The organism is Bifidobacterium asteroides, from assembly GCF_009683175.1.
Lineage (GTDB): Bacteria > Actinomycetota > Actinomycetes > Actinomycetales > Bifidobacteriaceae > Bombiscardovia > Bombiscardovia asteroides_H.
On record NZ_WKKW01000004.1, the window covers coordinates 115,344 to 172,330 of the forward strand.

53 protein-coding genes and 1 tRNA gene (2 of these 54 cut by a window edge) are annotated in these 56,987 nt (G+C 61.1%); 14 read left to right on the forward strand and 40 right to left on the reverse strand.

Annotated features, from left to right (window positions below):
* Positions 1–991 carry the 5' portion of a branched-chain amino acid aminotransferase gene (locus GKC41_RS06710; RefSeq protein ID WP_154313525.1) on the reverse strand. 137 nt of this gene lie to the left of the window's left edge, so only the first 991 of its 1,128 coding nucleotides appear in the window; its start codon is at positions 989–991; its stop codon lies off the left edge, out of view.
* 187 nt (positions 992–1,178) lie between these two features.
* Positions 1,179–1,802, reverse strand: coding sequence for a 50S ribosomal protein L25/general stress protein Ctc (locus GKC41_RS06715; protein WP_029678769.1), 624 nt, complete (start codon positions 1,800–1,802; stop codon positions 1,179–1,181).
* 235 nt (positions 1,803–2,037) lie between these two features.
* On the opposite strand from GKC41_RS06715, the gene GKC41_RS06720 reads away from it, so the two are divergent.
* Positions 2,038–4,059, forward strand: coding sequence for an AMP-dependent synthetase/ligase (locus GKC41_RS06720; protein WP_418904395.1), 2,022 nt, complete (start codon positions 2,038–2,040; stop codon positions 4,057–4,059).
* A 6-nt stretch (positions 4,060–4,065) separates the two neighbouring features.
* On the opposite strand, the gene era is transcribed toward GKC41_RS06720, so the two are convergent.
* The 6 genes from era to GKC41_RS06750 form a co-directional block, all read right to left on the reverse strand.
* Complete coding sequence (gene era, locus GKC41_RS06725; RefSeq protein ID WP_154313526.1) at positions 4,066–5,019, reverse strand: GTPase Era; 954 nt, start codon at positions 5,017–5,019, stop codon at positions 4,066–4,068.
* Complete coding sequence (locus GKC41_RS06730) at positions 5,016–6,425, reverse strand: hemolysin family protein (protein WP_154313527.1); 1,410 nt, start codon at positions 6,423–6,425, stop codon at positions 5,016–5,018. The genes era and GKC41_RS06730 overlap by 4 nt, the downstream gene beginning before the upstream one ends.
* The gene (gene ybeY, locus GKC41_RS06735) at positions 6,418–6,972 is read right to left on the reverse strand and encodes an rRNA maturation RNase YbeY (protein WP_154313528.1); all 555 of its coding nucleotides are present in this window, start codon (positions 6,970–6,972) and stop codon (positions 6,418–6,420) included. The genes GKC41_RS06730 and ybeY overlap by 8 nt, the downstream gene beginning before the upstream one ends.
* Positions 6,969–8,144 carry a PhoH family protein gene (locus GKC41_RS06740; protein ID WP_324612083.1) on the reverse strand — a complete coding sequence of 392 codons (1,176 nt, stop codon included), beginning with the start codon at positions 8,142–8,144 and terminating at the stop codon, positions 6,969–6,971. The genes ybeY and GKC41_RS06740 overlap by 4 nt, the downstream gene beginning before the upstream one ends.
* A gap of 40 nt (positions 8,145–8,184) precedes the next feature.
* Positions 8,185–8,532, reverse strand: a complete 348-nt coding sequence (locus GKC41_RS06745; RefSeq protein ID WP_154313529.1) for a histidine triad nucleotide-binding protein — start codon at positions 8,530–8,532, stop codon at positions 8,185–8,187.
* Positions 8,533–8,620: 88 nt separating this feature from the next.
* Positions 8,621–9,421, reverse strand: a complete 801-nt coding sequence (locus GKC41_RS06750) for a 16S rRNA (uracil(1498)-N(3))-methyltransferase (RefSeq protein ID WP_154313530.1) — start codon at positions 9,419–9,421, stop codon at positions 8,621–8,623.
* A 119-nt stretch (positions 9,422–9,540) separates the two neighbouring features.
* Between GKC41_RS06750 and GKC41_RS06755 the strand changes: the two genes are divergently transcribed.
* Positions 9,541–9,629 (forward strand) — tRNA-Leu (locus GKC41_RS06755).
* Between the two features lie 211 nt (positions 9,630–9,840).
* Positions 9,841–10,743: a TrmH family RNA methyltransferase gene (locus GKC41_RS06760; RefSeq protein ID WP_154313531.1), complete on the forward strand. Its 903-nt coding sequence runs from the start codon at positions 9,841–9,843 to the stop codon at positions 10,741–10,743.
* Between the two features lie 153 nt (positions 10,744–10,896).
* Here GKC41_RS06760 and GKC41_RS06765 read toward each other — a convergent pair whose 3' ends face one another.
* The 12 genes from GKC41_RS06765 to aroC form a co-directional block, all read right to left on the reverse strand.
* On the reverse strand, positions 10,897–12,213 hold the full coding sequence (locus GKC41_RS06765) for a uracil-xanthine permease family protein (protein ID WP_154313532.1): 1,317 nt from the start codon (positions 12,211–12,213) through the stop codon (positions 10,897–10,899).
* Positions 12,214–12,314: 101 nt separating this feature from the next.
* Entirely contained in the window at positions 12,315–13,037 is a 723-nt protein-coding gene (locus tag GKC41_RS06770; RefSeq protein ID WP_154313533.1) for a metal-sulfur cluster assembly factor, read from the reverse strand.
* The gene (gene sufU / locus GKC41_RS06775; RefSeq protein WP_154313534.1) at positions 13,034–13,621 is read right to left on the reverse strand and encodes a Fe-S cluster assembly sulfur transfer protein SufU; all 588 of its coding nucleotides are present in this window, start codon (positions 13,619–13,621) and stop codon (positions 13,034–13,036) included. The genes GKC41_RS06770 and sufU overlap by 4 nt, the downstream gene beginning before the upstream one ends.
* Before the next feature lie 60 nt (positions 13,622–13,681).
* Positions 13,682–14,956 (reverse strand): cysteine desulfurase, encoded by a 1,275-nt coding sequence (locus GKC41_RS06780; protein ID WP_154313535.1) that lies wholly within the window; start codon positions 14,954–14,956, stop codon positions 13,682–13,684.
* 21 nt (positions 14,957–14,977) lie between these two features.
* Positions 14,978–15,757, reverse strand: coding sequence for a Fe-S cluster assembly ATPase SufC (gene sufC / locus GKC41_RS06785; protein ID WP_154313536.1), 780 nt, complete (start codon positions 15,755–15,757; stop codon positions 14,978–14,980).
* Position 15,758: 1 nt separating this feature from the next.
* A complete protein-coding gene (gene sufD, locus GKC41_RS06790; protein ID WP_045924506.1) occupies positions 15,759–16,985 on the reverse strand; it encodes a Fe-S cluster assembly protein SufD in 1,227 nt (408 codons plus the stop codon).
* Entirely contained in the window at positions 16,985–18,439 is a 1,455-nt protein-coding gene (gene sufB, locus GKC41_RS06795) for a Fe-S cluster assembly protein SufB (RefSeq protein WP_154313578.1), read from the reverse strand. Before sufB ends, sufD begins: the two co-directional genes overlap by 1 nt.
* A 260-nt stretch (positions 18,440–18,699) precedes the next feature.
* Entirely contained in the window at positions 18,700–20,364 is a 1,665-nt protein-coding gene (locus tag GKC41_RS06800; protein ID WP_045935429.1) for a CTP synthase, read from the reverse strand.
* Between the two features lie 65 nt (positions 20,365–20,429).
* Positions 20,430–22,973, reverse strand: a complete 2,544-nt coding sequence (locus GKC41_RS06805) for an excinuclease ABC subunit UvrA (RefSeq protein WP_154313537.1) — start codon at positions 22,971–22,973, stop codon at positions 20,430–20,432.
* Positions 22,970–23,440: a type II 3-dehydroquinate dehydratase gene (gene aroQ, locus GKC41_RS06810; RefSeq protein ID WP_154313538.1), complete on the reverse strand. Its 471-nt coding sequence runs from the start codon at positions 23,438–23,440 to the stop codon at positions 22,970–22,972. Before aroQ ends, GKC41_RS06805 begins: the two co-directional genes overlap by 4 nt.
* 3 nt (positions 23,441–23,443) lie before the next feature.
* Positions 23,444–25,075, reverse strand: a complete 1,632-nt coding sequence (locus tag GKC41_RS06815) for a bifunctional shikimate kinase/3-dehydroquinate synthase (RefSeq protein WP_154313539.1) — start codon at positions 25,073–25,075, stop codon at positions 23,444–23,446.
* A gap of 13 nt (positions 25,076–25,088) precedes the next feature.
* Entirely contained in the window at positions 25,089–26,282 is a 1,194-nt protein-coding gene (aroC, locus tag GKC41_RS06820; RefSeq protein ID WP_154313540.1) for a chorismate synthase, read from the reverse strand.
* A gap of 62 nt (positions 26,283–26,344) precedes the next feature.
* Here aroC and GKC41_RS06825 point away from each other — a divergent pair, with 62 nt between their 5' ends.
* Positions 26,345–26,818 carry a prepilin peptidase gene (locus tag GKC41_RS06825; protein ID WP_154313541.1) on the forward strand — a complete coding sequence of 158 codons (474 nt, stop codon included), beginning with the start codon at positions 26,345–26,347 and terminating at the stop codon, positions 26,816–26,818.
* A gap of 30 nt (positions 26,819–26,848) precedes the next feature.
* Here GKC41_RS06825 and mltG read toward each other — a convergent pair whose 3' ends face one another.
* From mltG to rpsD, 7 genes are all read right to left on the reverse strand, one after another.
* Complete coding sequence (mltG, locus tag GKC41_RS06830; protein ID WP_154313542.1) at positions 26,849–28,045, reverse strand: endolytic transglycosylase MltG; 1,197 nt, start codon at positions 28,043–28,045, stop codon at positions 26,849–26,851.
* Positions 28,046–28,528: a Holliday junction resolvase RuvX gene (ruvX, locus tag GKC41_RS06835; protein ID WP_198177727.1), complete on the reverse strand. Its 483-nt coding sequence runs from the start codon at positions 28,526–28,528 to the stop codon at positions 28,046–28,048.
* An 8-nt stretch (positions 28,529–28,536) separates the two neighbouring features.
* The gene (alaS, locus tag GKC41_RS06840; RefSeq protein WP_154313544.1) at positions 28,537–31,218 is read right to left on the reverse strand and encodes an alanine--tRNA ligase; all 2,682 of its coding nucleotides are present in this window, start codon (positions 31,216–31,218) and stop codon (positions 28,537–28,539) included.
* A gap of 166 nt (positions 31,219–31,384) precedes the next feature.
* Positions 31,385–31,624, reverse strand: a complete 240-nt coding sequence (locus GKC41_RS06845) for a hypothetical protein (RefSeq protein WP_024627396.1) — start codon at positions 31,622–31,624, stop codon at positions 31,385–31,387.
* The gene (locus GKC41_RS06850; protein WP_154313545.1) at positions 31,624–32,055 is read right to left on the reverse strand and encodes a DUF948 domain-containing protein; all 432 of its coding nucleotides are present in this window, start codon (positions 32,053–32,055) and stop codon (positions 31,624–31,626) included. The genes GKC41_RS06845 and GKC41_RS06850 overlap by 1 nt, the downstream gene beginning before the upstream one ends.
* Before the next feature lie 92 nt (positions 32,056–32,147).
* Positions 32,148–32,816, reverse strand: a complete 669-nt coding sequence (locus tag GKC41_RS06855; RefSeq protein ID WP_154313546.1) for a histidine phosphatase family protein — start codon at positions 32,814–32,816, stop codon at positions 32,148–32,150.
* Between the two features lie 105 nt (positions 32,817–32,921).
* Positions 32,922–33,548: a 30S ribosomal protein S4 gene (rpsD, locus tag GKC41_RS06860; protein ID WP_015021916.1), complete on the reverse strand. Its 627-nt coding sequence runs from the start codon at positions 33,546–33,548 to the stop codon at positions 32,922–32,924.
* 318 nt (positions 33,549–33,866) lie between these two features.
* Between rpsD and GKC41_RS06865 the strand changes: the two genes are divergently transcribed.
* Together GKC41_RS06865 and GKC41_RS06870 are read left to right on the forward strand one after the other, a co-directional pair.
* Entirely contained in the window at positions 33,867–34,553 is a 687-nt protein-coding gene (locus tag GKC41_RS06865) for a TetR/AcrR family transcriptional regulator (protein WP_154313547.1), read from the forward strand.
* On the forward strand, positions 34,550–35,827 hold the full coding sequence (locus GKC41_RS06870; protein ID WP_154313548.1) for an MFS transporter: 1,278 nt from the start codon (positions 34,550–34,552) through the stop codon (positions 35,825–35,827). Before GKC41_RS06865 ends, GKC41_RS06870 begins: the two co-directional genes overlap by 4 nt.
* Positions 35,828–35,869: 42 nt before the next feature.
* On the opposite strand, the gene GKC41_RS06875 is transcribed toward GKC41_RS06870, so the two are convergent.
* The 3 genes from GKC41_RS06875 to GKC41_RS06885 are packed head-to-tail and all read right to left on the reverse strand — an operon-like array spanning position 35,870 to position 39,382.
* Positions 35,870–37,204, reverse strand: a complete 1,335-nt coding sequence (locus GKC41_RS06875) for an ABC transporter permease (protein ID WP_154313549.1) — start codon at positions 37,202–37,204, stop codon at positions 35,870–35,872.
* Complete coding sequence (locus GKC41_RS06880; RefSeq protein ID WP_154313550.1) at positions 37,191–38,384, reverse strand: ABC transporter permease; 1,194 nt, start codon at positions 38,382–38,384, stop codon at positions 37,191–37,193. The genes GKC41_RS06875 and GKC41_RS06880 overlap by 14 nt, the downstream gene beginning before the upstream one ends.
* A gap of 41 nt (positions 38,385–38,425) precedes the next feature.
* Complete coding sequence (locus tag GKC41_RS06885; protein WP_154313551.1) at positions 38,426–39,382, reverse strand: ABC transporter ATP-binding protein; 957 nt, start codon at positions 39,380–39,382, stop codon at positions 38,426–38,428.
* Between the two features lie 179 nt (positions 39,383–39,561).
* Here GKC41_RS06885 and GKC41_RS06890 point away from each other — a divergent pair, with 179 nt between their 5' ends.
* Entirely contained in the window at positions 39,562–40,797 is a 1,236-nt protein-coding gene (locus GKC41_RS06890) for a sensor histidine kinase (RefSeq protein ID WP_154313552.1), read from the forward strand.
* A complete protein-coding gene (locus tag GKC41_RS06895) occupies positions 40,794–41,447 on the forward strand; it encodes a response regulator transcription factor (RefSeq protein ID WP_154313553.1) in 654 nt (217 codons plus the stop codon). The genes GKC41_RS06890 and GKC41_RS06895 overlap by 4 nt, the downstream gene beginning before the upstream one ends.
* A gap of 51 nt (positions 41,448–41,498) precedes the next feature.
* Here GKC41_RS06895 and GKC41_RS06900 read toward each other — a convergent pair whose 3' ends face one another.
* Positions 41,499–44,027, reverse strand: coding sequence for a UvrD-helicase domain-containing protein (locus GKC41_RS06900; protein ID WP_324612085.1), 2,529 nt, complete (start codon positions 44,025–44,027; stop codon positions 41,499–41,501).
* A 207-nt stretch (positions 44,028–44,234) separates the two neighbouring features.
* On the reverse strand, positions 44,235–44,528 hold the full coding sequence (locus tag GKC41_RS06905) for a hypothetical protein (RefSeq protein WP_045924523.1): 294 nt from the start codon (positions 44,526–44,528) through the stop codon (positions 44,235–44,237).
* Positions 44,529–44,775: 247 nt separating this feature from the next.
* On the opposite strand from GKC41_RS06905, the gene GKC41_RS06910 reads away from it, so the two are divergent.
* Complete coding sequence (locus GKC41_RS06910; protein ID WP_015021927.1) at positions 44,776–45,366, forward strand: xanthine phosphoribosyltransferase; 591 nt, start codon at positions 44,776–44,778, stop codon at positions 45,364–45,366.
* Between the two features lie 39 nt (positions 45,367–45,405).
* On the opposite strand, the gene GKC41_RS06915 is transcribed toward GKC41_RS06910, so the two are convergent.
* Complete coding sequence (locus GKC41_RS06915) at positions 45,406–46,398, reverse strand: D-2-hydroxyacid dehydrogenase (protein WP_154313554.1); 993 nt, start codon at positions 46,396–46,398, stop codon at positions 45,406–45,408.
* 80 nt (positions 46,399–46,478) lie between these two features.
* On the reverse strand, positions 46,479–47,651 hold the full coding sequence (locus GKC41_RS06920) for an aminotransferase class I/II-fold pyridoxal phosphate-dependent enzyme (protein ID WP_154313555.1): 1,173 nt from the start codon (positions 47,649–47,651) through the stop codon (positions 46,479–46,481).
* A 777-nt stretch (positions 47,652–48,428) separates the two neighbouring features.
* On the opposite strand from GKC41_RS06920, the gene GKC41_RS06925 reads away from it, so the two are divergent.
* The gene (locus tag GKC41_RS06925; protein ID WP_154313556.1) at positions 48,429–49,253 is read left to right on the forward strand and encodes an oxidoreductase; all 825 of its coding nucleotides are present in this window, start codon (positions 48,429–48,431) and stop codon (positions 49,251–49,253) included.
* Positions 49,254–49,498: 245 nt separating this feature from the next.
* Here the strand turns inward: GKC41_RS06925 and GKC41_RS06930 are convergent, their stop codons facing one another.
* The gene (locus tag GKC41_RS06930) at positions 49,499–50,527 is read right to left on the reverse strand and encodes an alpha-L-fucosidase (RefSeq protein WP_154313557.1); all 1,029 of its coding nucleotides are present in this window, start codon (positions 50,525–50,527) and stop codon (positions 49,499–49,501) included.
* 89 nt (positions 50,528–50,616) lie between these two features.
* On the reverse strand, positions 50,617–50,964 hold the full coding sequence (locus GKC41_RS06935; protein WP_154313558.1) for a hypothetical protein: 348 nt from the start codon (positions 50,962–50,964) through the stop codon (positions 50,617–50,619).
* A gap of 516 nt (positions 50,965–51,480) precedes the next feature.
* On the opposite strand from GKC41_RS06935, the gene GKC41_RS06940 reads away from it, so the two are divergent.
* The 3 genes from GKC41_RS06940 to GKC41_RS06950 all read left to right on the forward strand — a co-directional run bounded on the left by GKC41_RS06940 (position 51,481) and on the right by GKC41_RS06950 (position 53,730).
* Entirely contained in the window at positions 51,481–51,777 is a 297-nt protein-coding gene (locus GKC41_RS06940; RefSeq protein ID WP_154313559.1) for a hypothetical protein, read from the forward strand.
* A 1,174-nt stretch (positions 51,778–52,951) separates the two neighbouring features.
* Positions 52,952–53,377 (forward strand): TetR/AcrR family transcriptional regulator, encoded by a 426-nt coding sequence (locus tag GKC41_RS06945; RefSeq protein ID WP_154313580.1) that lies wholly within the window; start codon positions 52,952–52,954, stop codon positions 53,375–53,377.
* Positions 53,374–53,730 (forward strand): hypothetical protein, encoded by a 357-nt coding sequence (locus GKC41_RS06950; RefSeq protein ID WP_154313560.1) that lies wholly within the window; start codon positions 53,374–53,376, stop codon positions 53,728–53,730. The genes GKC41_RS06945 and GKC41_RS06950 overlap by 4 nt, the downstream gene beginning before the upstream one ends.
* A gap of 628 nt (positions 53,731–54,358) precedes the next feature.
* Here the strand turns inward: GKC41_RS06950 and GKC41_RS06955 are convergent.
* Positions 54,359–54,526, reverse strand: coding sequence for a hypothetical protein (locus GKC41_RS06955; protein WP_154313561.1), 168 nt, complete (start codon positions 54,524–54,526; stop codon positions 54,359–54,361).
* 977 nt (positions 54,527–55,503) lie between these two features.
* Here GKC41_RS06955 and GKC41_RS08850 point away from each other — a divergent pair.
* Positions 55,504–55,647 carry a hypothetical protein gene (locus tag GKC41_RS08850; RefSeq protein ID WP_229281695.1) on the forward strand — a complete coding sequence of 48 codons (144 nt, stop codon included), beginning with the start codon at positions 55,504–55,506 and terminating at the stop codon, positions 55,645–55,647.
* Positions 55,648–55,897: 250 nt separating this feature from the next.
* Here the strand turns inward: GKC41_RS08850 and GKC41_RS08855 are convergent, their stop codons facing one another.
* The 3 genes from GKC41_RS08855 to GKC41_RS06970 all read right to left on the reverse strand — a co-directional run.
* Complete coding sequence (locus tag GKC41_RS08855) at positions 55,898–56,053, reverse strand: hypothetical protein (protein ID WP_229281696.1); 156 nt, start codon at positions 56,051–56,053, stop codon at positions 55,898–55,900.
* A 182-nt stretch (positions 56,054–56,235) separates the two neighbouring features.
* Positions 56,236–56,406: a hypothetical protein gene (locus tag GKC41_RS08860; RefSeq protein WP_324612086.1), complete on the reverse strand. Its 171-nt coding sequence runs from the start codon at positions 56,404–56,406 to the stop codon at positions 56,236–56,238.
* A gap of 262 nt (positions 56,407–56,668) precedes the next feature.
* Positions 56,669–56,987, reverse strand: the 3' portion of a protein-coding gene (locus tag GKC41_RS06970) for a YraN family protein (RefSeq protein ID WP_096227021.1). It continues 53 nt past the right edge of the window; 319 of the gene's 372 nt are visible here — the last part of the coding sequence; the start codon falls outside the window, past its right edge; the stop codon is at positions 56,669–56,671.

Here is a 56,987-nt window from a genome sequence, read left to right on the forward strand (position 1 = left end):
AGCGCCCGATGGGGGTGATGATGGCGGCGGTCCCGCAAGCGAACACCTCGGTGACCTCACCGGAGCGGATGTCGTCCAGAAGGGTGTCCAGACGGATCATGGTCTCCACCACGTCACGACCGTGATCCTGGGCCAGGGCGATCAGGGAGTTGCGAGTGACGCCGGGCAGAATGGTACCGGTCAGGCTGGGGGTCTCCAGGTGTCCGTCCTTGTGGACGGTGAACATGTTCATGCCGCCCAGCTCCTCCAGGTAGGTCTTGGTGGCGGCATCGACGAAGCAGACCTGCTCGCAGCCGTGCTCGGCACCGCGGTTCTCCCCCAGCAGGGAGGCCGCATAGTTGCCGCCGCACTTGGCAAAGCCGGTGCCGCCGGGGCCGGTGCGGAACCACTTGTCCTCCACCCAGATGCTGACCGGCTTGACGCCGCCGGCAAAGTAGGGCCCCGAGGGCGAGGCGATGACGCAGTAGTCCACTGCATGCGGGGCGCGCACGCCCAGGAAGGGTTCGGAGGCGAACATATAGGGACGCATATAGAGCGTGTACTCGCGCCGCCTGGGAACCCATGCCGCGTCACGGCGGACCAGGGCCGCGACCGATCCCAGGAAGTCATCGGGCTCGAGCGGGGGCAGGGCCAGACGCTTGGCTGAGTTGTAGAAGCGCTGGGCATTGGCATCGGGCCGGAAGAGCCAGATGGAGCCGTCGTCGTGGTAGTAGGCCTTGAGTCCCTCGAAGGCCTCCTGGGCGTAGTGAAGCACCGAAGCCCCTGGATCCAGGTTAATCGGTCCGTAGGGCTCAACCCTGCGGTCCGTCCAGCCGCCTTCCGAAGTCCATCCCATATGGGTCATGTTGTCTGAGAAGAGCTGGCCGAAGGCAGGCTTGTCAATCAGCCGGGCACGCTCCTCGTCAGAGGCGGGATGATCGTTGGGAATGACCTTGAAAGCGTCCGCCAACTCATTGAGTGCCTTCGGGTCGTGATGTGATTGCTCTGCCATTATCTACCACTTCTTCTTGCTACTGTATTTGGTTGCTCGGGTGCGATGCTTATGGCGATGCCCGGTACCCGAACTATCGCATAGGCAGGCCTTGACCTGTCCGGCGCATTTCGCATTGTGACCGTCTTAGACAAAAAGGCCGCAGGATCGTGATGATCCCACGGCCTTGCAAATCGAACCTTCGGGTTCACTCGCTCTGGGCGTCGGCCTCCGGAGCAGCTTCCGTATCAGCCTGTTCGGTCTCCTCGGTGGGGGTCTCCAGGCTTTCCTCCTTGGGGATCTCAACGGAGACGATGGATTCCTCCATATCGTCGATGACCAGCTCGGAGCCCTCGGGCAGCTTGATGTCCTTGGCCAGGATCTTGTCGCCTTCAGCTAGGCCCTCAACGCTGATGTCGATGCGCTCGGGCAGGTTGGACACATCGGCGCGGACCTGCAGGTTCTGGGTGTCGATCAGGGCCACGGCAGCGCCCTTGGTCTCGCCGCTGACAAAGACGGGCACTTCCACGGTGACCTTCTCGCCGGCGCGGACCTCATAGAAGTCGATGTGCTCCACCTGGCGCTTGACCGGGTTGCGCTGCACGTCCTTGACCACGGCCGTCTTGGTCTGTCCACCGAAGCTGATGGAGAAGAGGGCGTTGGCGCGGCGCAGGGCCAGAGTGGTCTCGCGCATGGGCAGCTTGATGTAGTCGGGCTGGGCGCCGCCGGCATAGATGGTGGCTGGAATCTGCTGGGCCACGCGCATACGGCGTGCCGCCCCCTTGCCGAATTGGTCGCGGACTTCGCCCTCGAGCTTAATTGTGTTAGCCATGTTGGCTTCCTTCCTTGAGTGGTTCCTCAAGACCGACCTGGGCCGGTCCTGGCGCATCGCCGCGTCGGATTCCGGACCGCCCATAAGGAAAGGCCGCCGATGATCCAGCCGAGTCGATAACGGAGGCCGAAAAGTCTCCCTCGCCAAAGCAACGTGCCTACTTTAGCACCGGGCCCGCCCTTCTCCAAGTAGGCGGGTATTCTGGACATATCCCGCGATTATTGAAGGAGACAACGTGTCGTTACTAGCATCGGTCAAATCTTTTGTGGCACACCAGGTGGGTCATGGGGAGGGACCGACTGGCGAGGAGAATGCGGATTTGTCGCAGGCTACCCCCCGGGCCGCCGAGGATTCGCTGGCCCTGCCCAATACGCATTTCTGGTCGGCTGACTACGCCACCACCACGCGCATGGATCCGGCCTCGGGACTGCTTTCGGCCACCACCGCCGGCATGGGTCCGGTGCCTGACGACATGACCGTCTATGACATCTACGCCGACCGGGCCCGCCGCACCCCCGACCAGCCGGTGCTGCACTTTGTGGAGAACGGCAGCTGGACCTACCGGACCGGCCGGGAGATCCTGCACGACATCAGGACCACCGCCAAGGGCTTCCTGCACTACGGGCTGAAGAAGGGCGATGCCGTGGCCTTCATGTGCAGGACCAGCTACGAGTGGGACATCGTGGACGCCGCCGTCCTGTCAATCGGCGGGGTCATCGCCACCATCTACGACACCGATTCCGCCGAGCAGATCCGATTTATCGTCAACAACTCCGACGCCAGGCTGCTGGTGGTGCAGACCGCCGAGATGCGGGCCAAGGCCGAGGGGGCCGACAAGGAGTGCCCCACCCTGGAGCGGATCGCCTGCCTGGAGTCCGGGGCCCTGCAGGAGTTGCAGGCCTATGGGGAGTCGGTCAGCGACGCCGAACTCGACGAGCGGATCAACTCCATCCACAAGACCGACCTCTGCTCCATCGTCTACACCTCCGGTTCCACAGCAGCGCCCAAGGGCGTGGAGATGACCCATGAGCATTATTGCCAGCTGGCCAGGAACCTGAACGCCTTCATCCCCAATCTGACCCACGACCCGGATGGATCCATCCTGCTCTTCCTGCCCCAGGCACACACCTTCGCCCGGGCCATCAGCTATGGGGTCGTCTACGGGACCATGCACGTGTACATCTCCTCCGGACTGGCCACCCTGCTGTCCGACCTGCAGGAGTCCAAGCCCACGGTCATCATCGGCGTGCCCAGGGTCTTTGAGAAGGTCTACAACGCCGCCTCCCAGAAGGCCGGGCACGGCATCAAGGGCAGAATCTTCAACAGAGCGGCCCGAGCGGCACGCACCTATATGGAAGACATCTCCCGCAAGGGCTGGCCGACCAAGCGCAGCGCCCTGCGGCGTGCCCTCTACGACCCGCTGGTCTACTCTTCCCTACGCCAGGTCCTGGGCGGACGGGCCAAGTGGATCGTCTCCGGCGGCGCTCCCCTGGACCCGGAGCTGCTGGGGTTCTTCCGGGGCGCCAATGTTCCGGTCTATGAGGGCTACGGCCTGACCGAGACCACCGCGCCCTGCGCCTTCAACCCCCTGGGCACCCCCTACCACAGGGGCTCGGTGGGCATCCCCTTCCCGGGATTCACCATCCGCATCGCCTCGGACGGCGAGGTACAGATCAAGGGCGTCTGCGTATTCCACCGCTACCACAAGAACGAGGAGGCCACTCGAGCATCCTTCACCGATGACGGCTGGTACGCCACCGGTGACCTTGGGCGGCTCTCCCGTGACGGGTTCCTCTTCCTGACCGGGCGCAAGAAGGACCTGATCATCACGGCAGGAGGCAAGAACGTCTCCCCCAGGCCCATCGAGGAGGTCATCGAGCGTTCCGAGATCGTCTCCCAGGCCCTGGTTCTGGGCGACAAGCGGCCCTTCATCTCGGCCCTGGTCACCTTGAACGAAACAGCCCTACGGCCCTGGCTGGCCTCCAAGGGGCTGGATCGGAACATGTCCCTGCAGGAGGCTGCGCAGAACGCCGTGGTCCGGGCCGAGGTCCAGGAGTATGTGGACCGGGCCAATGAGGGCGTCTCCCGGGCCGAATCGGTACGCAAGTTCATCATCCTGCCCGAGGAGTTCACCCAGGACAACGGGCTGATGACACCATCCATGAAGGTGATCCGGCCCAAGGTCATCGAGCGCTACGCCGACCTGCTGAACACCCGGATGTACACGGCCAAGCGCACCCCGGCACCCCGCCGCTGAGCACGATCAGAACCCCAGGCGCTCCAGCTGCTTGGGGTCGGTCTGCCAGTTGCGGGCCACCTTGACGTGCAGGTCCAACCGGACCTTACGGCCCATGGTCCGGTTGACGGCGGTACGTAGCTTCTTCTTCACCCGGACCAGGTGCTCTGCTCCCCGCCCGATGACGATGGGCTTCTGCGAATCGCGCTCTACGTAGATACCTATATGGACAGTATCGCGCCCGCCCTCCGGATCCGGCTCGATGGACTCCACACGGACGGCCAGGGAGTGCGGCAGCTCGTCGTCGAGCTCCTCCAGGTAGGCTCCGCGGACCAGCTCGGCGATCATGTCCTCGGGACGCTCCTCGGTCAGCTGGTCATCCGGGTAGAGCTGAGGGCCCTCGGGCATGGCATCAATCAAAACCTGTGCCACCTCGTCCACGTTGTCAGCCTCCAGGGCGCTGACCGGAACAATCTGGGAGAAGTCGGCAAAGGTGCCGATCTCCAACAGCTTGTCCACCAGCTGACCCTTGCTCAGCTGGTCAATCTTGGTCACTACGGCGATCAGCGGCTTTCGCCAGATCCACTTGCCGTCCTTGTCCTTGCGGGCGAAGTCGGACCGCAGCCGACTGAGAATGCGACGGTCGCCAGGGCCGATGGCCTGGTCGGCAGGCAGCAGAAATGCAATGGCGTCCACGTCCGACAGGGAGGCCTCCACGACGTCGTTGAGACGCTGACCCAACAGGGTGCGCGGACGGTGGATGCCCGGGGTGTCCACCAGAACCACCTGGGCCTCTGGCCGGGTCATGATTCCCCGGATGGCCTTGCGGGTGGTCTCCGGCCTTGAGGAAGCTATGGCGATGGGTCTGCCCACCAGGGCGTTCATGAGCGTGGACTTACCCACATTGGGTCGGCCCACTACTGCCACGAATCCCGATCGGTGGACCGGTGCCTTGGCCTCGCTCTGTTCTTCCTTGGTCATGAGTTCTCCTGACTGTCCTGCTCGGGTTGGTCCCCGTCGGTCTGTTGGTCTTCCTCCGCACCGTCCTCAAGGGCGATGCTGGATCCGTTGGCTGGCTCGACCACGATGGTGGCGATCTTCTTGCGGCGACCCACGGCTTCGCCCGCAGTCAACCTGATTCCCCGGGTCACTGCCGATGAGCCTGAGACCGGCACGGAGCCCAGCAGCTTGGTCAGCAGTCCATAGACCGTGTCCACGTCGTCCTCGTCGATAGTGATCTCATAGAGTTCCTCCAAGTCGGCGATGGGCGTGCGGACCGGCAGCTGCCAGGTGTGCGGGCCGATCTGCTTGGGCTCGTCATGCTGGACCCGGTCGTGCTCGTCCTCCAGCTCGCCCACGATCTGCTCGATGGCGTCCTCAATGGTGACCAGGCCGGCGATGCCCCCATACTCGTCCACAACCACGGCCAGGTGGTGGCGGGAGCGCTGCATGTAGTGGAAGAGGTCGTCCACCGGCTTGGATTCAGGCACCAGAACAGGCCGACGGATGATGGAGGCGACCGATCTGTCGCCCTTGTGGCTGAAGGCCAGGGCCCGGACTACGTCCTTCAAGTAGACGATGCCGACCAGGTCATCCACGTCGTCCCCAATGGCAGGTATGCGGGAGAACCCTGACCGGGAGAAGAGCTTCAGGGCTGAGTCCAGGCTGGCATCCTTGGAGATGCAGATCATGTCGGTGCGAGGGACCATGATCTCGCGGGTCAGCGTGGTCGACAGGGTCAACACGTTCTTCAGCATCTCCGAGATTTCAGGATCGAAGGCGCCGGCCTCCACCAACTGGTCGACCATGGCACGGCCCTGCTCGATCTGGATCTTCTCCAGTTCCTCGTCGTCGGAAAGGTCGCCGCGATGGTTTTTGCGGGCACTGGCTTCAGCCTGCCGCCGACGCTTGAAGGGAGTCAGAAGAACGGCCAGCCCGACCAGGCGGACGTGCTTAAGCAATGCTTCCATGGGCTGACGGGAACGCCCACGAGGACCCAGGGTGACGGAGACGGCGGCCACCAGGATGGCCATGACCACTCCGCACAGCAACTGCTCCCAGAGGGACAGGCCGCCAAGAGCAGCCATGCAGGCCACCAGGACGCCGACCAGGATGTCACAGATGATGCGGAAAAAGGCACAGGCGCTGCCTGTCACCTGCCGTTGGGAAATCAGACTCTGTGCCCGATGAATGCGGTCAATCCGCTTCATTCTGGAGAACTGGCTGAGCTCCTGGTCGGTCTGCAGTCCCAAAATCAAATTATTGAGACTGGACCTGGTCACCCGATTTAGCGCCCCCTGGGCCTCTGCCAACGCCAGGGAGAGCACGACCAGGGCGATGACGGCCACAGCCATGACCACCAGGGCAGCGATGATCCGCTCACTCATGGGATTTGCCTCTCCGGTGGGCATCACGACCGTACCGCTCGTAGATTTCCAGAGCATTGGTGGCCCCGGCAGGCAACGCGGCATCCGTAATCGGCCCCTGGCGAAGGGCCAGGAAGGTCAGCAAGAGTTGGCGTTGCAGGCCGAACATCTGCGCCTCCTGTTCACTGCTGGCATGGTCGTATCCCAGCAGATGCAGGGTGCCGTGGATAGCCAGCAGCAGCATCTCCTCCATGGTGGAATGACCTGCTGCCAGAGCCTGCTGGGCCGCCACCCAGGGGCAGATGACAATGTCGCCCAGGATGCCCTCCTGCCGATGGTTCTCGTCTCCGGGGCGCAGCTCGTCCATAGGGAAGCTCATGACATCGGTTGGCCCGGCCAGGTTCATCCAGCGCTCGTGCAACACCGCCATGGGCTCGGGATCGTTGAAGATGATGGTCATGTCGGACTGGGTGCTCACCCGCATCTGGTCCAGTACCCAAACCCCCAGGTCGGAGAAGGTCTTGGCGTCGATCAGCCACTGGGTCTCGTTGGTCACCTCTACGCTCATGCCTGCTCCCGTCCATGGCTGCGGGCTTGATCTGCGCGGTCGTAGGCCCGGACAATCTGCCCGACCAGCCGATTGCGCACTACGTCGGCCGCCTGCAGGTGTACGAAGGCAATATCGTCGATGCCATGCAACACCCCTTCAATGGTTGCCAGACCGGATGCGGGCCCGCCCAGATCGACCTGGGTGACGTCGCCGGTGATGACCATCTTGGTGTTGAAGCCCAGACGGGTCAGAAACATCTTCATCTGCCTGCGGGTGGTGTTCTGCGCCTCGTCCAGAATGACAAAGGCATCGTTCAGTGTCCGTCCTCGCATGTAGGCCAGCGGAGCCACCTCAATGGTCTCGTCGGCCAGAAGCCGGTGGAGCCTTGAGGTGCCCAGCATGTCGGCCAGGGCATCGTAGAGGGGCCTCAGGTAGGGGTCGACCTTCTCATTGAGGGTGCCGGGCAGGAAGCCCAGACTCTCCCCCGCCTCCACGGCAGGCCTGGTCAGAATGATTCGCCCGATGCGCCCGGCCCGGAATTCCTGAACGGCCTTGGCCACCGCCAGATAGGTCTTGCCGGTGCCGGCCGGACCGATGCCAAAGGTGATGGTATGCGTTTCAATGGCTGCCACGTAGGCGGACTGGCCAGCGGTCTTGGGCCTGATCGGACCCTTGGAGGCCTGGGTCAGGGGGCGGCGACGAACTGTAGCAGGGGCTGCCTGGCGGGGTTGGACGCCGCCTTCCAGCGTGTTGCTCGCCTCCGACTCGGCAATGGCTGTCTCATGATAATTGGGGTCTACAGAAGTATGGTCTGTCGTATTACGGTCCTGAGTATCGCGGTCTTGCATTTTGCGGTCTGTAATTTTCTGCCCTTCTGGACGGGAGTAGTCAACCGCAGTTGCGGGGGCAGTCCCCAAGCGACGGTGATCCAGTATTCGCCCCACCTGATCGGCATCCAGGGGAACCTGATCGGCGGTCTGCATGAGTTCAGACAGCAGGTCCCGGATCTGGGCCGCCTGAACGTCGCCCTGCCGGTCCTGGGCCCGCAGCACGATCCGGTTGCCTCGAACTAGGATGGACACTGCCGGGAAGGCGCGCCCGATCCTGTCGATGACTGCATCCTCCGGCCCCAACACCTGAACCGGGTCGATCCCCTCCGGAATCTCCAGGGTTCGCGTAGTTACCGCCACGGATTCCCTTCCTGCACGACGACGATGGTGAACATGGGCCTCACTCGGGCAGCACCTGTCCGGTCAGGACGTGGGCGTGGACATGGAAGACCGACTGGCCGGCATCCTCCCCTGTGTTGAAAATCAGCCGGTAGGCTCCATGGAAGTCCTGGTCGGCAATCTGTTGTGCCACCTGGACGATGTAGGCCAGGGTGTCAGGATCGGCCTTGGCCAATTCGGCCACCGACGCATAGTGGTGACGAGGGACGATCAGGACATGGACGGCGGCCTTGGGGTTGGCATCCTTGAAAGCGTAGACGGTCTCATCCTCATAGACCTTTTCGCTTGGAACCTCCCCCGCCACGATTCTGCAGAAAATACAGTCCTCCTGTCGATCGTCATCGCTCATGACCACTCCTTACTGTTTGCCGGCATTGCTGTTTTGGCGTTTTTGCTGTTTTCCATCTTATTGTCGAGGTTGTATATTGCGCGCGACTTCATGCGCTGGGCTCAGGGGCTTCGGACTGCCAACGACCCAACATGTCCGCCAGCAGGGTCAGGGCCACAGGTCCGGCCAGGGCGGCCCGGAGGATGTTGCCGCCCAACCGAACTGCCAGGGCTCCCTCCCTCATCATGGTCTGAACCTCCTGATCGGCAATCCCGCCTTCCGGGCCCACAACCACGGCAACAGGCGAGCTCGCTGGAAGCTTGTCTACGCGCTTGCGGACAGCATCCCATCCAAGGTCGGCGTCCTGGTGCAGTACCAGCACCAGACCTCCCTGGTCGGTCGCCTTCCGACACCAGGAGGCAAGACCCCGGCTGTCCACCTTGTCCAACAGTCGAGGACGGTAGGCCCTCCTGCTCTGCTCAGTGGCTGCGTCCAATGTGGCCTGCCAGTGCCGATCGTTGCGGCCGGGCCTCCATTTGGCTATGGATCGGTCGGCCTGCCAGGGCATGACCTGATCCACTCCGATCTGGGTGGCCATGTCGATGGCCTGCTCGTCCCTGCCGCCCTTGGCCAGGGCCTGAACAAGTATCAGTTCCTTCTCGGGAGGCGCCTGGCGGCCTACATCGGTGACCTCCACCAGGCCGGTCGAAGCATCCCTGACCAGGGCGCTGATGCGCAGTCCGTCTCCGTCTGATAGATCCAGCTGGTCCCCGTTCTGCAGCCTCATGGAGCTCAGGGCATGGCGACGGATGCGCTCGGGCAGGGTCAGGCGCCAGCCGGTATGGAGCTCATCGCTGGCCAGCGGGGAGTCATCGTGGTCGGGATCCAGCAGGAAGAGGGGTGCAGTCATGGTGTTAGGCTACAGCCCGCCGCGGAAAAAGACCCTCCCGTGACGACACGCTCCCTCAATCGCCCAGTGCGCAATATCGTCTGAGATGCTATTATTGTCTCCGTTGCGATTACGCACCTGTCCGGGTGGCGGAATGGTAGACGCGCTAGCTTGAGGTGCTAGTGCCTATATATATACAGGCGTACGGGTTCAACTCCCGTTCCGGACACTCGATTCCACGTCGTTGGGGCTATTGCGATTCGTATCTTTCCTGCTTTCTACATTTATTGAAATGTGCTATCGCATGGAAGATTTGTAAATCCATGCGTGGCTTGAATCGTTGCTTTGATTAATACAGCTGATCGGTACGGCTCTTTCTGACCTATTATTCGAGCTCTCCATCGAAAATGTCTCATGCTCGGTTTTCGGTTGCGCCGCCTATGCTGTTACCAGTACCAGAGGGAGGAACGGCAGACGTGTTCAAGGTGAGAATCGACTCCATCGAGGATGACAGAATCGAAGCCTACACCAGGCTGACCGAGCCTCAGCTGCGCAACCGTCTGGAACCCGCCAAGGGCCTGTTTATCGCCGAGTCCCCCAAGGTCATCGCCCGCGCCCTGGATGCCGGGGTTGAGCCTATCTCCTTCCTGGTGGAAGAGCCCTGGCTGGAGGGGATGCATTCCATGTTCGACCAGGTGGACGCAGCCTTTGGACCCGACATTCCCGTCTACGTCGCCAGCCCAGCACAGCTCAAAGCCATCACCGGCTACCGGCTACATCGGGGCGCACTAGCCGCCATGAGGCGCTGGCCTCTGCCCACTGTGGAGCAGGTTTGCCGCTCGGCAAGGCGGGTGGCCGTCATGGAGAACATTGTTGATCACACCAACATCGGCGCACTAATGCGTTCAGCGGCAGCCCTGCAGGTGGATGCGGTACTGGTAACCCCTTCCTGCTCTGACCCTCTCTACCGCCGGGCTGCAAGGGTCTCCATGGGCACTGTCTTTCAGGTTCCCTGGACCAGGATTGGTGGCGACGATGTCCACACCTGGCCCGACCAGGGCATGCGCCAACTACACGATTTGGGCTTCACCACGGCGGCCATGGCCCTGAATCGGGATGCCATCAGCCTGGATGAACTGGCGGAGCGGCTAGGGCCTGGGCCAGACCAGATCGATCGCCTGGCCCTAATATTCGGTACCGAAGGTGATGGGCTGAGCCACAGGACCATTGCCCGAGCGGACCTGACCGTGCGCATCCCCATGAGCCACGACGTGGACAGCCTCAACGTAGCTGCCTCAAGTGCCGTGGCCTTCTACGCGACCAGACCCGAGCGTGCTAGCTGACTAAGCCAGCGCCTGAGCCCTCTGATATGTAGCAAATTCCTACTGCTCTCCGCCGCCTCGCTTCATCGCAGGGCACCTAATATTGGGGAACCATTGACATCAGGTATCCTCCACTATCAGACAACCGCGAAATGTCGAATGCCCTCGACGGAATCAGTTCTGCTGAGAGACGGCTGGCGAATCCTCATGAATGTAGTCGTCAGGGTCGATGGTTCCCCGCCAGCGGCCGATGGCCTTGAGACCGTGGTACATGACCAGCGTGGCCACCGATCCGATGGCGATGCCGTTGAAGCTGACCCCAGCCACCGCGAAAGTGAAGTCCGCGATGCCCACGATCATGACGACGGCGCCCACGGTCATGTTGACGGACTTGCCGAAGTCCACCTTGTTCTCCACCCAGATACGGATGCCCAGCATGCCGATCATGCCGTAGAGCATGGTGGTGACCCCGCCCAGAACGCCGGTGGGGATGGTGTTGATGATGGCTCCGAACTTGGGGCAGAGGGAGAGCAGGAAGGCGAAAATGGCGGCGCACCAGTAGGCGGCCGTGGAGTAGACCTTGGTGGCGGCCATGACGCCGATGTTCTCCGCGTAAGTGGTGGTTCCCGAGCCTCCGCCCAGTCCGGCCAGTGTGGTGCCTAGTCCGTCGGCCATCAGGGCGGTGCCGATCTGATCGTCATAATCGCGGCCGGTCATGAGCGCTACCGACTTTACGTGACCAATGTTCTCGGCCACAAGGACCAGCACCACGGGGATGAACATGGCCAGGACGGATGGGTCTGCTTGGGGGGTGTGGAAGTGAGGCAGGCCGAACCAGGCGGCCTTCTCCACAGCCGCGAAGTCGACCTGCCCTTGGGTGACCGCGAAAATGTAGCCGACGATGACACCCAGAAGGATGTTGAGACGGCCGATCAGGCCCTTGAAGAGGACGGCTATCAGCATGACGGCCACCAGGGTGACCAGGGCGGTCAATGGTGCGGATTTGAAGTTCTTCCAGGCAGAAGGGGCCAGATTGAAGCCGATGATGGCCACGATGGCACCGTTGACCACCGGGGGCATGATCATATCGATCCATCGCGAGCCGGCGAAGTGGACGATCAGGCCGATCAGGAAGAGCAGGGCGCCGGTGACCATGATCCCAAAGGAGGCCACAGCCAGACCCTTGTGGGCGGTGGTCACTGCCAGGACGGGAGCGATGAAGCCGAAGGAACTGCCCAGGTAGGAGGGCAGACGGTTGCGGTTGATCAGCAGGAAGAGGGCCGTGGACATGGCCGTGAAGAAGAGCGTGGTAGAAGGGTCGAATCCGGTCAGAATGGGAACCAGGAAGGTGGAGCCGAACATGGCGATGACATGCTGGGCACCGATGCCCGCCGTACGTGGCCATGTGAGTCGCTCATCGGGTTCCACCACTTCGCCCGGAGCCAATGTTTTCCCGTCGCCGTGCAGTTTCCAGCCCATGGACAATGCCATTTCACTGTGCTTTCTCTCGTGCGCCGTGCCGGTCACGGCGGACCGGAATCATCAGTATATTCACATGGGAGGACCCGAGACCATCTACCGGGCGGATGGTCTCACTGATAGGTGGGCATGTTCTCGAAGTTGAAGCCGATGGCGGCCAATTGTTCACGACCCTCAGGAGTGATCATGTCCAGGGTCCAACGCGGCGACCAGGTCCAGTCGATGCGGAACTCCTCGACCAGGCCCGCCAGGACGCTGGCGCATTGGTCCTCAATCAGGTCGGTCAGCGGGCAGGCCGGCGTGGTCAGGGTCATGGTGATGATGGCCCGTCCCAGTTCGTCGATTTCGATGCCATAGACCAATCCCAGATCGACCACGTCAATGCCCAGCTCGGGATCGATGACCTGGTGCAGGGCCTCCCTGACATCCTCGGCTGTGGCCCGGCCTATGTCGTCGACGGCCTTGAGAGGGATGGCCTCCTCAGCGGCTGCCTCGGCATCAGCGGCATTCTGGTCTGCAGTCTTCTCACCATTGGCGGCCGACGCACTGGCCGAAGTTTGGGCACTCGAGCCTTGGTCCGCTGACGGGCCTTCAGGGGAGCCTTCAGAGTTAGCTGTGTTGGCACGCTGATCGTCGGACTTGGCCGAATCGGACTTCTTGTCCGCCTGGCCGTCAACCTGACGCATGGAGCCGCCTTCGGCCGACTTCAGAACCGTCTCGGCACCCAGGGGATTGCTGGCCAGGGCCTGTGCCGTGCCGGGATCGCTGATGGCCCTGCCCACCGAGGCCAGGATGGAGTCCTGGGGTTCGGGCACCAGATTCGTATTACCGCTCATACCTGCTCCTCCTTCTCACCTTTGTCGCCTTCTCGTCCGGCTGACAGGGCTTGGGCCACCGAGGCCTTCATGCCCTCCCAGCCCAGCAGGGCGCATTTGATTCGCATGGGATACTTGGACACGCCCTGGAAGACCATGGCATCGCCAAGAGCGTCCTGCGTCTTCTCGTCCTCAAGTCCGGCTCCGCGCGACTCCATGAGCTTGCGGAAGTCGGCAGCCAGGTCCATGGCATGATCGACGGTCTGCCCCTGGACCAGATCCACCATAATGGACAGGCTGGCCTGGCTGATTGAGCAACCCGAACCCTGCCAGACGATCCGCTGGATGAGGTCGGGACCGCCCTGCTCGCCGGGCGCCACCTCCACATGGATGGTGGCCTGATCCCCGCAGGTGGGATTGAACTGATGGGACTCGGCAGCCAGGCAGGCCTCATGCTCCACCCTGATGGTCACGCCGTCGCCATCCGGGTCCCCCCCGGCATCAGCCTGATCCCCTACACGCCCGTGAGGATCCCGGGCTGCGTCCAGGATCACCTCCTGGTACATCTGCTCCAGTTCCTCGTCATCCATCCCGAAATCCGCCATGTCCTTAAACCTACCAGTATGTCTTTGCCAAAACCGTCGATGCGCTGCCGGTGAAGACCCTCAGGCCACCCGGAAGAACTTGCGGACCCCGGAGACGGCATCCAGCAGGGCATCCGTGTCGGCCACGGTATTGTACACGCCGGTCGAGGCCCGGTTGGAGGCCATCAGGCCGAAGTGCCGATGGACCGGTTGGGCGCAGTGGTGTCCCACGCGGATGGCAATGCCGCGCGAATCCACATACTGGCCCACGTCATGGGGATGGACCCCCTGCACGTCGAAGGCAACCGTGCCGATCCGATCCTTCGGAGTGGTCGGCCCCAGGATGCGTACCCCGTCCAACTCCCCCAGCCTCAACAGACCGGCGGTGATGGCCTTCTCGTGTTCGGCCACGTTCTCCATGCCCAGATTCATCAGCCAATCGGCGGCTACGCCAGCACCGATCATCTGGGCCACCGGCTGGGTGCCGGCCTCGAACCGGGCCGGAGGATCCATGTAGCTGGCTGGACGGTCCAGATAGGCCAGCTCCACCATGGATCCGCCGAATGATGCCGGGGGCAGGGCCTCAAGCAGCTCTCGGCGGCCATAGAGGAAGCCCACACCGGTGGGGCCATACATCTTGTGCGCACTCCAGGCGGCAAAGTCCACATCCATGGCGTGCAGATCGATAGGCAGGTGAGGCACCGACTGGCACACATCCAGCACCACCAGGGCGCCCACCTGGTGGGCAAGGCGGACGATGGGCTTGATGTCGGTGATGGCGCCGGTCACATTGCTGACGTGGGTGACGGCGACCACCTTGGTCCGCTCGGTGATGATCTGGTCGGCGGTATCGGCCAGAACACGGCCTTCAGGGTCCAGATCAAAGTACTTGAGGACCGCCCCGGTCCGGTAGCAGAGCTCCTGGAAGGGCAGGAGGACCGAGTGATGCTCGGCCTTGCTGACCACGACTTCATCGCCAGGCTTCAAGGCGAATCGACGTGCTGCCTTGCCTCCACGGCCCAGGCTGGCGTTGCCGAAGGAGGTGGCCAACAGGTTCAGAGCGGCTGTGGCCCCGGCGGTGACGACAATCTCCTCTGCGCCCTCCTGGCCTTCTGCGCCGACCAGGGCGGCCACGCGGGAGCGGGCATGCTCGAAGGCCATGGTGCTGCGGGCGGCCAATTCGTGCGCGCCCCGATGCACCCCGGCATTGTCCTTCAGATAGAAGTCCCGAACGGCATCGATGACCGCCAGGGGCTTCTGGGCAGTGGCAGCCGAATCCAGATAGACCAGGGGGTGGCCATGCACCTGCTGGTCCAGAATCGGAAACTGCTGCCGGATGCTGTCATCGATGACCATTGCGGACCCCTTCTCTTATCCTCAGGCCAGGGCTGATTCCGAGTTGGCGCCCTCGGGCAGGTACTGGTCGTACCCGGTCTCCTCCAGGGTGTCGGCCAGCTCGGGACCGCCGGTCTTCACGAAGCGACCGTCGGCGAAGACATGGACGATGTCAGGCTTGATGTACTTGAGGATCCTGGTGTAGTGGGTGACCATGAGCACGCCCATGCCGGTGTTCTCCTTGGCTCTGTTGACCCCTTCGGAGACGATGCGCAGAGCGTCCACGTCCAGCCCGGAGTCGGTTTCGTCCAGGATGGCGAACTTGGGCTTGAGCAGCTCCAGCTGCAGGACCTCGGCCCGCTTCTTCTCGCCGCCCGAGAAGCCCTCGTTGACCGAGCGCCGGGCGAATTTGGAATCCATGCGCAGCCGCTTCATGGCATCGTTCAGATCCTTGGTCCACTGGCGGATGGCCGGGGCCTTGCCATCGACCTCGGTCTTGGCGGTACGCAGGAAGTTGGTCATGGACACACCCGGCACCTCGACCGGGTACTGCATGGCCAGGAAGAGTCCGGCCTTGGCCCGCTCGTCCGGGGTCATCTTGAGCAGATCGTGCCCATCCAGCAGGGCCTGGCCCGAATCCACCTCATACTTGGGATGACCCGCCAGGGTGTAGGCCAGGGTGGACTTGCCCGACCCGTTGGGGCCCATGATGGCGTGGGTCTCACCGGAGTGGACGGTCAGCGTGGCCCCCTTGAGGATCTGCTTGCGACCCTCCTTGGTCTCCACTGAGACGTGCAGATCCTTTATTTCCAATGTGGACATGTCAGTTCTCCTCCAAAACGTGCTGCATCTCTTGATCCTCGCCGGCCGCCAGCCTGCGGTCGATGACCCCCATCAGGTGCCCGGAGACGCTGGGGACATCGATCTCCTCCACCAGTTCTCCGAAGAAGCCCCGGACCACCAGCTTGCGGGCCTCCTGCTCGGGGATGCCGCGGGACTGCAGGTAGAAAAGCTCCTCGTCGTCGAAGCGTCCGACCGAACTGGCATGGCCTGCCCCGATGATGTCGCCGTTCTCGATCTCCAGGTTGGGCTCGGAGTCGGCGATGGCCCCAGGGGTCAGCACCAGATTCCTGTTGAGCTCGTAGGAGTCGGTTCCAGGCGCGGTGGGCTGAATGAGCGCGTTGCCCACCCAGGTGGTATGCGCGCCGATTCCGTCCAGGGCCCCCTTGTAGACCACACGGGACTTGCAGTTGGGATGGTTGTGCACCACCATGGTCCGGTGCTCCATGTGCTGGCCGGGATCGACGAAATAGATGCCCAGCATGTTCAGGTCGCCCTGCTCGCCGCCGAAGTCCTGGTCCATCCGCAGCCGCACCACATCGCCGCCCAGGCTGACCACCGAGTGACGCAGGGAGGCCTCGGCGCCCAGGTGGATGCGGTGGTTGCCTACATGCTTGCTGCCCTTGTCCCACTCCTGGATGAAGGTGGTCGACATCTGCGAATTGTCACCGATGTCGATTTCAACGCCCTCAGCCAGACGTGCCTGGCCCTGATGCTCAACCACCAGATCGGCCTTGGTGCCCGCCTCTGCCTTGATGACCAGGTGGAAGGCGTCCAATTCAGGGCCGCCGCCGTCCACACGGACCAGCACGGGCTGATCCAGGGTGCCCCTGAGGTTGACCACGGTCGCCTGTTTGCCGCTGGCCCACTCCACAGCGGCTGCTCGGTCGCTGGGCTTGAGGACGGTGCCGCAGGGGGCCTGATCCATGGGAATCCGGCTGAAGCTGACCTGGTCCGCAGGCGGTTCCGACCCGTCGATCATGGAGACCGAGACCTTGGTCAGGCCGCTGGGCTGGAAGACGGTGAAGAACTCCTCCATCCGGTCGATGGGGGTGAACCGCCAGTCATCCTGCTTGCGGGTGGGCATGGGGAAGTCGTCAGGATCGAAGGAGCGGGGCTCCTTGTCGGCGCTGGACGGCATGGTGGCCGGGAAAGCATAGGGATCCTTGGGATCCGCGTGCGGAATGGTTACTTCGCTCTTCTGTGACATCAGCCTACCGAACCCTCCATCTGCAATTCGACCAAGCGGTTGAGCTCCAACGCGTACTCCATGGGCAGCTGCCGGGAGATGGGCTCCACGAACCCGCGCACGATCATGCCCATGGCCTCCTTCTCCTCCAGGCCGCGGCTCATCAGATAAAAGAGCTGGTCCTCGGAGACCTTGGAGACGGTGGCCTCGTGGGCCATGGAGACGTCGTCCTCGCGAACATCCACGTGCGGGTATGTGTCCGAGCGGGAGTAGTCGTCCACCAGCAGGGCATCGCAGACCACCGAGGAGGAGGACTTCTCGGCCCCCTTGATGATCTTGACCAGGCCACGGTATGCGGCCCTCCCCCCGTTGCGGGAGATGGACTTGGAGACGATGGTGGAGGAGGTGTGGGGTGCCAGGTGGATCATCTTGGCGCCCGTGTCCTGGTACTGGCCTTTGCCGGCGAAGCCCAGGGAGAGGGTCTCGGCCTTGGCGTAGGGCTCGGCCAGGATGCAGGCCGGGTACTTCATGGTGGCCTTGGATCCGATATTGCCGTCAACCCACTCCATGGTGCCGCCCTCGCGCACATAGGCACGCTGGGTGACCAGATTGTAGACGTTGTTGGACCAGTTCTGGACCGTGGTGTAGCGCACACGAGCGTGGGGCTCGACCACAATCTCCACGTTGGCCGCATGCAGGGAGTCGGTGGAGTAGATGGGGGCCGTGCAGCCTTCCACATAGTGGACGTAGGAACCTTCGTCGGCGATGATCAGCGTGCGCTCGAACTGCCCCATGTTGGGCGTGTTGATGCGGAAGTATGCCTGCAAGGGGATGTCCACATGGACGCCCTTGGGCACGTATACGAAGGATCCGCCCGACCAGGCCGCCGTGTTCAGGGCGGCGAACTTGTTGTCATCAGGAGGGATGACCGTGGCGAAGTACTTGCGGAAGAGGTCCGGGTACTCCTTGAGGGCCGTGTCCGTATCCAGGAAGATGACCCCCTGTTTGCGCAGGTCTTCGCGGATGGAGTTGTAGATGACCTCGGACTCGTACTGGGCGGCAACGCCGGAGACCAACCGTTTCTTCTCGGCCTCGGGGATGCCCAGCCGGTCATAGGTGGTGCGGATGTCGTCGGGCAGGTCCTTCCAGTCCTTGGCTTGCTCCTTCAAGGGCTTGACGTAGTACTTGAAGTCGTCGGCATCGAACCCGCTCAAATCCACGCCCCACTTGGGCATGGGCTTCTCCATGAAGGCCCGATAACCCTTGAGACGCATCTGCAGCATCCAGTCAGGCTCGCCCTTGTCGGCCGAAATCGCCCGGACCACGTCCTCGTCGATGCCCTTGTGGGCGTTGCGCCCGGCATCGTCGGAGTCATGCCAGCCATAGGTATAGTCGCCGAACTCGGAGATGATCTGGTCGTCTTTTTTGATTTTTTCTTCATTGACGCGGGAGCGGTCGGCCACATACTGGCTCATTTCCACATCCCGCGATGTGTCTGTCCGCTGCGAGGTGCTGTCCACGAGCTGAGACCTCCTAACACACGCACGGCCGCCATATGCGGCCGATCACACCATTACAGGATAACCAGGGCACTGGTGAACCGCCAGACCCGGGCTTACGCTCTCTAAGGAATCCGACACTTCCTCTTGACAAGAGCGCCGATATGGACAATCGCCCGCCTCCCCACAAGAGGGAAACGAGCGATCATACCGAAAGGGTCCGAAAGGAATCGACCTCAGGCGGCCTCCTGGCCTCCGTGCTCCAGGCTGGCCTTGACCAGGCCGGCGAAGAGGGGGTGCGGCTTGGTGGGCCGGGACTTGAACTCCGGGTGGGCCTGGGTGCCCACATAGAAGGGGTGCTGGTCCTGCGAGAGCTCCACGAACTCGGTCAGCTGCCCGTCCGGGCTGGTGCCCGAGATGTGCAGTCCGGCCTTATCCAGCCGCTCCTTGTAGGCCACGTTGACCTCGTAACGGTGGCGGTGACGCTCGGAGATCTCGGTGGAGCCGTAGAGCCGGGCCACCAGGGAATCGGGCTTGAGCACCGCCGGGTAGGCGCCCAGCCGCATGGTGTGGCCCATGTCGCCGTGGCCGGCCACGATGTCCTTCTGCTCCTCCATGGTGGCGATGACCGGGTTCTCGCAGTCAGGCTCGAACTCCGAGGAGTTGGCGTCCTCCAGCCCCAGGACGTGGCGGGCGAACTCGATGACCATGGACTGCAGACCCAGGCAGAGTCCCAGGGCTGGCAGGCCGGTCTCGCGGGCGTAACGCAGGGCTCCGATCTTGCCCTCGATGCCGCGGATGCCGAAGCCTCCGGGGACCACGATGCCGTCCACGCCCTCCAGGGCCTTGCGGGCACCATCCATGGTCTCGCAGGTGTCGGCCGCCACCAGCTTGACCTGCACCTGGGACCAGTTGGCGAAGCCGCCGGCCTTCAGCGCCTCGATGACCGACAGGTAGGCGTCAGGCAGGTCGATGTACTTGCCCACGATGGCGATGGCCACCTTGGTACGGGGGTTGTGGACCCGGTCCAGCAGGTCCTCCCACTCGTTCCAGTCGACGTCGTGGAAGGGCAGCCCCAGCTTGCGCACCACGTAGGTATCCAGACCCTCCTTGTAGAGGATCTTGGGCACGTCGTAGATGCTGGGCGCATCCACACAGTTGACCACGCCCTCGGCATCCACATCGCACATCAGGGAGATCTTGTCCTTGATGCCCTGGTTGAGCGGCCGGTCCGAGCGCAGCACCAGGGCATCGGGGGCGATGCCCAGCTGGCGCAGGGCCATGACCGAGTGCTGGGTGGGCTTGGTCTTGAGCTCGTGGGCGGCGGCCACGTAGGGCACCAGGGAGACATGGACGAACATGCAGTTGTCCGGGCCGATGTCCCGACGCACCTCGCGGGCGGCCTCCATGAAGGGCTGGGACTCGATGTCGCCCACGGTCCCGCCGATCTCGGTGATGATCACATCCACATCGTCGCTGGCCTGGGCCCGCATGCGGCTCTTGATCTCGTTGGTCACGTGGGGAATGACCTGGACGCACTGGCCCAGGTACTCCCCCGCCCGCTCCTTGCGCAGGACGGACTGGTAGATCTGGCCGGTGGTCACGTTGGCCTTCTGGGAGAGGAAGACGTCGGTGAAACGCTCATAGTGGCCGATGTCCAGGTCGGTCTCGGCCCCGTCCTCGGTCACGTAGACCTCGCCGTGTTGGAAGGGGTTCATGGTCCCCGGATCGACGTTGATGTAGGGATCCAGCTTCTGTTGAAGAACGCGGATTCCGCGGCTTCTCAGCAGTCGGCCCAGAGAGGATGCGGTCAGCCCCTTGCCCAGTGAAGAGACCACGCCGCCGGTGACGAAAATGTGTTTGGTGATATGCCCTTGCGAATTTCCATGTTCTCTGACCATGGAACTTCAGCCTATCAGGCAGGAGCGACCAGAAACCGGCCAACACTCGAGGAGGAGGGACGGATTCAGGCACGGCTCAGATGCAGGTGGTCACCCAGGTAGCGGCCGGTCACCGAATCCGGGTTGCGGGCCACGGATTCAGGGTCGCCCTGGGCCACGATTCTTCCGCCCCGATCACCGCCCCCCGGGCCCATATCGACCACATGGTCGGCGTTGGCGATCATGTCCAGATCGTGCTCGATGAAGACAACCGTGGCCCCCTTGCTGACCAGACGTTCCAGCACTCCAATCAGGACGCGCACATCCAAGGGATGCAGGCCGGTGGTGGGCTCGTCCAGGACGAACATGGAGCCATTCTGCCTGCGGCCCAGCTCGTTGGACAGCTTCAGCCGCTGGGCCTCCCCGCCAGACAGGGATGGGGTGTCCTCCCCCAGGGTCAGGTAGTCCAGGCCCAGGTCCTTCAAGGTCTGCAAGCCTCGGCGGATGGCTGTGTACTCGCGGCCCTGTGCGAAGACCTCCAGGGCCCGGCCCACCTCCATGGCCAGCAGATCGGGCAGGCTCAGCGGCTCCTGGTGGGACGGCGTGGACAGGCGATAGTGCTCGGCCTCCGGACGGTATCGACGACCCTGACAGCTGGGACAGGTGATGGGGATGTCGGGCAGGAACTGCACGTCCAGGCTGATCTGCCCGGTTCCGTCGCACTGTGGGCAGCGCAGGGATCCGGTGTTGTATGAGAATGCCGAGATGCCGAGCTTGTCCTTTTTCGCCTGGTCAGTGGCTGCAAAGAGGCGGCGCAGCCGGTCCATGAGCCCCGAGTAGGTGGCCACCGTGGAGCGCACGTTGATGCCGATGGGCGAGGAGTCCACCAGGCGAACCCTGTCGATGCCCGCCGGATCCAGGCTATGCACATGCTTGGGCATGGGGTGGCCTTGGATGCGGGCCTGAAGGGCCGGGACCAGGGACTCCAGGATCATGGTGGTCTTGCCGGAGCCGGATACGCCGGTCACAGCCGTCATGCATCCACGAGGAATGGCCAGATCCAGAGGGTGGACCGTGTGAATGGGTCCTGACTGCATGCGGATCCACCCATTCCCTGCAGGCATGGGATGCCGGTCCCGTACCAAAACGGATTCACGTCCGTCCAAAAAGCCGGCGATGCGCGAATCCGGGTCTGCGGCGATTCGCTCTGGGGCTCCCTGGGCGAGTATCCTGCCGCCGCGCTCCCCTGCCCCGGGACCCATTTCAATCAGATAGTCGGCTGATTGCAGAACCTTGACGTCGTGGTCGACGAAAACCACCGAATTGCCGTCGGCCAGCAGGTCGCGCATGACCCCTATGAGCCCCTCCAGGTTGGCAGGATGCAGACCGGTCGAGGGCTCGTCCAGCACATAGAGCACGCCGGTGGTCTCGTTGCGCACGGCCCTGGCCAGCTGGGCCCGCTGCCGCTCACCTGTGGAAAGGGAGGCACTGGAGCGGTCCAGTGTCAGGTAGCTCAGTCCCAGCTGGATCAACCGCCTGCCCATCTCGTCCAGGGTCTTGCACAGGGCCGAGGCCATGGGCCGCATGGGTTCGGGCAATGTGGGCGGCAGTTTCCGACCCCAGTCCAGCACCTTATCCAGGGGCCAGGAGGTGACCTCGGCCAGATTGTCCCCGTTGATCTCGGGCAGACGCGCCTGCTGGTTGAGCCTGGTGCCCTTGCAGTCCGGGCAGGTCCGCTCGGTCAGGAACTTGGCCACCTTGGCCAGACGCTTGTCGTCGTTGGCCCTCTTGAGCTCCTCGGTCACGGTCAACCGTGCGTTGCGGAAGGTGAAGTCCAGCTCGTGGACCCCCTTGATCGAAGTGATGGTGATGTGCTTCTTCTCGGCCGGGCCCTCGAAGACGATCCTCCGCTCCCGATCGGTCAGATCCCGCCAGGGCACGTCGGTGCGGACTCCGAACTCGCGAACGATGTCGGGCTGGACATTGAAGCCGAAGGTCCGCCAGGGCACCACGGCCCCCTGGTCGATGGTCAGGCTGTCGTCGGGGACCAGGGTAGCGTCGTCCACCTCGCGCACGGTCCCGGTCCCCTGGCAGGTGGGGCAGGCTCCCAGGGAGTTGAAGGCCAGCTCCTCGGCGCTGGGGGGCTCCACCTTAGCGCCGCAGACCGGACAGGTGATAGGCATCTCGGCCGCCACAGCCAGGGTGGGCTCCTGGCGATGGCCATTGGGGCAGACATGGCTGGACAGCCGGGAGAACATCAGTCTGAGCACGTTGAGCAGCTCGGTGGCGGTGCCGAAGGTGGATCGCATGCCGCCCACACCCGGGCGTTGGCGCAGGGCCAGGGCAGGAGGCAGGAAACGCACCGACTCCACCTGGGGACGCTGGGCCTGGGTCATCCGCCTTCTGGTGTAGGTGGACAGGGATTCCAGGTAGCGGCGGGAACCCTCGGCATAGAGGACCCCCAGAGCCAGCGAGGACTTGCCGGAGCCCGAGACCCCGGCGATGCCCACCAGGCGGTTCAAAGGAATGTCGACATCCAGATTGCGCAGGTTGTGGACCCTGGCGCCGCGGACAAGGATGGCCTTGGGCGGTGCGGGGAGTTTCCTGCCGGTCTCCCCGCTCTCGCTCATGCGGTCTCCAGCAGGTGGGCCACAGCCTCCAGGGCCAGCCGGTAGCCGTAGAAGCCCATGCCGGTGATGGTTCCGGTGGCCACAGGCGAGATGACACTGCGCCGACGGAAGGCCTCTCTGGACGAGGGATTGGAGATATGGACCTCCATCAGCGGCAGCCCTGCCTGGGTGACCTGGACGGCGGCATCGGCAAGACCGTAGCTGTAGTGGGTGAAGGCGGCGGGGTTGAGCACCACTGCGCTGCCCTGGTCCACGGCCTGATGCATCCAACCGATGACCTGGCCTTCGTCGTCCGATTGCAAAACCTGAACATCCAAACCCAGCTGCTGACCCCAGTCTTCGCAGTCACGGGTCAGCGTCGCCAGATCCTGACGACCGTAGACATCAGGGTCACGCACACCCAGCCGACCCAGGTTGGGTCCGTTGACCACCAGCACCTTCTGCCTGCCCTTGTCGGCATCCGCCATCTGTCATTCCTCCTTGCGTATGGCCTGGAAGGCCTCCTTGAGCGCCGAGACCGGCGGGTCGTCCAGGTGGGTGGGTTTGCCCAAACCATCAAGAATGATAAACCGCAACTTGTTGCCACGGGCCTTTTTGTCCCGATGCATGAGGGCGAGCACCTGGTCGAAGTCCCCGCCATTCCACCAGGTTCGCAGGCCCAAGGAGGAAAGAAGCCGCCGGTGGTAGTCGACCGCCTCCTGATCCAGATGGCCCGTGATCCTGGCCAGCTCGGCTGCAAAGACCATGCCCACAGACACGGCCTGACCATGCCGCCAGGTGAAATGTTCGATTTTCTCGATGGCGTGGCCCAGGGTGTGCCCGTAGTTGAGAAACTCCCGAAGGCCGGACTCCTTGAGGTCCACTGAGACATGCCGCGCCTTGACCTCGACGGTGCGTTCGATCAGATCCTGAACCACCGTTCCCAGCCACTGATCAGACTCCTGTCCGTCGAAGGAGCGAAGGGACTCGGCACGCTCCTCCAGCTCACGCAGGATGCCGCCGTCCATGATGAAACCGGACTTGGCCACCTCGCCCAGTCCCTCTACAAAGATCTCATTGGGCAGGGTCCGCAGGGTCCGCAGATCAGCCAGGACGCCAGCAGGGGTATAGAAGCTGCCGACCAGATTCTTGCCCTGCTCCAGGTTGATACCGGTTTTCCCTCCGGTGGAGGCGTCTACCATGGCCAGCAGGGAGGTGGGGCAGTTCACATAGCGGATGCCCCGCATCCAAGTGGCGGCGATGAACCCGGCTTGGTCTGTGGCCGCTCCCCCGCCCAGTCCCACAACCGCGTCGGAACGGGTGAAGCCCTCGGTGGCCAGGCGCTCCCAGATTCCTTGGCTGACCTGGATGGTCTTGCCGGCCTCCGCATCAGGAATGGTCAGATCCACCACCTGATACCCGGCCTGGCGAAGCAGGGCCCGGGCATGGTCGGAATGGCGTTGGACCGGCTGGGTGTGAATCAGAGCCACCCGCATGGTCTGGTCTCCAAGCAGCTCATGCAGTCGCCCGGTCACACCTGCGCCAATCCTCACATCGTAGGGGTCGGGACCGCTGACGTGAACCACACGCTCGGTCAATGCATCGGCCAGCCGTCGAGCCAGAGCGCGAGGGGTGGTGTTCCTGGATTTGAGGGTGATGGTGGCCAGCTCCTGGTAGACGCTGCGACGCTCGCGATAGAGGGCCATCCAGCGCTCCGATGCGCCGCCGCGAAGAAGGGGGCGGTGATCCGACCGAGCCGCCCGGCTGACCCCTTCCTCGGGGTCGATCTGCAGGTAGACCACAGCACCGCCTGCTCGCCGATAATCCTGCAGCGCCTGGAAGACCCCGGTGCTCATGGGAGCCCCTCCCCCCAGGGAGAGGATGCCGCCGGGAAAGTCCTTCAAAAGGTCCAGGACCGCCCGTGTCTCCATGTCACGGAAAGCCTGCTCGCCTTGAGTGTCGAAGATCTCGCTGACTGATTGGCCTGACTCTTCCTCGATGCACTGGTCCGTATCCCGGAAGGGCGCCTTGATCAGGGCGGCCGTCTCCCTGCCCAGACGGGTCTTGCCCGCACCGGGCATGCCGATGACGACGGCCTTGGGCATGCTGCTGCTGTCAATCATGCGATTCCGCCCTTCACCGCAGATGCTCGGGCCAGGACTGCAGGTAGGCCTGGGCGTTGCGCCGAACTTCCTCGAGTGAGTCGCCGCCGAACTTTCCCAGGGCGAATCGCGCCAAAGTCAGGTTCATCATGGCTTCGCCAATCACTGCGGCGGCAGGCACGGCGGTCACGTCGGAACGCTGATGGATGGCCTGCGCAGGCTGACCTGTGGCCACATCCACCGTGCGCAGGGCCCGAGGAACCGAGGAGATGGGCTTCATGGCGGCCCTCACCCTGATGGGCTGACCGTTGGAGGTGCCGCCCTCCAGACCGCCTGCATGGTTGCTGAGCCTGCGGATGGTGCCGTCCGGACCGGGCTCCATCTCGTCGTGGGCCTGTGATCCGGGGCGATCAGCCTCGCTGAATCCATCACCGATCTCCACGCCTTTGATGGCCTGAATGCTCATGAAGGCACTGGCCAGAGCCGCATCCAGACGTCGGTCGTCCTCCACATAGGTGCCCAGTCCTGCAGGCACGCCATAGGCGATGACCTCGAAGACCCCGCCCGCGGTGTCGCCGTCCTTCTTGATCTGGTCGATTCTGGCCATCATCCGCTTCTCGGCGTCCTTGTCCAGGGTCCTGACCGGCGAGGCGTCCAAAGCGGGTCCGTCCTCAGGGCCGGGCGTGACCTCATGCCCTTCCAGGCCGACCCCGGCTATGGAGATGACGTGGGAAACGGTCCGTATGCCCAGGGCCTGCTGCAGGAAGTCTGCGGCCACCGATCCCAAGGCCACCCTGGAGGCGGTCTCCCTGGCCGAGGAGCGCTCAAGGACCGGACGCGCATCCGTAAACCCGTACTTGCGCATGCCGGTCAGATCGGCGTGACCGGGCCTGGGCCTGGTCAGCGGGGCGTTGCGACCGGTCGCCGGGGGCTCCTGATCGGCAGGCAGCTCGTCCACGCTCATGACCTGCTCCCACTTGGGCCACTCCGTGTTGCCGATCTCGATGGCCACCGGTGAACCTAGCGTCCGTCCATGCCTGACTCCGGTCAACAGCCGAACCTTGTCCTGCTCAAAGCCCATTCTGGCCCCACGGCCGTAGCCCAGCCGACGACGAGCCAGGGCCGATTCGATGTCCTTGGTGGACACGGCAACCCCGGCGGGCAGACCCTCCATCATGGCCACCAGGACCTCTCCATGGGATTCCCCTGCCGTCTGCCAGCGCAACATATTCAAGCTCCTCGTTCGTTCCTCGTTTGCCAGGTTAGGGCTACGTATGATTATCTTAGAAGATGGTCTACCTCATCCCAGCGCCGGGACTGCTGACTGCGCTCCTCCTGGCCCTGATCGACATCCGCTCCCGGCGAGTCCCGCGTCTTCTGGTGCTCTTGGGACTGGCGTTGCAGACCATAACGCTGCTGGTCTTTTCCCTGATCCAGGCCCGGCCGATGCTACTCGCGCAGTGCCTGTTGCTGACTCTGGCCTCTGCAGGCCTTCAGTTTCTGCTGGCCCTGGTCCGACCCGGCGCGCTGGGACTGGGCGACGTGACCGCTACGGGTCTGGTCGCCCTGAGTCTATCAGTTCTGGGGTGGACAGCCATCCTGATCTGGTGGCTGATGATGGGCCTGCTGGGGCTGGTTGCACTCGCTCTGGTCTGGTTGGCTCGCCGCCGTAGACCCGACAGAACGAACAACCTTCTCTCACTGGCCTACGTCCCGGTCATCCTCGCCGCAGCGGTGGTGACCCTGATCATTGATGCCATCTAGGACCGGCAACTGAGATTCTGGAACAAGGTGCTACTTGCTCTGCTCGTTGTGCTTGGACTCCCAGGCTTTGTACTCCTTGACATCACGGTTGAACTGATCAGGGTTGTCACTGAACCTGGTCTCTCCCGTGTCCATGTTGACGGTCACAAAATAGAGCCAGTCGCCCGACTCAGGGTGCATGACCGCCTGGATGGCCTCGTCCCCAGGGCTACCGATGGGGCCTGGTGGCAGACCCTGGTGGATCCTGGTGTTGTAGGGGTCGTTGGTATTCTTCAGCATGGCGTCGGTCAGCTTCAAGGCGGAGACATTGTTGGAGTAGGCCACGGTACTGTCCATGCCCAGGGGCATTCCCTTGGCCAATCGGTTTTCGATGACCCTGGCCACCTTGCTGTAGTATTCCGACTTGTTGACCTCGGCCTCGGTGATGGAGGCCGTGTTCAGTATGGTCTGCCGATCCTGGCCTCCGGGCACGCCCAGCTGGTCCAAGTGCTCAATCCGCTTGGAGACCAGGTTGCCCAGGATGGCCTTGGCCGACCCGGCCTTGCGCACGTCGTACTCGCCAGGCTGCAGCCAACCCTCGAAGTTACCCTGCGCCTCCTGGGGCAGGATGTCCTCGCCCTTGGCCTGGATCAGAGCGTCGAATTCGCTCTGTGGAACCCCGGAGAGCTGGGCGGCCCGGGCAACCACATCGCGGACCCGCTCGCCGGCCCTCACCTGCAGGAAACCTCCAGCCTTACTCCGGTCAGTCAGAATGGCCACTACGTCAGATGCCTTCATGCGCAGACGTAAATCGAAGGTGCCAGGCAGGAGCCTGGATTCGGACTGGGTGCTTGTGATGGCATGCAGGAAGGCGGCTGTGGACTTGACCACCCCGGCTTTGACCAGATTGGCACCCACCTGATCAGCCCCCTCGCCGCTTTCGACAGTAAACTCCAGGGGCTGACCGCCCGGGCCTGGATAGTCGGGGGCGACCTCCTTGGTGGCTACGATCCGGGGGGCGCCATGGCGCAGCCCGCCCACCAGAATCGCCACGCAGGAGGTGGCCAGCACGACCGCAAGGGCGATGATGACGATCATGATCTGCTTGCGATGCTTGCGTCTTTCGCGCCGACGGCGCATCTCACGACGTGAACGAGGAGGACGCGGCGGCATAGCGGAAACCGGGGCCTGCCCGTCGGCAACCCACTGGACCTTGTCCTGGAAGAAATCCTGCATGTCGTCGGCCAATTAGCACTCCTTGTCGGCACGTTGGTCGTCCAGGGCCGACTGCAACAGCACAACAGCGGACTGCTGATCGACCACGGGACGATGTCTTCGCCCGTCCACGCGGGCATCATACAGCTGACGATGGGCGCTGACGGTCGTCAGTCGTTCGTCTCGCAATACTACACTGGGCAGCTGCTCAGAGGCAACGCCAGCATCGTGTGCATCCTCCTGCAGACGACTGGTCAGGGCACGCACCCAACGGGCCGCCTTTTTGGCACTGCGACCAGCCTGGCCGCTCAGAAGCAGGGGGTGTCCGACCACGACTCGGGACACGCACTTGTCCATAATCAGGTCTTCCACCTGGTCCAGGGCCTGAAAGTAGTCGCCCTGAACCCTGATATTACCGGCGGGAAAGGCCAGGGTCAGCTCCGGGTCCGACAGGGCCAGACCCACCCTGGCTTCGCCAAGATCCACCCCCAGCCACACGGCTGTCTGTGATCCCACGGGAGAGCTCAGCCCTCTCGGACCTGATCACTCAGGTCTTTCAAGGCCCGATCGATGGCCGAAGCATCCTGGCCGCCGCCCTGGGCGAAGTCAGGCTTGCCGCCGCCTCCTCCTCCCAGGACCCTGGAGGCCGTCCTGACCAGGTCGCCGGCCCTGAGACCGCGGTCACGGGCCGCCTGGTTGGTGGCTACGAAGATGACTGGCTTCTCATCCTCGCTGACTCCGGCCAAGGCGACCACAACGGGATATTCATCGCCCATGCGGCCCCTCAGGTCTGTCACCGCCTTGCGCAGGGCATCGACCGAGCCGAAATGCCCCATATTCCGGGATGCGATCTTGACTTCGCCCGGAGCATGCAGGGCCTGGTTGGCCAACTCGGGCACAGCCTGGGCCATCTGCTGCTCATAGGTGGCCGCCAGTCGGCGGTCGGACTCCTTGAGCTTGGCCAGCAGGGCAGAGATCCTGGACTCAAGCTCGTCAGGGCGGGCGTTGAGCTTGTCGGAGAGCTGAGAGACCAGGGCGTGCTCACGGGCGTTGTATTCGTAGGCCCCCTGACCCACCACGGCATCGACACGACGGACGCCGGTGCCCACCGAGGCCTCGGACATGATGGAGACCGCGCCGATCTTGCCCACGTGGTCCACATGGGTTCCCCCGCAGAGCTCACGGCTCCAGCCGTCCTCGCCGATCGAGACCACACGGACCACGTCGCCGTACTTCTCCCCGAACAGGTGCATGGCGCCCAGGGCGATGGCGTCGTCGTATTTCATCTCCTGAGCGGTCACGGCCAGGTTGTCCCGCAGACGATCGTTGACACGGGCTTCCACAGCATCCATGGCCTGGCGGCTGGGGGCCTGCGACCACTGGAAGTCGAAACGCAGCCTGTTGGGTGCATCCTCGGAACCGCGCTGCGTGGCCTGGGGACCCAGTTCCTCTCGCAGGGCCTTGTGGACCATGTGCGTGGCGGTGTGCGAACGGGCGATGGCACCGCGCCGGTTCCGGTCGATGGTGGCCGTGACCTTGGCCTGCAGGGTCAGCGTTCCTTCCGTCAGCCGGCAGCGGTGGATGGTCAGCCCCTTGATGGGCTTCTGCACGTCGTCCACCTCCAGGACGGCCCCATCGTCGGTCAGAATCTCGCCCTGGTCGGCCAGCTGGCCACCGGCCTCGGCGTAGAAGGGCGTGCGGTCCAGAATCACCTCGACCTGGGCAGGGGCCTTGACGGCCGGAACCGCCCCCTTGCCCTCCTGGATGATGCCCAGGACGGTCGAGCGGCTGGAAAAGTCGGTGTAGCCCAGGAAGACCTGAGGTTCGTCCAGGCTCTTGCGCATATCGTCGTATACGCTCAGGTCCACGTTGTGCCGCTTCTTCATGGCATCGGCGCGGGCTCTGGACTTCTGCTCGTTCATGAGCCTCCGGAACTCGTCCTGATCCACCTTGACGCCCTGTTCGGCAGCCATCTCCAGGGTCAGTTCGATGGGGAAACCGTAAGTGTCATGCAGGGTGAAGGCATCCTTGCCGGAGACCTCGGGATCGCCCTTCCCGCTCTTGGCCTTGTTGACGGCCGTATCCAAAATGGTGGTTCCCTTGTCCAGGGTCCGGCGGAAGGCCAGCTCCTCGCCATAGGCCGATTCGGCCACCTCGGAGAAGGTGTCGTTGAGCTCTGGGTAGCTGGGGGCCATGGCCTCCTTGGAGACCGGGAAGAGCTGGGGCAGAACCTCCTGGTCCACACCCAGCATCTTCATGGAGCGGATCGTCCGGCGCAGCAGACGGCGCAGCACATAGCCACGGCCGACGTTGCTGGGGCGGACACCGTCGCTCATGATCATCAAAGCCGAGCGAACATGGTCTGCCACCACACGGAAGCGCACGTCATCCTGGGCGTCATCGCCGTAGTGCCGACCAGACAGGCCCTCGGCCGCCTGGATGACGGGATAGACCTCGTCGGTCTCGTAGATGTTCTGCTTGCCCTGAAGCAGGTAGGCCAGGCGCTCCAATCCGGCGCCGGTATCGATGTTCTTGTGCTCCAGCTCGCCCACGATGTGCAGGTCGGTCTTGGAGCGGACGTTGTCCACCTCATAGTTTTCGAAGACCAGATCCCAGATCTCGATGTATCGGTTCTCGTCCGCCGAGGGGCCGCCCTCCTTGCCGTAGGCAGGGCCGCGATCCACGTAGATCTCGGAGCAGGGACCGCCGGGACCGGGGCCGCCGGTGGTCCAGAAGTTGTCCTCCATGCCCAGGATCTCCATGTGTTCGGGGTCGAAGCCCTCGTTCTTCCACAGGGAGCGGGCCTCGTCATCGTCGGTGTAGGTGGTCACCCAGATCGTTTCGGGGTCGAAGCCGTAGCCGCCCTGGTCCTGGGACTTGGTCAGCAGGTCCCAGGCATAGTGGATGGCCTCCTCCTTGAAGTAGTCCCCGAAGGAGAAGTTGCCCAGCATCTGGAAGAAGGTGCCGTGACGGGTGGTCTTGCCCACCTCGTCGATGTCCAGGGTGCGCACGCACTTCTGGTTGCTGGCCATCCGGCTCTTGGGCGGGGTCTGTTCCCCCAGCAGGTAGGGGATGAAGGGGACCATGCCGGCGATGGTGAAGAGCGTGGTGGGATTGGGCGAGATCAGGGAGGCGGAGGGAACCACCAGATGATCCTTGTCCTGGAAATAATCGAGGAAACGCTTGGCGATTTCCGATGTGCGCATGCTGCTTCTGCTCCTTCAGACCCGGTGAACGCCGACTGGATTACGGGTTGTCCAAATGACTCGGTTGTCCGGGGCGCGGACAGGTTGCTCGCACTCCGGACTGATAGCTGAATATGGTGATTTTACACCGACCAGGCGCATCTGTCCTGGCCTGTCCGCCCCAGGCTCAGCCCTGGAAACGGTCCAGATAGCGGCGGTCCAGCTCGTCCTGCCGCTGATGCATTGTCTGGGTGAACTGGCGCACCAGACCGGACAGGGTCCTGGAAGCCACCTGGTCCTGATCCTCGCCCAGCACGAATTCCCTTGCACGCTTGGGGGTATTGGCCCTCACATAGGCTTCGGCCTTGGTCACCAGGACCACGCCTGCCGTGACGCCCAGCCCCATCCAGAAGATCCGTTTGAACATCAGCGGGTCCTCCCCTCGTTCCCCTGGCCATCATTGGCTCTTTTGGCTGCTACGGGCTTGGATTCGGCGCTATTGCTGCCTCCTGAGAGGAATGACGAGATCGTCTTGCGCAGGGCATAGAGGAAGGCTGCCACCTTGATGACCGGCTTGCCCAGCATCGATCCGTACAGGTCGGTCAGGGCGCCGAGGTTGCCTGCCGTGGTCGAGGCCGCTGCGGAGATGCGATTGACGTCGGTCAGGGTCTGGTTGAGCTGGGTGACCGTGCTGGTGGACTCGTCCAGGGTGGGCACGACATGGTCGCCCGCCTGCTTGATGGTCTGCGCCAGCTGGTCGAAGAGCTTCCCCAGACGAATCAGGGGATAGATCAGAAACCCTGCCAGGATAGCGAAGGCAATGGCCGCTATCAGGCCGGCAATCTGTCCTACGTCCATCTGCTACCTCTCTTCCATTGGTACGATACTGGGGACAACGCTAGCACGCGCCGTCTATCAGACCAGGCCATGACCGGCCTGTTGAAGCCGGTTCATTGATTGAAGGACCGAACCCGCAGGGCGCGCTCAAAAGGGGCCTCCGTATCGAAGTCGAATATGGTGACGCTTCCATTGCTTGGGCGGCTGCTGGTGTCATATCTGCCCCCGCCGAAGCGGTTGACCAGACTGAGCAGGGTGTTGCCGTGCGAGATCAGCAGGACGCGGTCGCCATTCTTCAGATGCGGGTCGGCGGCGATCAGGGCGAATCCTCCGGCAACCCGAGTCCAGTACTCGCTGTCGGACTCGGCATCTCCAAAGGGGTCGGCCTCCTTGAGGAAGTCCCTGGTGGCGGACAGACCGAACTGGTCCACAATCTGCTGGTAGGTGCCGGCTCCATGGGGCGCGCCTGCAGCCCACCAGGCCATGGCCATGTCCTGCCCCTCGAAGTAGCCGTAGAACTGCTCGCGGAAGTGGCTGTCGCTGACCGGCTCAGGCTTCTTTTCCGACTGGTTCCGGTCCAGGATTCTGCGGACTGTCTCCTGGGCGCGGGTGGTGTCCGAGCAGTAGGCGGCAGCAAAGTTCACCTTGCTCAATTTATGGCCCGCACGGTCGGCATCCTCCAGCCCCGATGCAGTCAGCGGCGAGTTGGACCAGCCTTGAAGACGGTTGTAGCGGTTGAAATAGGTCTGCCCATGGCGGACGGCATACAGATGGAGCAACATGCCCCTATTATCCCACCCATGCCCCAGCAGGCTCGGCAGATCCTGACATGCAAAAGGCCCCGGACGGACCGGGGCCTCAAAGTTACTAGTGGAAGTTCCTAGTGGTCAGCGAGCGTAGAACTCGACCACGTACTGGATGTTGATCTGAACCGGGATCTCCTCCGGCTCGGGCTTGCGGACCAGGCTGGCCTTCAGGGAGGCCAGGTCCACGTCCAGGTAGCCGGGGACTGCGGGTAGCACATCCCGGTGGACGCCTTCGGCGGCGATCTGGAAGGGGACCATGGTCTGGCTCTTGGGCTTGACCTGGATGGTCTGGCCGGGCTTGACCCTGTAGGAGGGGCGGTCCACGATGTTGCCGTCGACCAGGATGTGGCGGTGAACCACGTACTGGCGGGCCTGGGCGGTGGTGCGGGCGATGCCGGCGCGCAGGACCAGGTTGTCCAGGCGGCACTCCAGCTCGCGAAGCATGGCGGCACCGGTCTGGCCGGACTCATGGGTGCCCCGCTCATAGGCGGCACGCAGTTGCTTCTCGGAGACGCCGTACTGGGCGCGCAGCCTCTGCTTCTCACGCAGACGGACGGCGTAGTCGGACTCGGTGCGACGGCGGCTGCGTCCGTGCTCGCCGGGGCCATAGGGGCGCTTCTCGAACAGGCGTTGGGCCTTGGGGGTCAGGGCGATGCCCAGAGCGCGGGACAGGCGAACCTGGCGACGCGCACGCTGAATGTTAGTCATTGATGCAATCCTTACTTGCTTCTGTCGTTATCTGAACGAAGACGGCCGAAACCGTCGAGTCAGGCCTCTCCAATGCTTCACCGTGCCAAGCACGAACGACCTTGCGGCCGCCGACCCATTGATGGGCTGAGACTCCAGATAGGTTCGCGCACAAATGTGCAAACCAAGTGTTTATTAAACCACATGAGCGCGACCTACAGCAGAGCGTATGTTGTGATATATTCATACCAACGGTCGGTATGTAATTGATCCAAGGCATGAAGACTCCCCCAACCGATCAATGACGATTCAACTCAGCGACCTGAAAGGAGGACGACCATGGCCCGCAACGCACACCCCGAGCTGACGCAGGAGCGGATCATCAAAGCCGCCACTGAGCTCTTCACCAGCCAGGGCTACGACAAAACCAGCATGCAGGACATCATCGATGTGACCGCAGGCTTGAGCAAGGGAGCCGTCTACCATCACTTCCGGTCCAAGGAAGACCTCTTCGACGCCGTGGCCAATAGGTTGATGAACACCATGAGCGAGACGTCCGGCAAAGCCCAAACCCGGTCGAAGCAAGGCACGGCTTTGGAGCAGCTGCAGTCGCTCTTCTCCCCTGAGCGAGCGCGAAAGAGACTGGAGGCCGCGGATCTGATGTTCCGCAAATTCAATCCAAAAGCTAATCCCAAGATGATCGGCATGGAATTCACCGCCGTGGTGGACGAGCGGGACGACTTTGTCGACCTGATCACACAGGGCAACCAGGACGGCTCACTGCATGTGGAACACATCGAACAAGCCGCAGAGATCCTCCGCCTACTGGCCAACATGTGGCTGCTGCCCTTCTTTCGCCGGGGCACGAAGGCAGAACTGCGCACCAGAGCCGCCTGTTTCTTCACGATCATGCAAAGCTTGGGCATCCCCCTGCAGGACCAGGGATTCTCCGATCTACTGGCCTCCTTCGGCACCAATGCCAAGGGCAACAACAAGGAAAAGACTGAAAGCGAAGGCAGCAGATGAACCCGCCCGCTCACGACCAAACCTCAAGCATGGACCACTCCAAAGGCAAGGGGCTGCTGACACTGCCGTTCATTGCTCTTCTGACGACTGAGATTCTCTCCAATCTAGGGCAAACATGCTTGGTCTTCGCCCTTCCGCTTCACCTGCTCAACATCTCAGGATCGGCATCCCTCTATGGCATGGTCTCTGCTCTGGCGGTCCTTCCATCCATACTCCTGACCCCCCTGGGCGGAGCTCTGGCCGACCGGCTGCACAAGCAGTCCACCATGGCGGTCCTGGACATTCTGTCGGCATTGACCGCCTTCTTGTACATCCTGATAAGCCGCAAGATTGACCCGGTTTTTTTGACCGTGGCCTGCATGATGCTGTTTAATGCCTACAGAGCCTGTTACAGCCCAACGGTGCAGGCAGCCCTTCACTGTCTGGTGGACAGAAAAGACCTGACCCGTGCATCAGCCCTGGTTTCCCAGGCGATCTCCCTGGTAGGAATGATCGGACCAATATTGGCCGGCATGGTCATGGGATTCTTCGGAATCATGCAAGTGGTCGGGGTTGCCGCCTTGGTCTGTCTTCTTTCTGCCGTCTGGATCAAAATCGCCGTCAGGATTCCCGAACCAGCGCAGGGCCCCTCACAAGGCCCAGGAGCACTGGTGAGCCATCTGGCCGAGGACACCAAAGCCGCTGCACAGTTTCTGGTCAGACATGGCAACCTCAAAGTGGTCATAGGGCTCAGCCTGGCGGCCAACCTGATCTTTGCCTCCTACATCAACGTGGCCCTGCCATATATGGTCACTCGCACGCTGGGTCTGAGCAATGCCATGCAGGGGCTAGCCGAAGGAATACTGGCCTGCGGGAGCCTGCTTGGAGCCATCTTGGTGTCCATCCGTCCTAGCTGGTTCTATCTGCAACGGATACCCTTGCTGCTCTCGGGCAGCGCCCTGGTCCTCCTGCCTATTGCCGCAGGACTGCTTTTGCATTTGCCTACATATGCCCTCTTCGCCCTGGTAGCCGGGTGCATGGCTCTGGCTGCGGGGATAGTGCAGACGGTCAACATCACTTCCATGTCCTATGAGCAGATTCATACCCCTGCAATGCTGATAGGCAAAGTAATAGGGCTAACCAACAGTCTATGCATGTGCGCGATTCCACTGGGACAGGCCGCCTTCGGCCCGCTGATCGACCACTGCCCCATGACCCAGATCATCACTGGGGTGGTCATCGTGACGTTGCTGACATGCCTGGCGGCCAGGCTGGCCATGAGACCGGAGGAATGATCGGCAAGACGAAGGCATTCGCGATGGTCCACGAGTCTGGCATCATCCGATCATGCTGGGGTCGGAACTGACAGGAGCGACCAGGGTGGCCCGGGTGCGTGTAAGGCGGGAGACCATGAGACCGACACAGGCATAAGCCAGAGCGAACAAGGCAACCACAGTCAGTGGAAGGCCCCAGGAGGCCAAACCTGTTGTGCTTGAATCCATTATTGATTGGACTGCAGTGTTGTACCACCAGCCCGGTGTCAATTTGCCGATGGTCTGCATGACCGGAGGCAGGGGGCCGCCGGAACTCGATCCGGAGGTGAACATAACCACCAGCCCGAAGGTGACCCCGACGGAGTTTATGAGCGAAGAAGAAGGATTGAACTGAGAAAGCATGAATCCAAAAGATGCCGCCGATACAGCGAAAATCAGCATGACGAAAAAGCTCAGCAGCACCCTCCCCCAGCCAAGCGAAGCCAAGGACACCCCCGATGCCGCCATACTGAAGGCAACGAGTGCCACGTAATATGCCCATGAGACACCTGCCACAATGAGGGCTGCCGTGAGCTCCTGTCCATTCAGGCTGCTGGACCGGATCGGAGAGGCAAGAAGGCGTCGATGTCGGTCTGGAGAACTGAAGGCTCCGAAGAGTGTGGCTACGCAGACCGTCAGCGCTGTCATCAAGGGAAAGGCAGCCAGGCCGACTGTCGTGGCGAAGCCTTTCAACAGGGCTCCATCATCATTCTTTGGGCTGGCATGGATGCCCACATGTGGCTGGCTGCCGGCATAGTGGGCTACTGCATAGGCAGCCGCATCCTTGACCGCAGCCGGCGAGTGCAGATCCGTCGAACCGTTTTGGCCCAGACCGCTCAGCAGAGCAGTACGAATAGCATCAAAATAACTGTCCACCTGCAATTGTGCCAGACTGCCACGGCTGGAATTGTAGGAGGCAGCCGTTTCAACCTTAGGGAAAGCAGTCGTCTTGCCGCCGCTGCGAGCTTGGGCAGCAGTGTCTTCAAGCGTCTCAAGGAACCGTTGTCCATATCCGGCTGGGATGATGACGGTCAAATCGCTTTTACCCGATACATTGGCGTCCTGCAGGGCCTGGGTCTTATCTTCGACTGTCACCAATTGGGCCGATTTGCCCAGATACTTCTTCAGACCCTGGCCCAGCTCGCAACCAGCCTGGTTACCGCTATCCCTATTGATGACGACCACCTTCGCACGTGCGGGTTCAAAGCGACCAATCGAGCTTGAGGCGTTGGCACGTACCGCGGCCTGCACGTTCGTGGAACCGATGACAATCATGATCAGGCTCATGCCCACCAGATACAGGAGGAGGTAGAACTTATGCGCCCAGATGATGCGCAGTGCTGTTTTACAAGTATTCATACCGTTGTTTCCTTAGGAGCAGACCGCAGATGGACAGGAAGACGGCAGCCATGATGGCCAGGATGCCGCAGGTGCGGGCGAAGGGTGCCAGGCTGTCGTAGTAGACGATGTCGTAGAAGAGGTTGGAGACCTGCTTGACGGGGTTGAGCAAGTGAAGGATCGGAGAGTGCTCCTGGATGGCATTGTTGAGGTCCATAGCCAGGCTGCCATAGAGGCCGATAAAGGCACTCAACGTGCAGTCGATCGCTATTACCAGGCCAACCTTCGTTTCGGTGGAAAGTTTGGGAATGGCGCCCATCATAGAGCCGAAAGCGGTCGCCATAAAGGTGCCCACTGCGATGGCTATGAGGGCTATCGGGTCGCGACCGCCGGTCTGCACGCCGCAGACTGTGCGGACGAAGATGTAGGCGACCAGGAGGCTGACTGCGGAGAAGAGCCAGGAGGCCAGGAAGGCACCCGCTGCCTGCCGCCGCTTGGGGCTGGGAGAACTGGCCCGTCGGGCTCCCAGGGCGGAAAGGTTGGGCTGGGTCCTGGCAATCATCTCGGCTGCGGTGCTGGCACCGATAAGGCAGGCCATGGCGAGCACGGCGAAGAAGTAGGGTGCAGTCATTGAAGGGTGGATGTGCGTCAGGCGGATTTGCTTGGTATAGGTCTGTCCGCCGGACTGCACCAGTATTCGGATATTCGGCGAGGCCAGGGTGGACCTTGCGGAGTTGGCCTGGTTAAAGCTGACCAGCGAGGCGGACAGAATGGAGACCGCGATGCCTTCGGAGGCGGTTGAGTCGGATTGGATGCTGGCAGCTTCGCGGTCCGACAGGACCATGTTGACCAGTCCGTCAGGACCCGCGTACAGGTAGCCGATGTCCTTCCGGCCATCCAGACGTGTGTCCGCTTCGGCCTTGGAAGCCACCGTCGTCGGGATAAGCAGCTGAGTGTCATCGGACCCGGCCTTGGGTTTCTTCGATAGTGAGGAAACGAGCTCGTCAGCACCTGGGCTGGCTTTCCAGTTGGCGTCCGAGACGATGGCGAAATGCTGTGCCTCGGCAGTGTAACCGTCTTGCAGGTTGCCCATGATGCCCAGCATCAGAGCGGCCAATATGACTGGAAATGCCAGTACCCAGAAGAGGGAGGAGGTGTTGCGTATCGAGGTCTTGACGTTGATCAGAAATGAGTTCCACATGGATAGGTGCTCCTTTACGGCAATTGAGCTTGGGACCGCGCTCAGTCGCGCAGTTCCTTGCCGGTCAGTTCCAGAAACACGTCGTTCAGGGATGGCGGACGGCTGGTCAGGTGGCCGTAGCTGGTCTGGGTGGATTCCAGGACCGTCAGCACATCCTGCAGGTTGTGCTCGCCCTGCCGGCAGTGGATGACCAGCTCCTTGCCGTCATAGTCGACGGACTGGGTCAGAGGCAGGGCGCGGATCTTGGCCAGGGTGGACTCCTGCAGGTCCAGGGTCTCGACGGTGACCTGCTCGCCGGCCTGGACCATGCCCTTGAGCTCCTCGGCAGTCCCCAGGGCGATCTGTCGGCCGTGGTCCATGATCATGATGCGCGTGCAGATCTGCTCCACCTCCTCCATGTAATGGCTGGTGTAAACCACGGTGGCCCCCTGGGCGTTCAGCCGTTCGATGCCCTCCAGGATGGCGTTGCGGCTCTGGGGGTCAACGGCGACGGTGGGCTCGTCGAAGAAGATGAGGTCCGGCTGATGGGCGATGCCGCAGGCGATGTTGAGCCTGCGCAGCAGACCGCCCGACAGCTTGCCCGGACGGAACCTACGGAAGTCGCCCAGCCCCACGAAGTCGATGGCCTGCTCGACCAGCTCCTTGCGGTCGGCCTTCCTGGGCACATAGAGGGAGCAGAAATAGTCGATGTTCTCCTGCACGCTCAGTTCGTTGAAGACGGCCACATTCTGTGGAACCACGCCGATATGGCTTTTAAGGTCGTAGGAGGTCGGGGTCATCTCCTGCCCGAATATCCGAACCGTCCCCGATTCATAGCTGAGCAGGGCCAGGATGCAGTTGATGGCGGTTGACTTGCCTGAACCATTGGGGCCAAGCAGTCCGAATACCTCACCACGACCGACTTCCATGTCGAAGTGGTCCAAGGCCACCATGTCACCGTAGCGCTTCACCAATGCTCTGACCTGCAAGGCCGGCTCTTGCTCACGTGAACTGTTCATGATTCCATCATCCCAGCTATGGCTGGCCCAACACCGTGACAGCCGTCATCAATATTGTGGATGGTCGAATCAGACCTATGACATTTGTCATGGGTACTCCCGCATGCGGATAGGCGCAGGAAGGGGTAGCCCGGCAATTATTATTTGAGACAGTAGGACAACAGGGCGAGGAGACATTCATGGGCAGGATAGCTGGTTGGCTGGTCCTGCTTGCTTTGGGGACCTTATGCGGATCATGGTATGGTTCAGAGGTTTCAGCAACCCTGATCGCCGGCCTCCTGGCCTCTCTAGCCGCAGGGGCCCTGTGTGAATGGCTGCTGCCGGCGCCAGGTTCCATGTGGGGCGGCGCTCTGGTGTCGCTTTTGGCAATGTTCATACCTGTCTGGGTTTTCTTCTTGCCGGCTCTGGCCTTCGAGGCGGGAGTTGGACTCGGAACCATGGTTCCAGCTACCGGATCAGCCGACATGAAAGACACCCAGGCCAAGGACTCTGTGCTGGCCTCCCTCAGGCAGCTCTTGGCCTTGCTGCCTGCATTCTTTTGGCTGATACCTGCCATCACTGACCTCATACTGTTCAGAGGCCTCACCCAAGGCTATGCGCTGCTTGCTTTGTTGACATCAGCACTGACGCAAGGCGGCGGACTGGCATGTGCGCACTTGGCCGTGGCTAAGGGTCGTGAATGGCGGATTGAAGACACCGAGCGCTACCGGATTCGCCAACTGCACGGCCGCATCAACGACCTGGACGAGGAGCGGGCCCAGGCGACCCGAATGGCGCACTTATCCGAGCGGACCCGGATCGCTCGGGATATTCATGACAATGTGGGCCACCTGCTCACCCGAGCAATCATGCAAATCCAGGCTGGCCGGGTGGTTGCGCAGAGCAGGGGCGATCAGAGTACCGAGCAGATACTGGATGATGTCGGCAAGACCTTGGACGAGGCCATGACCACAATCCGTCGTTCGGTGCATGACTTGGAGGATGAGGGCACCGACTTCGCATCCCAGATGGAGGATGCCAGCTCCGAGGCTTCTATGGGGCGGCTGAAGGTCGATCTGAGCAACGGCATCGAGACAGCGCCTGCACCAGTGTGCCGTTGCCTGGCCACCATTGTTCGCGAGGCCCTTACCAATACGGTCCGCCATTCCTCAGCCAGGTCGGCACAGGTCATTCTGCGCGACCTCCCGGCCTTCTGGCAGATGGTGGTGCAGGACGACGGCGGGTCTCAGCAATCGCAGCCTGACAGCCGCGGCATGGGGCTGGCCGATATGGATGCCAGGGCCAGGGCCTTGGGCGGCACGGCCAACAGCGGCCCCAACCGACAAGGATGGAAGGTCTTCGTATCCTTGCCCAAGGAGCCCTGGTCCGACCACAGCGCAGCTGAGCATGGAGAGGATAGGAAGGTCATGGCATGAAAGTCGCTATCGCTGATGACGATCCGATTGTCTGCTCGTCCCTGTCGACGATTCTGACGGCAACCGGTACTGCAGACGTGATCTGGACAGCCAATGACGGCCAGTCAGCCCTGGATTGTTTTCAGGCCGTTGGTGGCAGGCCTGACGTACTGCTGCTTGACGTGCAGATGCCTGGCATGGACGGCCTGGAGGCGGCGGAGCGCATCATCGCCTTGGATCCGGCTGCCCGGGTGCTCTTTCTGACCACCTTTGCCGACAAGGAGTATATTTCCCGCGCCCTGGCCCTGGGAGCTAAGGGGTATGTGATCAAGCAGGACGTGGCCTCGGTGGTGCCGGCCCTCCAGGCCGTCATGGCCGGGCAGACGGTTCTCGGAGCCGAAGCCGTGGCTAATCTGTCGCTTGGCAAGCAGGAGGAGCAGACACGAAAGGACCCGTCCAAGCCTGTTCCCCGGCGCTTCCAAACCTTGACCGACCGCGAATGTGAAATCGTCACTCTGGTGGCCGATGGCCTCGATAACCAGGCCATCGCCAGTCGGCTCTGCCTCAGCGAAGGCACCGTCCGCAATCACATCTCCGCCATCCTGGCCAAGACCAACCTGGCCAACCGCACCCAGCTCGCCGTGGAATGGCTGTCCTCGCAAGAGTCATGAAGGCATAGATTCTGTGGTCCCGTCCTTGGGTAGGCCCTGAGTCTCGATCATTCAGAGCTTTTCGATCGGCGCCAAGCGCAGCATCAATCTCTTGGTCCCCTCGGAACCGAAGTCCACGGTCAGGACCGAGTTGTGCCCCTTGTCCTGAATGTCGACCACCTTGCCCAGGCCATACTGGTCGTGGGCCACCCTGTCTCCCAGGGAGAAGTCCTGAATGGATAGGCCGTTCGACTTGGGCTGGGCCGAGGCCCTGCCAGCGTGTGAGGTTGACGACGGGTTTGTCGTGCTCCGCCGGGTCGTGACCCTTCCATTTCTGGAGGAGGAGCTGCGAGAGCCATACCCCGATGATCCGAACGACCGCTGCGAGGAGGTCCGCGAGCGCCCGTATCCATTGCGGGAAGAGCCAAAGCCTGAGCCGAAGCCGCCGAATGAACGATGACCGAATGCACGGCCGTCGCTTTCATCCTCGAAGCCGCCGAATTCGTCCTCGTCTTCACCCAGGTCCCAGCCTGCGCGCATCCGCTCGTTGCCGGCCTGCCTACGCTTCCAGTCGATCAGCTCGTCAGGGATGTCATCCAGGAACTGACTGGGCAGCATCTCATTGACCTGTCCCCACTGGGAGCGGACGGCCGCCCGGGTCAGGTAAAGACGCCGCTTGGCACGGGTCACGCCCACATAGGCCAGCCGACGCTCCTCCTGCATCTCGTCGGCATCCTCCAGGCAGCGGGAGTGAGGGAAGGTTCCCTGCTCCATGCCGGTCAGGAAGACCACCGGATACTCCAGGCCCTTGGCCGTGTGCAGGGTCATCAGCGTCACCTTGCCCGAGTCGTCGCCCAGGCCCGGCAGCTGGTCCGAGTCGGCCACCAGTGCCGTGGTCTCCAGGAAGCCCGCCAGCGTCGCGTCGGGAGTCTTCTGCTCGAACTCGGCGGCCACGGACTGCAGCTGGCCAAGGTTCTCCAACCGGGAGGCATCCTGCGGATCGACCGACTTGCGCAGCTCGTCCAGCATGCCGGATTCCTCCAGAACCTTCTCAACAATCTGGGATGGTTTGGTATCGTGCTCTGCTGCAAAGCCGGTCAGGGAGGTGATCAGATCCCTGAAGGCCTTCATCCGCTTGACCATCAGCGTGGAGGCCCCGGGCACCTCCTCAATATGCTGCACCCCCTGCCAGAAGGAGACCTGATGCAGATCCGCATAGGAGGTCGCCGCCGCCTCGGCACGTGCGGCCAGGCCGCGCTTGGGCACGTTGAGTATCCGGCGCATGTTCACGTCGTCCTGGGGATTGGCGATGGCGTGCAGGTAGGCCAGGGCGTCCTTGATTTCCTTACGCTCGTAGAAGCGGGTCCCGCCCACCAGCTGATAAGGCAGACCGGCGTTGATCAGCCCCTCCTCCAGGGCGCGGGACTGGGCGTTGGCCCGGTACATGATGGCCATGTCGGAGTAAGGAATGCCCTCCTCGCTGCGCAACCGAGCAATCTCGGTGGCAATCCAAGCGGCCTCCTGCTGGGCGTTGTCGGCTGCATAGCCCACGATGGGCTCCCCCTTGCCCAAGGCGGTCCAGAGTTTCTTGGGCTTGCGCCCCTCGTTCTTGACGATGATGGCATTGGCCGCATCCAGAATGGTCTGGGTGGAACGGTAGTTCTGCTCCAGGAGGATGGTCCGGGCTCCGGGGAAGTCCTTCTCGAAGTCCCTGATGTTGCTGATATCGGCCCCTCGGAAGGCATAGATGGACTGGTCCGAATCCCCAACCACGGTGATCCAGGCCTGGTCCTGTTTGCCGGCATCGGCACCGGCCAGCTCGCGCATAAGCACATACTGGGCATGGTTGGTGTCCTGGTACTCGTCCACCAGCACGTAGCGGAAGCGATGGTGGTAATACTGCGCCACCATCGGGGACTGCTGGAGCAACTGGACCGTGCGTACGATCAGATCGTCGAAGTCAACCGCGTTGGCCTGAGCCAGCCGGTGCTCGTACTCGGCGTAGACCACGGAGTAGAGCTCCTCCTCGTTGCCGAAGCGGGCGGTGATCTGCTGGCCGCGCTGCCCGGGCCGGTAGTCGGGGGCGTACTCCTGCAGCTGCGTGCGCCAATCCTGCAGGTTGTTCTTGTAGTCGGATATGTGGCCCAGAATGTTTCTGGGGGTGTAGCGCTTCAGATCGATGTTCAGATCCTTGCCGATTAGCTTGATCAGGCGCTCGGAATCGGCCGTGTCATAGATGGTGAAGCCCGATCGCAGGCCGATCTCCTTGCCGTCCCGCCTCAGAATGCGCACGCAGGCCGAATGGAAGGTGGACACCCACATGCGGTCGGCCACGGGCCCGATCAGCCGGCGCAGACGCTCGCGCATCTCCGATGCTGCCTTGTTGGTGAAGGTAATGGCCAGAATCTGGCTGGGCCAAGCGCCGAACTGGCTGAGGATCCAGGCGATTCTGCGGGTCAGCACCCTGGTCTTGCCCGAGCCTGCGCCTGCCCCGATCAGCAGGGCCGGCCCCTGGTATTGCACCGCCTCAGCCTGCCGATCGTTGAGCCCCTTGAGCAGCTCCTTGGCGCTGCGCTGGATCAAGTCCGGTTCCTCGTTCACAAGCCACCTCTTGCCATCTGGTCTCGGTCACCGTCTCAGGCCGGATGGCGCACACCCGGCAAACAACCATTTCTACCACAAAGCGGTGTCATAGAATCTTGGCTCAAGGGTTAGCCGCAGACATACCGGCAGACATAAAAGACCCCGTCCGCCTTGAGAATAGGGAAAGCGAACGGGATTTAGTCGGGGGAAGTCGAGATGACCCAGTCAGTTGCGCACTTGGTCCTTGGCGTTGTTGACAGCCTCGGTGGCGCCCTGCTCAGCCTTGGCCTTGCCGACCTTGGCATCGGCCTTGGCCTGGTCCATCTTGTCGGAGGCGGCGTCCTTGGCGTCGCCCATCTTGTCCTGGGCAGCGTCCTTGGCGTCGCCCATCTTATCGGCAACGGCGTCCTTGGCATCGGATGCCTTGTCCATAACGGTGTCCTTTACATCGCCAGCGACATCGGAAATCTTCTCGCCGGCAGACTTCATGGCATCCTTTGCATCATCCAGAATCCCCATATGGTCCTCCTTAGGTCCTTGAACGCACCGTGACGATGCGTGACCATTGCGGTCAATTTTCACTGTAACAGTCAGGGCCTTGAATCCGCGGATTTACGGGCTGACACGCCAGGAAGACACTCCAAACCGCTGGAGGTGAAACCTGGCGGATCAGGGCGGCCGGACAACAGTCCCAGAACCGGGTTATTTTGGTGTCTATCCGTCGGGACCAGAGGGGCCCCGCATTCATGACGACAAGGACGATGAAATGCAGGAACTTGAGGAGCGAATCCGCCGCCAGGGCACGGTCAAGCCTGGCAATGTACTCAAGGTGGACGCCTTCCTCAACCATCAGTGCGACGTGCGGCTCTTCGACCACATGGGCGCTGAATGGGCCCGCCTGTTCGCCGGTCACCAGATCGACAAGATTCTGACCATCGAGGCATCCGGCATCGGCATCGCCTGCCTGGCCGCCCGCCACTTCGGGGACGTGCCGGTGGTCTTCGCCAAGAAGACCCAGTCCATCAACCTTGACGGCGACCAGTACACGGCCCGCATCTACTCCTTCACCAAGCAGCGTGAGTACCCCGTCATCGTGGCCAAGCGCTTCCTCAAGGAGGGCGAGCACGTGCTGATCCTTGACGACTTCCTGGCCAAGGGCAACGCCCTGCACGGTCTGATCGACATCTGCCATGATGCCAAGGTCGTCATCGAGGGCATCGGCATCGCCGTGGAGAAGGGGTTCCAGGAGGGCGGCCGCACCCTGCGCAAAGAGGGCTACAACCTCAAGTCCCTGGCCATCGTGGAAAGCATGGACCCGGACCAGGGCACCATCACCTTTGCTCACAATCCTGCCTGAGCAGGTCGGCGCCCGGTCCGGGTCGCATAAACCATGGACTCAGTCCACCTGATGCTCGCTGGTGCCACCCTCCAGAATGGTCTTCACGTCGTTCAGGGAGATGTTGACCATGGAGGTCACGGCGGCATCGGTGTAGAAACCGATGTGGGGTGAAACTTCCACATTGGGCATGGCCTTGAGGGTCTCCAGGGCCTGGTTGTCGACTTTGGTCCCGCTCAAATCATTTTCGAAGATGCCGGCCTCCCCCTCGATGGTGTCGATGGCTGCACCGGCGATGGACTTGGTCTGCAGGGCCTTGATCAGGGCCGGGGTGTCCACAATGGGGCCACGGGCGGCGTTGATCAGGAAGGCCGAGGGCTTCATGGCTTCCAGGGCTTGCGCGTTGATCAGATGGTGTGTTGTCTCGTCAAGCGGCGTATGAACGGTGACGATGTCGGCCCGCTTCAAAAGCGTGGGTAGGTCCACGTAATCCAGGGTGTCTGCCAGCTCGGGGCGGTGAACCGGATCGTTGGCGATGACGGTGGAGCCCAGGGCCCGGAAGATCCTGGCCACTGCCGATCCGATCTTGCCGGCTCCGATGATCCCTACGGTCAGGTTGTGGATCTCGTAAGCCTGAAGCCCATCCCAGGTGTAGTCGTCATTGGCCTCGCGAGCGCTGGCCTCCCCCAGATGCCGGACCAGGCGCATGACCTGGGCCAGGACCAGTTCGGAGACCGACCGGGGCGAGTAGGCAGGCACGTTGGTGACGACCAGCCCGTTCTCCCGAGCGGCCTGCAGGTTGACGATGTCATAGCCGGTGATCCGCAGGGTCAGCTGCTTGAGGCCATACTCCTTGAGCCGCTGGTAGAGCTCGGACTCGGGCAGGGCCGCGTGCTGCTGGATGACGATGCCGTCGTATCCCTTGATCATGTCCACGGTCTTCATCCCCAGATCGTGGTCGGTGGTGTCCACCTGAATGTCATTGGCTTGCGCCCAGGCCTGAATAGCCTCCTGCTCGTCGGGGCGCACTGAATACATGAGAATGCTGGTCATTTTCTAGTCCTTGGTAACTGTCCTCGTTGATTATTGCTAGATGATGGTTGTGATGATTGCCGAGTGAATCGCCGGAGGGATCAGCCGAGATTTTGAGCGCGCATATAGTCGCCGATCCGCTCCACGGCGGTGTGCAGATCCTCCATGGAGGCAGCATAGGAGATGCGGACGTAGCCTTCTCCCCCAGGCCCGAAGCTTGCTCCGGGGATTACCGCCACCTTGGCCTTTCGAGCCAGGTCGTAGACGAAGCTCCAGCTGTCGCGCATACCCTCGGGCAGCCGGGCGAAGATATAGAAGGCCCCCTTGGGATCGATGACGTCCAGACCCACCTCTGGCAGGGCCTTGACCAGATAGTCCCGCCGCTTGCGGTAGGCCTCGCGCATCGGATCCGTGTCATTCATGCCCTTGGTCAGAGCCTCCTGGGCCGCATACTGGGCATTGGTGGTCACTGAAGTGATGGTGAACTCGTTGACCTTGCTGATCTGGTCAATGACGTCGGCCGGGCCAGCGGCGATGCCGACCCGCCATCCAGTCATGGCATGGGACTTGGAAACCCCGCCAAGAACGACCGTCTGTTCAGGCAGAATAGTGCCCATGGACACATGGGTGCCTTGGTAGGTCAGCTCGGCGTATATCTCATCGCTGAGCACGAAGAAGCCGTGCTTGCGCGCCACCTGGGCCAGAGCCTCCAGATCCTCACGGGCGTAGGTCACTCCGGTGGGATTGGTCGGATAGTTGAGCACCAGGGCCTTGACCGGACCATCGCTGTTTTCAATGGCGGCCTCCAGCTTGTCCGGCTTGAGAATGAAGCCGTCATCGGATGTGTCGACGAAGACGGTCTTGGCTCCGCTCAGCTGGGCGATGGGGATGTAGAGCGGGAAGATGGGCGTGGGCAGGATGACCGTGTCGCCCGGGTTGATCATGGCGGTGAGGCCCGAGAAGATGCCCCCGGTGGCCCCGGCCGTAATCACCATCTGGGTGTCAGGGTCGTAGTCCAGCCCGTACTTGGTCTGAAGATAATCGGCAGCCGCCTTGCGCAGACTGGGCATGCCGCGACTTTCGGTGTAATGACTGTGGTTGTCCTGGATGGCCCGGATGCCCGCCTGCTTGACGTGCTCGGGAGTGAAGAAGTCCGGCTCCCCCAGGGTCAGCTTCACGATGCCGTCTATTCCGGCGATCTCCTTGTTGAATTCGAGGATGTCGCTCGGCGCCAGAGCTTTGACCCTGGCATTCATATGATCCGCCAATGTCATTGGCTTGTCCTTTCCCATGCGGTTACTACAACCATTGTCGCTGGTGCTGCCCTACCGACTATGCGGTGACGATGCACGGGAAATGCTGTCGACGACTGCAGGGCCGGTGGGTTCCGATCCATGCAACCGTTCCTACAAGGCACGCGGCGTCACAGATCGAATCCGTGCCACCAATAGGTAAATCGTGTGCCCTGCATGCTGAAACCTCCTGCGGTATCTACAATCAGCATTGTTAAGAAGCGTACAGCGAAGTTTCGGCAATCCTATAAACGCGACCATTATTTGACCAGTCTCTTCCATTTTGTGGACGCGACTGGCATCCAAAAACGTTCTTAAGACAGGTAATATGAAGCTAGACTAGATAATTTTGAAATTTTCCGGATACACCTTCAGGTTCCCTGGAAGTCTTCCTCGGATTACCCATTCAGCAGGCTGGCAAATCGCAGTCTGTGATCTTTACCAGCACATCGAGATAGCCCCGTCCCCCTCCGCGTCCGCGCACAAACTCTCATCTCATTCCACCCCATCCCCTCCCATCACGAAGCCTTGGTCGGTTGTATGCTGGGCTCAATCTCTTCGCAATGGTCGTCAAGCAATGGCCGGCAAGAACGAATTCGGGTAAAGAGCCATGTCAAAGTGGTGTCGTACCGCCAAACCCGTCCACGAGACTGGCTTGTCTGACTGTCAGGCCTCCGCGTTGAGATCACTGTCCTATACTTTGTCTCAAAGACCGGCAAGAGAAGGAATTCCTGGATGTCGGTCAAAAGGGGTGAGGGAATGGCGAAACGAGTAGCGCTGGTCACTGGGGCCACCAGCGGCATCGGGTACGAAGCCGCTCGAATGCTCGCCGATCTTGGATACCGGGTATATGCGGCAGGACGACGAGTCGAGCGACTGAAGCCGCTGGCCGACAAGGGGGTGACGGCCCTGCAGATGGACCTGACCGATTCGGCCTCCATTGAGAAGGCTACCGCACGAATTCTGCAGAAGGAGAAGCGGGTCGATCTGCTGGTCAACAACGCCGGCTACGGGTCCTATGGCCCGGTAGAGCAGGTCTCCATTGACGAGGTCCGTCGACAATTCGAGGTCAACCTCTTCGGACTTGCCCGATTGACTCAGCTGGTACTGCCCGCCATGCGCCGAGCCCGACACGGCCGAATCGTCAACACCTCATCCATGGCAGGCCGGATGGTCACCTATATGGGTGCCTGGTACCATGCCACCAAGTATGCCCTTGAAGCCTTCAGCGACGCGCTGCGCATGGAGGTGCAGCCCTTCGGCATCGACGTGGTCCTGATCGAGCCCGGAGCCATTGCCACCAACTGGGGCGCAATCGCCGCCAACAATCTCCAAACGGTCACCCGCAAAAGCGCCTATCAAAAGGCAGGCTTCCGTGCTGCTGCCGGACTGCGCAGGCTCTACTCCAGCAGGCATTTGACCCAACCAACAACCATTGCCAAGGCCATCGTTCGTGCCTCGACGGTACGCCATCCCCGCCCACGTTACCTTCTAGGCTTCGGCGCCAAACCTCTGGTTGCCCTTCATGCCCTGCTACCCACTCGTGCCTGGGATTACTTGATGGTCCATGCCAAGGACTTGTAGGCAATAAACGAGGTATCAAACGATACCCCACGGTCGAATTCAAATAGAATAGGGGCATCGAGGGCATGCTCATTCAGATGAACCCGTCCACAGCCTATTAGATTCACAGCTGCTGAACATAAAAGCTCGCTCTTGAAAGCCGCCAAGCTGTGCAAAATGAAGTAGACAGGTAGCAGGGGATTCTGTAAAGCAGAATCAGCATCCTTACGACAGGGCCCCTCACTAATTGGCAGAATTCCGACTCCTCAAGCCTCCAGAGCTCGCGCTCCCAAGAGCGCCTGCTCGGCCGCCATCGGAACGCGTCCCAAGCCGTCAAGACCGACATTGAGCAGGTAGTTGATGCCGTACTTGTTCAGATGGGCCTTGTAATCGTGAATGGTCTGCGGGCTCTTCCAGTTCTGGTCATGATAGCAGAATCCCCAGGAATCGTTGATGGTTCCGGCTGTCTCATAAAGGCCGAGCTTTGAGGGTTTGAATCCTTCGACGGAATTGTAATCGACATCTTCCGCCGAGGAGGCCTTGGCGCTGGCATCCGAATCCTCAGGAATCTCGTTGTCCCCCAACGAGACATAGTCGTATCGGCCGTTACCCAGTCTGGAATTGATCAGACAGTCGGGCTGCAGGCGCTTGACCGTCTCGTAGATGGTCTGGCTCTGCTCGTCGCTGAGAGTCATGGGCATGTCAAACCAGGCGACCGATATTTCCCCGTAGTTGCTCATGATCTCTTCGATCTGCGGCATGATCTTGTGCTTGAAGGCCCGATTGTAGTTCTTCTTCCCCGTGAAGTCCCAGCTATTGTCCCAGGTGGTGCCCGCCGTCTCGATATCATTTGAGAGGTATCCGCCGCCATCAGGTTCATGCCAGTCCAGATCCTGAGAATAGTAAAGGCCAAATCGCAGACCAGCCTTGCGGCATGCCAGGGACAGCTCGCCAATTACATCCCGGTGAAATGGCGTCGCATCATAGACATTGTAGGGGTCAACTAGCGACCTGTACATGGCGAACCCGTCATGATGCTTTGCGGTCACGACCAGATAGTGCATGCCACAGCGCTTTGCCAGGTCGACTATGGCATCGGCATCGAAATAAATCGGGTTGAAAGCTTGGGCCAGGCGTTCGTACTCCTTGTTGGGGATCTGGAGCCTGGATTGGATCCACTCTGCGTAATTGCTTGACGACTTCCCCTGGTACTCCCCTGCCAGGAGTGAATAGAGACCCCAGTGGATCATCATGCCGTACTTGGCCTGCTTGAACCATTCCACGGTATCGCTCATTATTATTTACCTCTGTTCTGCTAATTAACACGAAATGTCCGAGCCGGACCTCAATTGGTCAGCTTGCGCTTCCTGACAACGAAGGTATATCAAGGGTCAGGCGCACCTAGCAGACTGCTGCACACGCAATCTTGAAGCCGGCTTTTCCCTGGCAAGCATCCAAACCAAAACAAGGAGACAAGGCTGATCGGGACGATCAGGAAGAGGAATGCCAGGTAAGCGGGATTCCAGGAGATGTTGGAGAAGTACCGCTTCATCAGTGTGACGGTCTTGAAAACAACATTGCAAACCGATATCAGAAATGATGCAGATAAGATGCCTGGCATCAAAATCGTTGGACCGCCCTTCACTGTATCCCTTTTTGACTTCGTGAAGGTCCCTTCCTCGGAACTGTCGTCGCTTTCCCATTCGCGATGGCGAATGATCGTTTCACTCATGTACTGCAAACAACTAGATTCCATGAACCATCTTGGTCCTGAGTACTTCGACAGATGATATTTTGTTAGCAGTATATACATAATTAAGAATTGTACATGCCGAAGACGTTACGCAAGACTGAGTTAACGGAATCTGCCATCCGGCGATCACCAAGTAATTTGTTGGGACCCGGACTTCAAGGCGAATCTACAGCATGTAAGCAAAAGTTGATGCCAGTCAAACTATTAAGAGCACCAATATGACATGACGCGAAACAAGAAGTATCTCTAATAATTGTCATTACCGGAAGGATTCGGGAGTTGACAGCAGCCAAGGCCGTGACAGTCTGCCGGCCACAACGTGAAACTAGCAGCGGAATGTTGTTATACAATTGCTGGACAATTGAGTCATAGGCGATTCATGGAAGCGTTGGGTTCGGCGAGTTCTGTGAATACAAATCTCTCGGTTGGATTCTTGAAGTGGTCAGCACTCCAGCGGCCAGAAAATAAGCACCAGGAACTTTGAGAGGAAAAGCCATGAGCTTGACGAATGACAACAATCCGAGGGTTGAAGTCACAATGATCTTTGCTGGCTACGAAGACCCGATGGCTGCTGCAGTGGAATGGGCTCAAAGTATCGCTACATCTAGGGGAATAGATCCCAGCAAGGATCAAGTAGTGTTCATCCGTGAACTCAGGCGTGCGGAGCCGAGTCTAAGTCTGAAATCAGCCGTGTATCTTGCCCAGATGACAGCGCGAGCTTACCGAACTGAAGGCAACACAGATGGAACAGGCATCAAGAGTCTGCTGGACACCGATCGCAATATTCCTTGAGCCCATCTGCCTCATTTAAGCGAACTTGGCATATGCATATGTCTCGAAGTCATCTAAGACGATATATTCGGCTCACTGTGATTGGGGCCCTTTTGTTTAGGCCTACCTTCTGTCCCAAGAGGATAATGCTTCTCGTCTTCCCCGCTGCTTTGTGGCAATGAGCCGCCTGCCCTCTGACCAGGTGTAACACCAGTATGGCCATACCCTGGTCTTGATGATTCTGATGGTGCTTGCCAGAACGCTTGCGTGGATTGCTGAAGATCTCGGTCCAACTTGGCTTAGACCGCTTCGCTAACCTTGCCAACGCATTACTCAGAGCCAATGATGCAGTCTCCGATTGCGCTTTAGAAGACTTCGAGTCCGCGCGCATTTTCCTGCAGTATTTATCTCGTCAACAATTATGTCGACTTTTTGTTTTTCTACAAATACCGTAGGGCTATGCCGTTTGGCATTCATATCAACCAAAGGAGATTGATACGCGGTCAAAGAAAACACAAGCTACTGGCCCCAGTACCAACAAGCACGTCAGCGGCGCTGATGTTGGTGTTACTAAAACGGCTAGCACCCCAGAACCCACTACAACTGCGCAGAAGCCAATAATTGAACAGGTTCCAACTAGAGAAGATGTCCACAATGTGCTATTGGGCATAACTGGGTTTTGACTCCGTAATACGGCAGTGTTTCAGCTGATTTATGCTCTGTATATTGCAATTCTGGCGACTCGTAACATCAAAAATGTTGGTCATCACCAACTATACTTGTAATTCAGGAATAACGAATGAAACCAGGAAGAGACGCGGAGCGGTTTCGGCCTTTTCAACAATGCACGCGACTACCCAGCTGGTGCTCGTATTCCTTATCGGTTCCCTGGAAACCCTGAATATTTTCATTCAATCAAAAAACAGAACACAGAAAGTCCTTCAGGGCCAGCAGTGTCATTGAGATTCGCAATTATTACACTGGTTATCACTCCCTCCTATCACAATCTTCATGCTCGGATGGGGGCCATCTTCATGGCTCTTAATTCTTGTGTTCATTACCGGTAGCTTAGCCAGCGAATTACTATTCCCAGAACCGGCAGCTTCAAAAAAAAAAAAGAAGGAACGATGATTATGAGAATAACTACCATTTAGTATTCTTGACTGTTTAGTCAAATAATGCTATCTTGGCGAACATGAGTCGCAGGAGAAGTTTCGATGATGATGAGGTGCTTGCCGATGCCCGCGAGATTTTCCTGGAACATGGCTATGAGGGTACGTCGATTGATGCTCTCGTCAAGGCCACGGGTCTGCTCCGGGGCAGTCTCTACGGTGCCTTCGGCAGCAAGCGTGGAATGTTTGTGGCTGCGCTTCGTGATGCAACGTATTCGGAGTCGCACGATTCAGGAGTGCTCAATCTGGTATTGGTGGCACTCATGGAGCTGTCGGATCATGATCTTGAGGTTCGTGGGCTGGTCAGGGATTACCTTGCGAAGCTGTCATGCTCGGGATCGGGAGATACCAATGCTGTGACCGTTGATGTAGCCAAGCTCCTTGGCGAGACGCTGTTGCAGCGTGCACATATTCGGTTGCAGTCTGATGATGAAAGAAGCAAGTCATGAACAACAAGGTGGCAATTGTCGGGCGGACGCTGGAGATTGAACCGCAGGGCTTGGATAAGATGTGGTCGTTCAAGGGGAAACTGGTGGTGCCGCTTGAGCACGTTCGGGGTGCAAGCGAGGATCCGGGCATTCTCGATGATGCCAAGGGGCTGCGTTCGCCCGGCCTTCATGTTCCCGGTAAATGGGCCGGCACATACATTGAACACGGGGAAAAGACATTCTGGAATGTCACCAGACCGGAAAGTCCCATTGTCATCCAACTCAAAGATGAGCGCTATGACCGACTGGTGCTCGGAGTGGAACATCCCCGTGAGCTGGTTGACCGGATCAACGCGGCCATCATCGAAAAGTAAACGACGAATTGCAGCACCTGAACTCTTCTATTAGCTATCGGCGCTCAAGTGGTTAGAAGGTTATCGAATGGGCCGACAAGTCATATGACGTATCGATATATGACTTGTCGGCTCAGATGCTCACTCCCACTTAACAGCGGCGATTCTACTGTTCCGCCATTCCAGTTACACCCAGTTTCCGCGCCATCTCGAAGCGCGTGCCACCGAGTGACGCGACGATACGCTTCGTCGGCTTAATGGACAAAAGCTAGGACAGTTTCGAAACTCTTGTCAAGCGCAGGGCGTTGAGTTTTAGTTTTTGGACCAAAAAGTATCGAAGATGGTCTTTCATAGCTAGACAACACTGAAAACGCCTGTTTCGAAACTCAAATGCCATTTTGCGCACAAGCCGGCAGCTGCGCCTGCAAGTGAGTAAATGCGAGTGGCTTGTGAGCGATTCAAAACCGCAGGTCACGGGTCTTCGTCATCGGTGTCCGAAGTGAGTAGTCTTGGTTGGCTTGCCCATAAGTTGACGCTTTGGACAAAAGCCAGCCAACTCAACGACTCCCGTATCGTAGGAACCACTTGGAGCAGAGGCCGATCTGAAACACCGAATAGACGAGCATCAAGATTCCGAAGCAGACCATCATCACACAAAGCCCGATTCCGGCCCATTTACAAAAGAGTCTTTTCTTTGCTTGTCGGAATTCAACTCCAGCCGGTCGGGAGAATATGTCTTGCCGTACTCGTCAACCCTTGAGGCCCCTTTCGAAAGCAGCTCGAAGGCTTCGTCGAGATCTTCGGCGAGCCTGTCCACGTCGAACCTAACTTTGAAAAGATGCGTCTCGTCATGCTACTTGAGCGCCGATTTGCCCTGCGGCAGTAGAACCTCTCGCCGTTCACCTCGTTTGCCAAAGCGGTCCTCTCGAGCAGCTGATGCCCGCTCGTCCGCCACAGCTTGCGCAGACGGCCCTCCCGCAATGTCCATGTCTCAACGGATGGATACCACTTGTCTGAATGCGCCTGGGCAACAGGCCAACAGTACGCAAGGTCGAGCGCAGAACGCGCAGCAGCAAACACGACAGAAAGGGCGCACACCGATGCCGGACCCCGGACAACAGCACTGCGGAAGACGGGCATTCTGACCACGACCGAACAACTCTGCCTACCAGGCAGACGCCCGCATGGGACGCCTTTTATTTTTCAGAGACTTAGCTGCCAGCTAAGGTATGCGCCTCATGGCTGTTTCACGAAGGCCCGACCAGCTCGACCGACCTCGACCTGTCTCCGCTCCCACCAGTTGCGCCGCACACTTCCAAGCGGTTCAATCATCGCACAGACGAAAAACACACGGTGCCATGCGCTGTGCTGCACGGGAAGATTGGAGGAATCATGTTGCAGACAGTCGAATGCACCGCACCCGAGAGCAACCAGAGCTGTGATGAATGGATGACGTTAATCGAAATGCAGGGGTGTATGAGGGCGAACCGAAAAAAGGCGAACGACCTCATCTGGTCAGGAGAGATCGACTCGTACATGCTCGGCAGGAAACTCCTGGTATCGAGGGCATCTGTGGACACCCACCTCGAGTCGAGGAACAGCAGGAAATGAAGGCAGCGACCGCCCCAAGAGCCGCCCGCGGCCGAGCACGTGAGGGAGCCTCGAGACGAAAGGAGTTCGAGGACGACCATAATCAAGAGCATTAGCAGGAGCCAGGTTAGGTTCATCGCATCGACCAACGCGATATTCTGCACTAACGAGGCGTACGCGACGCAGCGCATCAGCCGCGACGCCATGTACCGGCTCGTCAAGGATCCCCACGACCCGTTCCCGATCAGCTATATCAACGGCAAGAAGCGCGACGGCATCGTGCTGCATGACGAGCTCGTCGCATGGATCGAGCGAAACAGCATCGTCGGCTCACCCAGAAAGAGCTAGCGCCGATGGCGGCCGCAGGTACGAGGGAGTGCGAGGCGCCGTCGAGCAGCCCCGTGATGGTGAAGCCTGTGGCCACTGGCTGGGCAAGCTCACGGAACACCTTGTCAGCGAGCGCCTCGTAGTCGCGCGCGGGGCGACTTCCCGGCTCGAAGGCCGCTACCGGCTTCCATTACCAGCTGCCCTCGCAGACCTTGCTGCTCGCGTAAATGACTATCTCTAACTGCTCGTCCGGGACGAACTAACCCGTGGCCTAGGCGTTGTTCATGCGGCCGAGCACGCAGGTGCGCAGTATCCGCCAGCGGGGCATGGGCATGCACAGCGCGACGGCGATGGAGCACGTCGCTTCAACGGTGAGCGCCGTTCCGCACATCACGGTGGAGTCGAGCTTCACGGGGATGATGACCATGCCGCCCTCCGCAACGGCGAGATAGGCGTTGGAGGCACGGGGCTGCAATCGATGAGGCAGACAGTGTAAGAGCCCGAGACGTCGTTGAGGACGGACTTCAGGCGCTGTTCGCGCAGCAGCATCTCATTCTGGTCGACGAGGTCGATCGTCGACGCCACCACGTCGAGGTTCTCCGCGATGGCTTAGGCGACCTCCTCTACGGGGGCGCCGCCGTAGAGCAGCTCGACCAAGGCGCGCCGCTCGGAGACGACCCGTTCGTAGACGCCGAAGGATTCGGTGGCCGGCACATGCGGGTTGAGGTCGACGAGCAGGGTCCGAAGGGCCCGGGCGGCGCAGGTAGCCGCTAGATTCACGGCGGTCGTCATCTTGCCAACGCCGCCCTTGTAATTGACAATGGCTATCATGCGCATGGGTCGCGTCCTCTCTAGCGTGGGGCGCGCCTCGCCGCATCCGGTCCGGCGCGCCCCGAGTCTCGGATCGTCGGGACAAAACCGTACGGATTTGTCCGACAAGCGGAGTGTACCACGAAAACGTACGTATATGTACGTTTTCGTGGTACAGGGGCCGGTTTCGGGGGAAAGCCCGGCCCCGGGAGCCCAGGGCCGGGCGCGCCGCCTAGGAGAGCGGCTCCATCTCGCCGAAGCAGTTGATGTGGTGGCGAAGGAGTGCGCGGTTCTCCTTGACGACCATCATCGCCACCTCGTCGAAGCGGACCGGGGTGTCGGCGTAGTCGTCGCCGTTGCCGGCGAGCCACCTCGCCGCCAGCGCCTCGCGCAGCCCGCGCGCCCTGTGGGCCTCGGGGAAGCCGTCCGTCCCGATCCGGACCGTGGCGTCGACGAAGACCAGGGTCCCGTCCTCGTCCACCGCCACGAGGTCGATCCCGCCGATGCCCTCGGGTCCCTGCCAGGCCTCGTCGACGATCTCGTAGCCCTTG

Excerpts from the sequence above, each read along its gene's own strand:
- GKC41_RS06715 (WP_029678769.1), bottom strand. The coding sequence starts at position 1,802 with ATGGCTAACACAATTAAGCTCGAGGGCGAAGTCCGCGACCAATTCGGC.
- era (WP_154313526.1), bottom strand. The coding sequence starts at position 5,019 with ATGACCAAGGAAGAACAGAGCGAGGCCAAGGCACCGGTCCACCGATCG.
- GKC41_RS06730 (WP_154313527.1), bottom strand. The coding sequence starts at position 6,425 with ATGAGTGAGCGGATCATCGCTGCCCTGGTGGTCATGGCTGTGGCCGTC.
- ybeY (WP_154313528.1), bottom strand. The coding sequence starts at position 6,972 with ATGAGCGTAGAGGTGACCAACGAGACCCAGTGGCTGATCGACGCCAAG.
- GKC41_RS06745 (WP_154313529.1), bottom strand. The coding sequence starts at position 8,532 with ATGAGCGATGACGATCGACAGGAGGACTGTATTTTCTGCAGAATCGTG.
- GKC41_RS06750 (WP_154313530.1), bottom strand. The coding sequence starts at position 9,421 with ATGACTGCACCCCTCTTCCTGCTGGATCCCGACCACGATGACTCCCCG.
- GKC41_RS06760 (WP_154313531.1), top strand. The coding sequence starts at position 9,841 with ATGCTGTTACCAGTACCAGAGGGAGGAACGGCAGACGTGTTCAAGGTG.
- GKC41_RS06765 (WP_154313532.1), bottom strand. The coding sequence starts at position 12,213 with ATGGCATTGTCCATGGGCTGGAAACTGCACGGCGACGGGAAAACATTG.
- GKC41_RS06770 (WP_154313533.1), bottom strand. The coding sequence starts at position 13,037 with ATGAGCGGTAATACGAATCTGGTGCCCGAACCCCAGGACTCCATCCTG.
- sufU (WP_154313534.1), bottom strand. The coding sequence starts at position 13,621 with ATGGCGGATTTCGGGATGGATGACGAGGAACTGGAGCAGATGTACCAG.
- GKC41_RS06780 (WP_154313535.1), bottom strand. The coding sequence starts at position 14,956 with ATGGTCATCGATGACAGCATCCGGCAGCAGTTTCCGATTCTGGACCAG.
- sufC (WP_154313536.1), bottom strand. The coding sequence starts at position 15,757 with ATGTCCACATTGGAAATAAAGGATCTGCACGTCTCAGTGGAGACCAAG.
- sufD (WP_045924506.1), bottom strand. The coding sequence starts at position 16,985 with ATGTCACAGAAGAGCGAAGTAACCATTCCGCACGCGGATCCCAAGGAT.
- sufB (WP_154313578.1), bottom strand. The coding sequence starts at position 18,439 with ATGAGCCAGTATGTGGCCGACCGCTCCCGCGTCAATGAAGAAAAAATC.
- GKC41_RS06800 (WP_045935429.1), bottom strand. The coding sequence starts at position 20,364 with ATGGTCAGAGAACATGGAAATTCGCAAGGGCATATCACCAAACACATT.
- GKC41_RS06805 (WP_154313537.1), bottom strand. The coding sequence starts at position 22,973 with ATGAGCGAGAGCGGGGAGACCGGCAGGAAACTCCCCGCACCGCCCAAG.
- aroQ (WP_154313538.1), bottom strand. The coding sequence starts at position 23,440 with ATGGCGGATGCCGACAAGGGCAGGCAGAAGGTGCTGGTGGTCAACGGA.
- GKC41_RS06815 (WP_154313539.1), bottom strand. The coding sequence starts at position 25,075 with ATGATTGACAGCAGCAGCATGCCCAAGGCCGTCGTCATCGGCATGCCC.
- aroC (WP_154313540.1), bottom strand. The coding sequence starts at position 26,282 with ATGTTGCGCTGGCAGACGGCAGGGGAATCCCATGGAGAGGTCCTGGTG.
- GKC41_RS06825 (WP_154313541.1), top strand. The coding sequence starts at position 26,345 with ATGGTCTACCTCATCCCAGCGCCGGGACTGCTGACTGCGCTCCTCCTG.
- alaS (WP_154313544.1), bottom strand. The coding sequence starts at position 31,218 with ATGCGCACATCGGAAATCGCCAAGCGTTTCCTCGATTATTTCCAGGAC.
- GKC41_RS06845 (WP_024627396.1), bottom strand. The coding sequence starts at position 31,624 with ATGTTCAAACGGATCTTCTGGATGGGGCTGGGCGTCACGGCAGGCGTG.
- GKC41_RS06850 (WP_154313545.1), bottom strand. The coding sequence starts at position 32,055 with ATGGACGTAGGACAGATTGCCGGCCTGATAGCGGCCATTGCCTTCGCT.
- GKC41_RS06855 (WP_154313546.1), bottom strand. The coding sequence starts at position 32,816 with ATGTTGCTCCATCTGTATGCCGTCCGCCATGGGCAGACCTATTTCAAC.
- rpsD (WP_015021916.1), bottom strand. The coding sequence starts at position 33,548 with ATGACTAACATTCAGCGTGCGCGTCGCCAGGTTCGCCTGTCCCGCGCT.
- GKC41_RS06865 (WP_154313547.1), top strand. The coding sequence starts at position 33,867 with ATGGCCCGCAACGCACACCCCGAGCTGACGCAGGAGCGGATCATCAAA.
- GKC41_RS06870 (WP_154313548.1), top strand. The coding sequence starts at position 34,550 with ATGAACCCGCCCGCTCACGACCAAACCTCAAGCATGGACCACTCCAAA.
- GKC41_RS06875 (WP_154313549.1), bottom strand. The coding sequence starts at position 37,204 with ATGAATACTTGTAAAACAGCACTGCGCATCATCTGGGCGCATAAGTTC.
- GKC41_RS06880 (WP_154313550.1), bottom strand. The coding sequence starts at position 38,384 with ATGTGGAACTCATTTCTGATCAACGTCAAGACCTCGATACGCAACACC.
- GKC41_RS06885 (WP_154313551.1), bottom strand. The coding sequence starts at position 39,382 with ATGAACAGTTCACGTGAGCAAGAGCCGGCCTTGCAGGTCAGAGCATTG.
- GKC41_RS06890 (WP_154313552.1), top strand. The coding sequence starts at position 39,562 with ATGGGCAGGATAGCTGGTTGGCTGGTCCTGCTTGCTTTGGGGACCTTA.
- GKC41_RS06895 (WP_154313553.1), top strand. The coding sequence starts at position 40,794 with ATGAAAGTCGCTATCGCTGATGACGATCCGATTGTCTGCTCGTCCCTG.
- GKC41_RS06905 (WP_045924523.1), bottom strand. The coding sequence starts at position 44,528 with ATGGGGATTCTGGATGATGCAAAGGATGCCATGAAGTCTGCCGGCGAG.
- GKC41_RS06910 (WP_015021927.1), top strand. The coding sequence starts at position 44,776 with ATGCAGGAACTTGAGGAGCGAATCCGCCGCCAGGGCACGGTCAAGCCT.
- GKC41_RS06915 (WP_154313554.1), bottom strand. The coding sequence starts at position 46,398 with ATGACCAGCATTCTCATGTATTCAGTGCGCCCCGACGAGCAGGAGGCT.
- GKC41_RS06920 (WP_154313555.1), bottom strand. The coding sequence starts at position 47,651 with ATGACATTGGCGGATCATATGAATGCCAGGGTCAAAGCTCTGGCGCCG.
- GKC41_RS06925 (WP_154313556.1), top strand. The coding sequence starts at position 48,429 with ATGGCGAAACGAGTAGCGCTGGTCACTGGGGCCACCAGCGGCATCGGG.
- GKC41_RS06930 (WP_154313557.1), bottom strand. The coding sequence starts at position 50,527 with ATGAGCGATACCGTGGAATGGTTCAAGCAGGCCAAGTACGGCATGATG.
- GKC41_RS06935 (WP_154313558.1), bottom strand. The coding sequence starts at position 50,964 with ATGAGTGAAACGATCATTCGCCATCGCGAATGGGAAAGCGACGACAGT.
- GKC41_RS06940 (WP_154313559.1), top strand. The coding sequence starts at position 51,481 with ATGAGCTTGACGAATGACAACAATCCGAGGGTTGAAGTCACAATGATC.
- GKC41_RS06945 (WP_154313580.1), top strand. The coding sequence starts at position 52,952 with ATGAGTCGCAGGAGAAGTTTCGATGATGATGAGGTGCTTGCCGATGCC.
- GKC41_RS06950 (WP_154313560.1), top strand. The coding sequence starts at position 53,374 with ATGAACAACAAGGTGGCAATTGTCGGGCGGACGCTGGAGATTGAACCG.
- GKC41_RS08850 (WP_229281695.1), top strand. The coding sequence starts at position 55,504 with ATGTACCGGCTCGTCAAGGATCCCCACGACCCGTTCCCGATCAGCTAT.
- GKC41_RS08855 (WP_229281696.1), bottom strand. The coding sequence starts at position 56,053 with ATGGTCATCATCCCCGTGAAGCTCGACTCCACCGTGATGTGCGGAACG.